Annotated in this window: 43 protein-coding genes and 1 pseudogene (1 of these 44 cut by a window edge); 25 read left to right on the top strand and 19 right to left on the bottom strand. The window is 59.8% G+C overall.

What is annotated here, in order from left to right; genetic code table 11:
• From GSQ93_RS30790 to GSQ93_RS30770, 5 genes are all read right to left on the bottom strand, one after another.
• Window positions 1-1,151: the 5' portion of an ABC transporter substrate-binding protein gene (locus GSQ93_RS30790; RefSeq protein WP_216857700.1), read on the bottom strand. 409 nt of this gene lie to the left of the window's left edge; the window shows 1,151 of its 1,560 coding nt (coding positions 1-1,151); it begins with the start codon at window positions 1,149-1,151; its stop codon lies beyond the left edge, outside the window.
• 537 nt (window positions 1,152-1,688) lie between these two features.
• Window positions 1,689-2,423 (bottom strand): ABC transporter substrate-binding protein, encoded by a 735-nt coding sequence (locus tag GSQ93_RS30785; RefSeq protein WP_158939651.1) that lies wholly within the window; start codon window positions 2,421-2,423, stop codon window positions 1,689-1,691.
• A gap of 37 nt (window positions 2,424-2,460) precedes the next feature.
• Entirely contained in the window at window positions 2,461-3,354 is an 894-nt protein-coding gene (locus GSQ93_RS30780; RefSeq protein WP_158939649.1) for a GntR family transcriptional regulator, read from the bottom strand.
• Window positions 3,344-5,989: an aconitate hydratase AcnA gene (acnA, locus tag GSQ93_RS30775; RefSeq protein WP_158939648.1), complete on the bottom strand. Its 2,646-nt coding sequence runs from the start codon at window positions 5,987-5,989 to the stop codon at window positions 3,344-3,346. Before acnA ends, GSQ93_RS30780 begins: the two co-directional genes overlap by 11 nt.
• A 72-nt stretch (window positions 5,990-6,061) precedes the next feature.
• Entirely contained in the window at window positions 6,062-6,979 is a 918-nt protein-coding gene (locus GSQ93_RS30770) for a LysR substrate-binding domain-containing protein (RefSeq protein WP_158939646.1), read from the bottom strand.
• 147 nt (window positions 6,980-7,126) lie between these two features.
• Here GSQ93_RS30770 and GSQ93_RS30765 point away from each other — a divergent pair, with 147 nt between their 5' ends.
• Both GSQ93_RS30765 and GSQ93_RS30760 read left to right on the top strand, forming a co-directional pair.
• Complete coding sequence (locus tag GSQ93_RS30765) at window positions 7,127-7,978, top strand: class II aldolase/adducin family protein (RefSeq protein WP_158939644.1); 852 nt, start codon at window positions 7,127-7,129, stop codon at window positions 7,976-7,978.
• Between the two features lie 108 nt (window positions 7,979-8,086).
• On the top strand, window positions 8,087-9,448 hold the full coding sequence (locus GSQ93_RS30760; protein WP_158939642.1) for an MFS transporter: 1,362 nt from the start codon (window positions 8,087-8,089) through the stop codon (window positions 9,446-9,448).
• Window positions 9,449-9,458: 10 nt separating this feature from the next.
• Here the strand turns inward: GSQ93_RS30760 and GSQ93_RS30755 are convergent, their stop codons facing one another.
• Window positions 9,459-10,151: a GntR family transcriptional regulator gene (locus GSQ93_RS30755; protein ID WP_158939640.1), complete on the bottom strand. Its 693-nt coding sequence runs from the start codon at window positions 10,149-10,151 to the stop codon at window positions 9,459-9,461.
• A 214-nt stretch (window positions 10,152-10,365) separates the two neighbouring features.
• On the opposite strand from GSQ93_RS30755, the gene GSQ93_RS30750 reads away from it, so the two are divergent.
• The 4 genes and pseudogenes from GSQ93_RS30750 (at window position 10,366) to GSQ93_RS30735 (ending at window position 15,453) form a co-directional block, all read left to right on the top strand.
• Entirely contained in the window at window positions 10,366-11,907 is a 1,542-nt protein-coding gene (locus tag GSQ93_RS30750) for a Rieske 2Fe-2S domain-containing protein (RefSeq protein WP_158939638.1), read from the top strand.
• Between the two features lie 79 nt (window positions 11,908-11,986).
• On the top strand, window positions 11,987-12,976 hold the full coding sequence (locus GSQ93_RS30745; protein ID WP_158939636.1) for a PDR/VanB family oxidoreductase: 990 nt from the start codon (window positions 11,987-11,989) through the stop codon (window positions 12,974-12,976).
• Window positions 12,977-13,322: 346 nt separating this feature from the next.
• A pseudogene (locus GSQ93_RS30740) lies at window positions 13,323-14,465 on the top strand (cysteine desulfurase family protein); the annotation flags it as partial.
• A gap of 109 nt (window positions 14,466-14,574) precedes the next feature.
• Entirely contained in the window at window positions 14,575-15,453 is an 879-nt protein-coding gene (locus GSQ93_RS30735; RefSeq protein ID WP_158939634.1) for a hypothetical protein, read from the top strand.
• 179 nt (window positions 15,454-15,632) lie between these two features.
• On the opposite strand, the gene GSQ93_RS30730 is transcribed toward GSQ93_RS30735, so the two are convergent.
• On the bottom strand, window positions 15,633-16,058 hold the full coding sequence (locus GSQ93_RS30730; protein WP_158939632.1) for a hypothetical protein: 426 nt from the start codon (window positions 16,056-16,058) through the stop codon (window positions 15,633-15,635).
• 594 nt (window positions 16,059-16,652) lie between these two features.
• On the opposite strand from GSQ93_RS30730, the gene GSQ93_RS30725 reads away from it, so the two are divergent.
• The 9 genes from GSQ93_RS30725 (at window position 16,653) to GSQ93_RS30685 (ending at window position 26,900) form a co-directional block, all read left to right on the top strand.
• On the top strand, window positions 16,653-17,357 hold the full coding sequence (locus GSQ93_RS30725; protein WP_158939630.1) for a hypothetical protein: 705 nt from the start codon (window positions 16,653-16,655) through the stop codon (window positions 17,355-17,357).
• 67 nt (window positions 17,358-17,424) lie between these two features.
• Window positions 17,425-18,582: a serine hydrolase gene (locus tag GSQ93_RS30720; RefSeq protein WP_158939628.1), complete on the top strand. Its 1,158-nt coding sequence runs from the start codon at window positions 17,425-17,427 to the stop codon at window positions 18,580-18,582.
• A gap of 418 nt (window positions 18,583-19,000) precedes the next feature.
• Window positions 19,001-19,402 carry a thioesterase family protein gene (locus GSQ93_RS30715; RefSeq protein ID WP_158939626.1) on the top strand — a complete coding sequence of 134 codons (402 nt, stop codon included), beginning with the start codon at window positions 19,001-19,003 and terminating at the stop codon, window positions 19,400-19,402.
• Window positions 19,403-19,446: 44 nt separating this feature from the next.
• Entirely contained in the window at window positions 19,447-20,793 is a 1,347-nt protein-coding gene (locus GSQ93_RS30710; protein ID WP_158939624.1) for a phenylacetate--CoA ligase family protein, read from the top strand.
• Window positions 20,790-21,554 carry an enoyl-CoA hydratase/isomerase family protein gene (locus tag GSQ93_RS30705; RefSeq protein ID WP_158939622.1) on the top strand — a complete coding sequence of 255 codons (765 nt, stop codon included), beginning with the start codon at window positions 20,790-20,792 and terminating at the stop codon, window positions 21,552-21,554. The genes GSQ93_RS30710 and GSQ93_RS30705 overlap by 4 nt, the downstream gene beginning before the upstream one ends.
• Complete coding sequence (locus tag GSQ93_RS30700; RefSeq protein WP_158939620.1) at window positions 21,551-22,264, top strand: HAD family hydrolase; 714 nt, start codon at window positions 21,551-21,553, stop codon at window positions 22,262-22,264. Before GSQ93_RS30705 ends, GSQ93_RS30700 begins: the two co-directional genes overlap by 4 nt.
• Before the next feature lie 2 nt (window positions 22,265-22,266).
• Window positions 22,267-23,406: a branched-chain amino acid ABC transporter substrate-binding protein gene (locus GSQ93_RS30695; protein WP_158939618.1), complete on the top strand. Its 1,140-nt coding sequence runs from the start codon at window positions 22,267-22,269 to the stop codon at window positions 23,404-23,406.
• A gap of 167 nt (window positions 23,407-23,573) precedes the next feature.
• Window positions 23,574-25,316: a sigma-54-dependent Fis family transcriptional regulator gene (locus GSQ93_RS30690; RefSeq protein ID WP_158939616.1), complete on the top strand. Its 1,743-nt coding sequence runs from the start codon at window positions 23,574-23,576 to the stop codon at window positions 25,314-25,316.
• A 441-nt stretch (window positions 25,317-25,757) separates the two neighbouring features.
• The gene (locus tag GSQ93_RS30685) at window positions 25,758-26,900 is read left to right on the top strand and encodes a sterol desaturase family protein (protein ID WP_158939614.1); all 1,143 of its coding nucleotides are present in this window, start codon (window positions 25,758-25,760) and stop codon (window positions 26,898-26,900) included.
• Window positions 26,901-26,978: 78 nt separating this feature from the next.
• Here GSQ93_RS30685 and GSQ93_RS30680 read toward each other — a convergent pair whose 3' ends face one another.
• The 8 genes from GSQ93_RS30680 to GSQ93_RS30645 form a co-directional block, all read right to left on the bottom strand.
• The gene (locus tag GSQ93_RS30680; RefSeq protein WP_216857702.1) at window positions 26,979-28,445 is read right to left on the bottom strand and encodes an efflux transporter outer membrane subunit; all 1,467 of its coding nucleotides are present in this window, start codon (window positions 28,443-28,445) and stop codon (window positions 26,979-26,981) included.
• 1 nt (window position 28,446) lies between these two features.
• Entirely contained in the window at window positions 28,447-29,646 is a 1,200-nt protein-coding gene (locus tag GSQ93_RS30675; protein WP_158939610.1) for an efflux RND transporter periplasmic adaptor subunit, read from the bottom strand.
• Entirely contained in the window at window positions 29,636-32,827 is a 3,192-nt protein-coding gene (locus GSQ93_RS30670; protein WP_158939609.1) for an efflux RND transporter permease subunit, read from the bottom strand. The genes GSQ93_RS30675 and GSQ93_RS30670 overlap by 11 nt, the downstream gene beginning before the upstream one ends.
• Before the next feature lie 636 nt (window positions 32,828-33,463).
• Window positions 33,464-34,504, bottom strand: coding sequence for a glycosyltransferase family 2 protein (locus tag GSQ93_RS30665; RefSeq protein WP_158939607.1), 1,041 nt, complete (start codon window positions 34,502-34,504; stop codon window positions 33,464-33,466).
• Window positions 34,505-34,726: 222 nt separating this feature from the next.
• The gene (locus GSQ93_RS30660; RefSeq protein WP_158939605.1) at window positions 34,727-37,855 is read right to left on the bottom strand and encodes an autotransporter outer membrane beta-barrel domain-containing protein; all 3,129 of its coding nucleotides are present in this window, start codon (window positions 37,853-37,855) and stop codon (window positions 34,727-34,729) included.
• A 359-nt stretch (window positions 37,856-38,214) separates the two neighbouring features.
• Entirely contained in the window at window positions 38,215-39,546 is a 1,332-nt protein-coding gene (locus GSQ93_RS30655; RefSeq protein WP_158939603.1) for an SUMF1/EgtB/PvdO family nonheme iron enzyme, read from the bottom strand.
• A gap of 104 nt (window positions 39,547-39,650) precedes the next feature.
• Window positions 39,651-40,391 (bottom strand): helix-turn-helix domain-containing protein, encoded by a 741-nt coding sequence (locus GSQ93_RS30650; RefSeq protein WP_158939601.1) that lies wholly within the window; start codon window positions 40,389-40,391, stop codon window positions 39,651-39,653.
• Window positions 40,392-40,526: 135 nt separating this feature from the next.
• The gene (locus GSQ93_RS30645) at window positions 40,527-41,003 is read right to left on the bottom strand and encodes a universal stress protein (protein ID WP_158939600.1); all 477 of its coding nucleotides are present in this window, start codon (window positions 41,001-41,003) and stop codon (window positions 40,527-40,529) included.
• Window positions 41,004-41,316: 313 nt separating this feature from the next.
• Between GSQ93_RS30645 and GSQ93_RS30640 the strand changes: the two genes are divergently transcribed.
• The 3 genes from GSQ93_RS30640 (at window position 41,317) to GSQ93_RS30630 (ending at window position 43,559) form a co-directional block, all read left to right on the top strand.
• Window positions 41,317-42,825, top strand: a complete 1,509-nt coding sequence (locus GSQ93_RS30640) for an MFS transporter (RefSeq protein WP_158939598.1) — start codon at window positions 41,317-41,319, stop codon at window positions 42,823-42,825.
• Between the two features lie 117 nt (window positions 42,826-42,942).
• The gene (locus GSQ93_RS30635) at window positions 42,943-43,197 is read left to right on the top strand and encodes an AbrB/MazE/SpoVT family DNA-binding domain-containing protein (protein ID WP_158939596.1); all 255 of its coding nucleotides are present in this window, start codon (window positions 42,943-42,945) and stop codon (window positions 43,195-43,197) included.
• A complete protein-coding gene (locus GSQ93_RS30630; RefSeq protein ID WP_158939594.1) occupies window positions 43,197-43,559 on the top strand; it encodes a type II toxin-antitoxin system PemK/MazF family toxin in 363 nt (120 codons plus the stop codon). The genes GSQ93_RS30635 and GSQ93_RS30630 overlap by 1 nt, the downstream gene beginning before the upstream one ends.
• Window positions 43,560-43,717: 158 nt before the next feature.
• On the opposite strand, the gene GSQ93_RS30625 is transcribed toward GSQ93_RS30630, so the two are convergent.
• From GSQ93_RS30625 to GSQ93_RS30615, 3 genes are all read right to left on the bottom strand, one after another.
• Window positions 43,718-45,286 (bottom strand): DHA2 family efflux MFS transporter permease subunit, encoded by a 1,569-nt coding sequence (locus GSQ93_RS30625; RefSeq protein ID WP_158939592.1) that lies wholly within the window; start codon window positions 45,284-45,286, stop codon window positions 43,718-43,720.
• A 176-nt stretch (window positions 45,287-45,462) separates the two neighbouring features.
• Entirely contained in the window at window positions 45,463-46,257 is a 795-nt protein-coding gene (locus tag GSQ93_RS30620; RefSeq protein ID WP_158939590.1) for an ABC transporter substrate-binding protein, read from the bottom strand.
• A gap of 52 nt (window positions 46,258-46,309) precedes the next feature.
• A complete protein-coding gene (locus GSQ93_RS30615) occupies window positions 46,310-47,464 on the bottom strand; it encodes a methionine aminotransferase (RefSeq protein ID WP_158939589.1) in 1,155 nt (384 codons plus the stop codon).
• A gap of 124 nt (window positions 47,465-47,588) precedes the next feature.
• Between GSQ93_RS30615 and GSQ93_RS30610 the strand changes: the two genes are divergently transcribed.
• Window positions 47,589-48,518: a LysR substrate-binding domain-containing protein gene (locus tag GSQ93_RS30610; protein ID WP_158939587.1), complete on the top strand. Its 930-nt coding sequence runs from the start codon at window positions 47,589-47,591 to the stop codon at window positions 48,516-48,518.
• Window positions 48,519-48,578: 60 nt separating this feature from the next.
• Here the strand turns inward: GSQ93_RS30610 and GSQ93_RS30605 are convergent, their stop codons facing one another.
• Window positions 48,579-49,739, bottom strand: a complete 1,161-nt coding sequence (locus GSQ93_RS30605) for a branched-chain amino acid ABC transporter substrate-binding protein (RefSeq protein WP_158939585.1) — start codon at window positions 49,737-49,739, stop codon at window positions 48,579-48,581.
• 748 nt (window positions 49,740-50,487) lie between these two features.
• Here GSQ93_RS30605 and GSQ93_RS30600 point away from each other — a divergent pair.
• The 6 genes from GSQ93_RS30600 to GSQ93_RS38400 all read left to right on the top strand — a co-directional run.
• The gene (locus tag GSQ93_RS30600) at window positions 50,488-52,038 is read left to right on the top strand and encodes a carbohydrate porin (protein ID WP_158939583.1); all 1,551 of its coding nucleotides are present in this window, start codon (window positions 50,488-50,490) and stop codon (window positions 52,036-52,038) included.
• A 38-nt stretch (window positions 52,039-52,076) separates the two neighbouring features.
• Window positions 52,077-53,228, top strand: coding sequence for an SMP-30/gluconolactonase/LRE family protein (locus GSQ93_RS30595; protein ID WP_254074143.1), 1,152 nt, complete (start codon window positions 52,077-52,079; stop codon window positions 53,226-53,228).
• Window positions 53,229-53,297: 69 nt separating this feature from the next.
• Complete coding sequence (efeB, locus tag GSQ93_RS30590; protein ID WP_158939582.1) at window positions 53,298-54,578, top strand: iron uptake transporter deferrochelatase/peroxidase subunit; 1,281 nt, start codon at window positions 53,298-53,300, stop codon at window positions 54,576-54,578.
• A 76-nt stretch (window positions 54,579-54,654) separates the two neighbouring features.
• Window positions 54,655-55,680, top strand: coding sequence for an iron ABC transporter substrate-binding protein (locus GSQ93_RS30585; RefSeq protein WP_158939580.1), 1,026 nt, complete (start codon window positions 54,655-54,657; stop codon window positions 55,678-55,680).
• Between the two features lie 12 nt (window positions 55,681-55,692).
• The gene (locus tag GSQ93_RS30580) at window positions 55,693-57,336 is read left to right on the top strand and encodes an iron ABC transporter permease (RefSeq protein WP_158939578.1); all 1,644 of its coding nucleotides are present in this window, start codon (window positions 55,693-55,695) and stop codon (window positions 57,334-57,336) included.
• Between the two features lie 6 nt (window positions 57,337-57,342).
• Window positions 57,343-57,671: ATP-binding cassette domain-containing protein (locus tag GSQ93_RS38400; RefSeq protein ID WP_254074142.1), on the top strand; the 329-nt coding region annotated here is incomplete at its 3' end.

Raw genomic sequence — 57,671 nt, 5'->3', positions numbered from 1 at the left:
ATGTACACCGCGGCCGAGTACATGTGCGGATAACGGCGGTTGGTTTCGAGCGTCAGCGTCTGGCCGGCATAACCGGCTGCTGCGAGCAGACGCTTTACCTCGGGCAGGTTCTGTTTGTATCTCACTGCGTCGCCGGGGGTATAGAGCGCTTCGGCATCCGGCGTCAGCGATGAGTTGTAGCGCGCCAACCCGCCGCTGACTGCGTTCACCACGCCCGGCAAATCGACAGCAAGTGCGATCGCGCGCCGGATGCGGACATCGGCGAGCAAGGGGTCGCGCGTTTGCATCAACACTACGGCGGGATCCGCTCCTGGTCCTGCGATCACATGCCAGTGAGGATCGACGGGCGGCAGGTTGTTCTCCGATATGTTCATCTCGTCGATCTGTCCGGACATGAGCGCGGAGACCTGCGCTGCTTCGTCTGGAATGGCGACGAAGCGCACATTCGCCCGCGCATGATTCGCGCCGGCCAGTCCGCTTGGCGGCTCCGTGCGCGACTGGTATTGGGCGAACGGTTTCAGCAGGACATACTGCCCTTGTTTCCATTCGCTGAACACGAACGGACCGGTTCCGACCGGCTTCAGCCACGCGCCGTTCTTGTCGAGGCTTGCCGGACTCAGGACGGCGAGCGGGCAGCGTGGTTCCGTCATGTGCGTGAGAAAGAGTGCGGACGGCCGGTCCAGTTCGAACACCGCGGTATGCGGATCGGGCGTGGTCACGGCAAGCACCTTCGGACCGCGGTGTCCGTCGTAGTTGCCGCGGCAGACGTAGCCGGACTGCGGCTTCATGAAGTAGTCGAAGCTCCATTTGACATCGGCGGAGGTGAACGACATGCCGTTGTGGAACAGCACGCCGTGACGCAAGTGAAACGTGTATTGCTTTCCGTCCGGCGAAATATCCCAACTGTCAGCAAGCATGGGCGCAACAGACAAGTCGCCCTTGAGCGCCACTAGCGACTCAACCACGTTGGCGAGGATCTCGTCCGTGAATGTATTGCGCAACACGTTGCCCGGCATGGACGTGGTCGTGTCGGTGTTGATGGCAAAGCGGATCTCGGGAAACACCTGGGCTGCGGCACTTGCCTGTGCCCATCCGCTGGCGGGCAACGCCGCTGCGACCGCCAGCATCCCTGTCATTACTGCGCGCTTCATGGACGGACCCCAGCGGTTTCCATGCGGCGCGCAGGGAAGGGAGACACGGGAATGGCCATCAGAAACGTCCTTCGGGAGGGGGAGTGCACAACGCTATAACCTGCGATGAATGGATAGGAAGTGATCGTAGAAGCTCATATTGGCGTTGGGAAGAGCAGTCCTGCCGATCGGCGGCCGATAATCGGATCGCCCGGGAAAATAGCACTAGACACGCACTTATTGATGTGGCTAATGTCGAGGCTGGAATGGCTCTGCGGTAAGGGAAAACAGGGTATCGGGCATGCGGATCATGATCGTCAGAAGTGTTCCCCATCAGATGCCGTGTTCGGCTAGGATGGCATTGAACAAGAGGTTAGGAAGCCAAAATAAAATAACGAACGGCCCTTCAACCATCGGCTGAAGCCGCGATATTCCGTGAGAAGGAAACTTATTGCGTTAGGCGCATTCGGCAGTGACCTTGCAGGGAGGGTGCATGAGCAACGCAACGTGTCCCTCGATGGATTGCCCGTTGATGCTTAGACAGCCTTGCCCGCGTGATCAGGATGCCGGTGCCACCGATGCCCCGTTGATCTTGTGCCGTTGCAACGAGTCCGCAACGAAGCCTGACACTTTCATCTCTTCCACGAAACGCCGGAGATAGTCAGCCGCGGCTTCACCTCGGCTCTTCGGCAATCCCATCGCTTGCTGGATCACCATGAAGCGCTCGCCGAGCAATCGAAGGCCCGGCGTTTTTGCGGCGTCGCTTTCGAGTTGTTGTTTCACGCCGGCTGCCACCTCCAGCCCTTGTTCGAGAAACGTCTGCACCACGGTGGGCGACGAAGGCGCGCGAACGATCTGTGCGTGCTTGAGTTCCCGCGATAGAAACAGATCATATGCACTGCCTTTACCGACCGCGACGCGCGTGTCGGCGTTATCGACCTCGCTGTTGTGCCGTATCGGAGAGTCGCTGCGGACCATATAAAAGCCCTCGATCAGCACATACGGCGCAGTGAACGCAATGCTCGCTCCGCGGGCCGGATCAATTGCGAAGAAGCCGACATCCGCGCGTTCGTCGCTGACTGCTTCAACGGACTTTCCGGCGGTATCGAAGACCACGAGATCGACGGATAGACCCAGACGCTTGCCGAGCTCCCTTGCCAAATCGATAGAAACACCGACCGGCTCGCCGGTGACCGCGTCCTTGTTGGCGAGAATCGGATTGCCCAGGTTGATGGACGCGCGCAGCGTGCCGGTGGGCGCGAAAGCGGACAGCACGGATGAGTCAGTTGTCATGGAGTCTTGAGCAATGGAAGGTTGGTACAAACCAAACCTAGGGTTTAAGAATGTCGCCGATCCGGGAAAGTGCGTCGAGCGTGTGTTGAAGATGTTCGCGCAGCGCCTCGGAGGCTTCTTCGTTACGTTCCTTCTCAAGCAGCGCCAGGATATGCAGATGCTGCTTGCAATGTTTCTTGTATCGCTCGCGGTGCTGCATCGAACGGTATGAAAGGAGGCGGCGAACGCGGTTCACGCGCTTGATCGTATCGATGAAAAACGCGTTGCCGGACGCCTCGACCAGCGACTCGTGAAAGCGGACCCCGCGATCGTGCAACTGATCCGCCGTGTCCGTCTCGATACCCCCGTCCAGCAGATGCCGTTCCGCTGCACGGCAACGCTCGAGCACCTTGGGGTCCAGCCGGTAGCCGGGTTCAAGCAGTGCGGCCGGTTCGAGCGCCAGACGCAAGCGGTACGATTTCATCAAGCTGTCGGGTGTCGTCAGCATGGCCGAGAATTGCCATCCATACCCCGGCTTGCGTTCGGCCCAGCCTTCCTGCGCTATGCGCCCCAGAACTGCGGTGAGTTGCGTCGCCGTCAATCCGTAGCGGGTCTTTAGCATTTGCTCCGACACCTCGTCGGGCAACGCACTTTTAAGCCGATCATCGGCTATACGGAAATACGCGCTCGTGACCACGTCCGGGCCGCTCAAACCGATCGAATCGGCCGCTTCCGTGACCAATTCAATCGCGGGGTCTGCCACGAAAAATCCGCGGTTGCGCTCGCGGCTCAACACGCCCTTTTCATGCAGCAGCGAGAGGGCTTCGTTGACCGGCGAGCGGGACAGCCGAAGAAAGTCCGCTATCTTCTGCGCGGGCAGATGACTGCCCACTTCCATCTTTTCGGTCCTGATCCACTCGACGATCTGGGCGGCTATCGATCTATCGTTCATGCTTCTCTTTTGTACCTTGAGCGGCCAAAGTCTTCTGCAAAATAAGCGGGATGACGCCGCCACAGCGCAGCAACGTAACTTCCAGTTGCGTTTCGACGGCTGCTGTCACCTCGTATGATTCGACACTCGCATCCGCCCGCACGATCTTTACATCGACCCTGCAACGCGGCGCGAGCGTATCGGGCGGCGCGTTCACTTGCACCTTATCACCCGGCTGGATGTTCAGCGTGGCGGGGCTGACGCCTGCCGGCCATCGAAGCGGCAAGATGCCCATGCCGATCAGGTTCGACCGGTGGATCCGTTCAAAGCTTACCGCCAGCACCGCGCGAATTCCAAGCAGGCGCTGGCCCTTCGCCGCCCAGTCGCGCGAAGAACCTGTGCCGTACCGTTCGCCTGCAATAAGCACGACTGCATCGCCTTGCGCTCGGTACCGCGCGGCGACTTCGTGGATCGGCTTGATGTCGCCGCTCGGAACGTGCAGCGTATGCGCGACCGGTGCGCCGGGTTGCAGGAGGTTGACCAACGATTTGTTGTAGAACGCAGCGCGGATCATGACCTCCCAATTGCCGCGACGCGATGCAAAAACATTCAGGTCGTCGGGGTCATCGCCGCGGGCGACGAGGAAGTCCGCGACGAAGCTGTCCTTCGGAATGGCGCTGGCGGGCGAGATATGGTCGGTCGTGATGTCGTCGCCAAGGATGAGCAACGGGTAGGCGCTGTACGTTCCTAACTGCGTGCCTTCGGTCACGGCCGCGAACGGTGGACGCCTTAGCGCATTCGATTGTGGATCCCACGGGAACTGCGCGGTGTCGGGTGCATCGATGCCATGCCACGCAGGATTTTCGCTGGCGATGCCGAACGCACGCGGATAGTCGGCCGGGTCCGCCGCCTGTTCGAGCAGCGTCCCGACCTCTTCTCGCGTGGGCCATAGATCGCTTAGAAAGACGGGTGTGCCGTCCGGGGTTATCTGCAGAGCGTCGAGTCTCAGGTCGGCTTGCGCGTCGCCTGACAGCGCAAATGCGACGACCAGCGGCGGCGACATGATGAAGCCAAGATCCAGGTCGGGATGAATGCGGCCGGGGAAATTCCGGTTGCCGGACAACATCGCGACCGGATAGATTGCCTTGGCGGCAAGCGCAGCTTTAATGGGTTCGGTGAGCTGACCGGAGTTGCCGATGCACGTGGTGCAGCCGTAACCCACGATATCGAAACCGAGCGCCGACAGATCGTCGATGAGCCCGGCGCGTTCCAGATACAACGCCGCTGCGGGCGAGCCCGGTCCAAGCGAAGTCTTGATCCAGCCCGGGACTTTCAGGCCCAGCGTGCGCGCTTTGCGGGCCACGAGCCCCGCGGCGATAAGCAAGGCGGGGTCCGACGTGTTCGTGCAACTCGTGATGGCAGCGATTGCGACAGGGTGCTTCGGTATGCCGGGCACATTGGCCTCAGGCACGAACGCTAACGTTTCGAGTGCCGCCGATGTAGCCGAGTAATCAAGCAGATCCTGAGGGCGTCGCGGACCGGCGACGTGCATGCCGATCTCGCTCAGGTCGACCTCGATGGTGCGCGTGAAAACCGGTTCGGAAGAAGGATCGAACCACAGGCCGGCCCGCTTGGTGAACACGTCGACGAGCGCGATGGCAGCCTCGTTGCGATTGGTCGCGCGCAAGTAGTCGAGCGTGGTGTTGTCGACGGGAAAAAAGCCCGTAGAAGCGCCGTATTCCGGCGCCATGTTCGCCACGACCGAGCGTTCGCCAGCAGTGAGCGTGGCGACGCCCGGCCCATAGAATTCGACGAATTCACCGGCAACGCCAATCGCCCGCAGCCGTTGCGTGACGGTCAACGCCAGGTCGGTGGCAAGCGCCCCAGGCCTGAGCGCGCCCGTCAGGCGCACACCCACCACGTCCGGAATGCGCTGCATGACAGGCATGCCGAACATCACGGTCTGCGCTTCAAGACCACCCACGCCCCAACCCAGCACGCCAATGCCGTTAATCATGGGCGTGTGGCTGTCCGTGCCGATCAAGGTGTCTGGGACAGCCCAACCCTCGCCGTCGCGTTCCTGGACCGATACGACGGTCGCCAGTTGCTCAAGGTTGATGGTGTGCATGATCCCGGTGCCCGGGGGATGGATGCGCACGCCGGTCAATGCCCGCGATGCCCAGCGCAGGAAGCGGTAACGCTCCGCGTTGCGGCGAAGTTCCTGCTGCAGGTTCATTGGCGCGGCATCGGGCCGGCCGAAATACTCGACCGCCAGCGAGTGATCGACCGACGCGTCGACGGGAAGAACCGGGTTGAGCGCGCCCGGGTCCGCCCCGGCTTCGGCCAGCGCGTCGCGCATGGCGGCGATATCGACCAGCGCCGGGGTGCTGGTCGTGTCGTGCATGAGCACGCGATCGGGCTGGAAAGCAATTTCGACTTCGCTAGTCCCTTTTTCCAGCCATTCGACGATGCCGTCGACCGCAAGCCTGCGCTCATCGCCATTCGTATTTCGAATCACGTTTTCGAGCAACAGGCGCAGTACGACGGGCAGCCGGTAGAGCGTTTCGCCGAACATGCCCGGCAAGTCGACAAAACGAAAAGATGCGTTACCGGTCGTCAGCCGCGCTTCGGAGATAAAACTGCGAGTGTTTTCCATGCATCCTATTTTGCATTTTTATATTTGTAAATGCAATGTTGGGAGCGGAGCTGTATTCGCGGCGAGAGCCGCTTACGACGCGGCATTGGCTTGCCACTGCGCGGTCATTCCCGCTATGTCGGCGAGCCAAAGCCTGAACAGCTTCACCTTGTCGAGGTTGCGTTCGTTCATCCTGTAGGAGAGGAAGTGCGTCTCGCGCATGAAGGGTTTGAAGTGTCCTTCGCCGAACTCGATCAGCTCGCCGCGCGCGAATTCGCGTTCGGCGAGACGCGTGGTTTCCAGCGCGATACCCATGCCGTCCACCGCGGCCGATATGGCCAGTGCGCCGCGATCAAACGATGGGCGAGGCTTGTTCGGAAACGCCAGTCCATTGAGCGTGAACCAGTCCCGCCATGTCACCCGGCTGAGTTGCGAATCGATCAGCGTGAAGTCGACAATCTGCTGCTCGAGAGACACCCCTTCACGCAACATGCCGGGCGAGCACATTGGCACGATCCGCTCCGCGCCGAGCGGGTAAACATGCAGCCCGGGACGCTCGACCGCCATGCCGTAAGAGATGGCGATATCGACTTCATGCACGCGCGTAAGGTCGATCGGTTCCGCGCCCGACGAAAGCCGGATCGTGATGTCAGGATGAGCCTGCATGAATTTAGGCAGGCGCGGACCCAGCCATTTCACCGCAAGACTCGGCGCGCAATGAACGGCCAGCACCTGTGCCTGAGGGGACAAAGCGACTTCGCTGCACGCGGCCTCGATCACATCGAATACGCGCCCGAGGCTATCGAAAAGCCTTCTGCCTTCAGCCGTGGTTTCAACGCGCCTGTTGCGTCGATGAAATAAAGGCAAGCCGAAATACGTCTCCAGCTCCTTGACCTGATGACTGATCGCGGACTGCGACAGATGCAATTCCTCCGCCGCCAGCGTGAAGCTTTCAAGTCGTGCAGCCGCTTCGAACGCGCGCAGCAGCACGAAATTCGGTATTCGTCGCATGCGCGTGCCGTCTCCGGTGGAATGTTTTTCGCCAATGCATGAATCCTGTTCATCTTTCTATGAACAGTGATCGTTTGTCAATGAGCGTCGCGGAGTTGACCATTAAGCCCTGAAAACAATCCCACTTGTTCTACAGGAGAAAGCCAAATGGCGGCTGTCATGGAAGCGCGTCCCGACGCATCGGAAAAGCTGGTGAAGGACGGCAAGGTATCGATTTATCAGCCGGAACAGGACGGGCTGATCTTCCCGGAATTGCCGACGTTCACGAGCGCCGCGGCGCAACGGCAGCACTTGAAGGAACGCCTGGTCGGAGCGTGCAGAGCATTCGCGCAACAGGGTTTTGACTACGGTTTCGCCGGTCACCTGACGGTGCGCGATCCGGAAAATCCCGGCTTGTACTGGACCAATCCGATGGCCATTCACTTCTCGCAAGTGAAGGTGTCGAACCTGATTTGCGCCGATCACGAAGGCCGTGTGGTCGAAGGCAATCATGCGATCAATCGGGCAGGTTTTGTGTTGCATGCGGCCGTTCACGAAATGCATCAGGACATTGTGGCGATGTGCCATGCGCACACGGTGTATGGCACAGCGTTCGCGGCGCTCGGCAAAAAGATCGAGCCGATCACGCAGGATGCCGCTGCATTTTTTGAAGACCACGTGGTGATCGGCGATGAAGCCGGCCAGGTCGCCGTTGAAGTGAAGGCGGGCCACAAAGTCGCCTATGCGTTCAAAGGCGTGAAAGCCGCCATTCACCAGAATCACGGTTTGCTAACGGCGAGCCGTCACAGCATAGAGTCCGCCGCGTTCTGGTTTATTGCGCTGGAACGTTGCTGCCAGCAGCAGTTGTTGATTGACGCAACCGGCATAACGCCGCGACTCGTCACGCCGGAACGCGCTCGCTATAGCCGCGAACATGTGGGTAGCGAATACATCGGCTGGCTGCATTTTCAGACCATCTGGAATGACCTCGTCGCCACGCAGCCCGACATGTTCGACTGATCACGCCATGCGCTGAACTGCAGCACCTATCGCTTTAAACCGGGACGATACAGCCACCGTCAAGAGAGGGCCGGCGTCCCGCTTTTATCCGACCCCAGGAGACACGACATGAATCCCGCTAGTCCGGCAGCATTCAGCAAACGCGACGAAGCGTCCACGTTTTCCAAGATCACGTGGCGACTATTGCCGTTCCTGTTCCTGTGTTATTTGTGCGCTTATCTGGACCGTATCAACGTGGCGTTTGCCAAGCTGCAAATGCTCAAGGACCTTAATTTCAGCGATGCCGTCTATGGCGCCGGCGCGGGCGTGTTCTTCGTCGGTTACTTGTTGTTCGAAGTGCCTAGTAACCTGCTGTTGTTGAAGGTCGGCGCCCGCCGCTGGATCGCGCGGATCATGATTACCTGGGGCATCATCTCCGCCGGCATGATGTTCGTCACCACGCCAACCAGTTTCTACATCATGCGCTTCCTGCTCGGCGTAGCAGAGGCGGGTTTCATTCCGGCGATCCTGTTCTATCTCACGTACTGGTTCCCTTCGTCGCGACGCAGCAAGGTGACCGCGCTGTTCATGACCGGTATCCCCATGTCGGGCGTGGTTGGCGGTCCGCTGTCCGGCTGGATCATGAATCATATGGGTGGCACGCATGGGCTTGCTGGCTGGCAATGGCTGTTCGTGCTCGAAGGTATTCCGACCGCAATCCTCGGGCTGATCGCGCTGGTCTATCTCGACGACAAAGTCAGCGACGCCAAGTGGCTCTCCGCACCGCAGCGAGCCTTCCTCGAAGGTGCATTGGTTGAGGAACGTTCGGCGCACGTGCTGCATTCCGTGAGGGACGGCCTTATGCATCCGAAGGTCTTGCTGCTCAGCCTGATCTATTTCTTCTTCACGATGGGACTGTACGGCGTGAGCTTCTGGCTGCCTACGCTGATCAAGGCGAGCGGCGTGGCCGATCCGCTGGACATCGGCCTGTTGAGCGCGATTCCCTATGCTGCGGCGGCAGTGACCATGGTGCTCGTCAGCCACAGTTCAGATGCTCGCGGTGAGCGCCGTTGGCACCTCGCGTTGCCGGGGATTGTGGGCGCGGTGGGTTTGTACTTCAGCGTCTCTTATGCGCATTCCACGCCGATCGCCATGATTGCACTGACCGTCGGCACGATGGGTGTGATGACCACGATCTCGCAGTTCTGGGTCCTGCCTCCGGCCATTCTGGGCGGTGCGGCGGCAGCTGCCGGGCTGGCTGTTGCCAATTCGGTAGGCAGTATCTCGGGTGTCGTCAGCCCCTATGTGATCGGCCTGATCCAGACCGCGACCGGATCGACAGGAAACGGCGTGTTAGGGCTTGCAGTGAGCCTGATCATTGGCAGTGTGCTGGTGTTCACGGTGCCCGCAAAACTCGTGAACAGCCGCAAGCGCGAAGCGTTAAAGAACACGGACCACGTGATGGAAAGCGGGGTGCAGACGCGTGCTTAAGGCGACACGCTCAACGCAGGTGCACCGCGTCTTCGCGTTCGTCGCTCAGCACTTCACCCAGCCGGCGCACAAGGTTTTCACGGGCGCGGCTGGTGTGGAGGTCGGTGAGTTCGGCTGCGCGTCGCGCGTCGCCAGCGGCGATGGCTTCGGCAATCGCCGCGTGTTCATCCCAGATGGATTTGCGTTGAGCCGACGATTGCAGCACGGCGCCCATCACCCGGCGCAGATGAACCCAGTGAAGATGCGCGGTTTCCACAATCAACGGATTGCCCGATGCAAGGTAGATGGCGGAATGGAAAGCCCAGTCTGTGTCGATCATGGCTTTCACGTCGTCACCCTTCGACGCGCGGCGCCCTTGCGTGATCAACGCTTTATCAAGCTTTGCGCCGCGTTGCGCCGCAAGACTCGCGGCGAGGGAATCGAGCGCGCCACGGATCTCATACAGATGGGCGATCCAGGTGGGATCGAGCGGCGTAACAAGCAGTCCGCGCCCCGGCGCGTCCTGCACGAGGCCGTCTTTTTTGAGCAAGCGCAGCGCCTGCAAGACGGGCGACCGGGACACGGCAAGCTGGTCGGCAATTTCCTCCTGGGTGATGCGGGTGCCCGGTGCGAGCGATCCTTCGCTGATAGCGTCCAGCAGCACTTTATAGACTTCATCGACATAGTCGGTACGTGCCTGAAGCTTCAGAAGTTTGGCGACCATGGTGGCTCTCGATAAGTTTGGATACAGAGTTCAACAGGTTACAGGCTGGCGCGGGACAGCGTCAAACGGATTGACCGGCTAGCGTGAAACGGCGGGCACCAAGCGTTTACCTGTAGTGACAGCGCGGCACCCTGAACCGTATCTTTGTATACAGAGTTCGGAGTTCAGAATTTAAAGAACGAAGGCAAATGGATAAACCCAGCAGAGGATCCCCATGAATATCAAGTCAGACAAAGCAGAAGGTCAGAAAAGCGCCGGTGGTGGCGCGGTGCAGAAGAAGCTGGTGCCGTTTGGTGGTTACTACACCAGCAAGGTTCCGGGCCACGATCCGGAACTGACCGAGACAGGCCCTGGCACGCCGATGGGCGAATACATGCGGGCGTTCTGGCACCCCGTATGCATGTCGATCGAACTCACCGATACCCCGCGCTTCCTCAAAATCCTGTGCGAAGAGCTGGTCGCGTTTCGCGACGGCAGCGGTCGCGTGGGCGTGCTGCATGCGCATTGCGTGCATCGCGGGGCGTCGCTTGAATATGGCGCGATCCAGGAGCACGGCATCAAGTGCTGCTATCACGGCATGATCTTCGACGTGGACGGCACTTGCCTTCACGTGCCGTTTCCGAATGGCGAAGAAAAGGAGGCCGAGAAATACGCGTGCTCGATCCAGCAGGGCGCGTACAAGGCTGTCGAGCGCAATGGTCTGGTATTTGCGTATATGGGGCCACCGGACAAGGAGCCGCCGTTCCCGGAATGGGAAGGCGACTTTACCGTTGCACCCGGCGATGAACTCGTGGCCTACAGCAACTTCCAGCATTGCAACTGGCTGCAGGTCCAGGATAACGCCGCGGATAACTACCATCCGACCGCGCTTCACGCCGGCAAGAATGTGGTGAACGGCAAGTACCAGGGCACGACGTTCGACGAGGTCGGCGCGAAGTCCATGGAAGTCGCACCCGACATGCATTTCGTGCCGGTGCAGCAAGGCCGCAGTCTTGCGTGCGCGGGGGCACGCCGGGTCGATAAAGACAGGCTGTTCGTGCGCGTTCAGCATCAGGTCCTGCCCAATCTCAGCCTGCACGCCTACACGTCGGAAGATGGTTCGAAGAAGAAGCTGTTCAGCCGCTTTCACATCATTCGCTGGACCGTTCCTGTCGACGATGAAAACAGCAAGATGATCGGCTGGCGCGTGATGGGTCCCGGCATTGATACGCGCGGCATCTGCGATAAATCGCTGGTTGGCTACGAGTCGATCGACTTCCTTGAAGGGCAAGTCGCCATGCGCCGTCCGGAACGTTTCGGCCACTACAAGCTTGAGGAATTGCCGCCCATTCCGCCGAACCATCGTGAACGCGAAAATTACAAGGATGCTCAATACGCGCCCGGCGACTATGAAGCCATCATCAGCCAGCGGCCGATTGCCGTGCATGCGCTAGAGAACCCGACGAAGTTCGACGCCGGCTTGTTCCTGTTCCGCAAGATGCTGCGCGATGCAGTACGGGGTACGAACCCGGCGGCATCAGCGGATAACTTTGCGGAATGGTTCCGGGCTAACGCAGGCGCACCGAATAGTTATTGCTCGGGCAATGTATTCGATATCCCGGAAGGCGAGACCGTCGAACAGGAGGTGGCGAATCGCCGCAATGTGACGAAGCGCATCGTCGCGATCCTGACGGAAAGCGAGACGCTTAAGGGCGAAGAGCGGGCCACGTTCGTGCGCGAAAAGTTCGATGCGCTAGAGGCGTCGGTCAAGGGTTGAACGGATCATCAAGGACCGGGCAACACGCGTTGCCCGGTCCCTATGAAGACCTGCAGGCGAGGTCGTGCAAGGAAATGTAATGGCAAGTTCAGACAATCCGGCGGACGTTCGCACACTGGAGTTGATGGTGCGCCAGATCCGCTACGAAGGCAGGGGCATCAACTCATACGAGTTCGTAGATCCATCGGGCGAAGTGTTACCCGCGTTCACTGCGGGCGCGCATATTGATGTTCACTTGAACGATGGTTTCGTCCGTCAGTACTCGTTGAGCAATCCACCAAACGAACGGCATCGCTATGTGATCGCGGTGTTACGCGATGAAGCAGGCCGGGGTGGGTCAAAAGCGTTGCACGATCAATTGCGCGTGCAGGACAAGGTGCGTATCAGTCGTCCTCGCAATAACTTCGAACTCGCCGCCGATGCCAGCAAGGTCATCCTGTTGGCGGGCGGTATTGGCGTGACGCCTTTAAAAGCGATGGCGCATCGGCTTGAAGAAGTGGGTATTGACTATGAAATGCACTACTGCGCGAAGGATGCAAGTTGCACGGCGTTCGCGGCCGAACTTGCGCCGCTGCATGCAAGCGGCAAGCTGCAATTTCACTTCGATAACGGCGATCCGTCGAAGGGACTGGATCTAAAGCGCTTGTTGAACGAGACGGCGCACGGTGTGCACGTCTATTACTGCGGCCCGGGCGGCTTCATGAAAGCGTGCGCGGCGGCGACCGGGCACTGGACGCCCGGAACGGTTCACTTTGAACATTTCAAGGCGCCGGAACGGGCCGTGAGTGAGACCGTTGCGGCGGCTGTGGGTGAGTTCATTGTGAAGATTGCCAGCACAGGGCAGCACATACCGGTGTCAGGCGATCAAAGCATTGCCGATGCGTTGGAAGAGGCGGGCGTGGTGATTGAAACCTCATGCCGGGCCGGATTGTGCGGCACGTGCAAGGTGCGGTATTTATCGGGCGAAGTCGAACACAACGACTGCATTCTTGGAGAAGACGAGAAGCAGGAGTATCTGACTACGTGCGTATCGAGGGCGTCAAGCCGCGAACTCGTGCTCGATCTTTAGACCGGTAGTCAGCAATGCTGCAGCGATGGCTTCATGCGAAGGGGCTGTTCAGGCGGCTTCAAATGCTAAACCGTATCTCTGCCATTGAGGCTTCCCCGCTTCACGTACTCGGCGATTCGGGCTGGACGTTTCGCGACACGTTGGATCACCGATGCCTTGCATGTGCGCAAGCGAAAGGGGACCACTTAGGCGCTAGGCCTTGCGACTAAAAAACGCAGCATAGAATAAAAATCTAACGTATCGACTATTTCCTTGTTCTGGTTCCACCGGTCGGAAAAATCAGGGAAATCTTTGGGAAATTATTTTTATGGCTTAACTTTAAAATTAGCGCTTCTCCAAAACTTGAATAACGATGAGCGCTGACCTCCATTACTTCGACTACGCAGCAACCACGCCTGCGGATCCGCGTGTCATCACTTCAATGGTCAATTGCCTGGGAATAGACGGGGTGTTTGGCAATCCGGCGTCCAACTCGCACGCGGCAGGGATCAAGGCAAAAGGCATGGTCGAGAAAGCGCGTGGGCAAGTTGCCCTGCTGATTGGCGCGCGCGCTGACGAGATCATATGGACTTCCGGGGCGACTGAGTCGAACAACCTCGCGCTGAAGGGGTTTGTCGAAGCAAGCGGAACCGTGCCTCATATTGTCACTAGCCGCATGGAGCACAAGGCCATCCTGGATACGGCCGCCAGCCTCGAACAGCGTGGTGTTCCGGTTACTTATGTCGCGCCCGATCAAAGTGGCGCCATCACGGCCGCTGCGGTTCGCGCGGCACTCAGGCCGGGCACGGGCATCGTCTCGCTCATGCTGGTCAACAATGAAATTGGAACGATCACTGACATTGCGGCAATCGCGCCCATCGTTCATGCCGCGGGTGCGTTGCTGCATGTGGACGCGGCTCAAGCGCTTGGCAAGACGCCAATCGATGTCAAGGAACTCGGTATTGATTTCATGTCGATGTCCGCTCACAAGGTTTATGGACCGAAGGGCATCGGCGCGCTGTACGTCGCGCGTGAAGTGGCGAACCGGCTTGCCCCGCAGATGCATGGAGGAGGTCATGAGGGCGGCTTGCGCTCAGGGACCCTGGCTACGCATCAGATCGTGGGCATGGGGACGGCCTGCGCAATCGCCATGGCGGAAATGGAGGCCGATACAGCGAGAATCACAGCGCTTAGCGAGCGACTGCTCGGCGGCATGCTCGCGATTGACGGTGTTGAGAAAAATGTGCGCGACGGCGTACACCTTCCGCATACGCTTAGCTTGAGAGTTGACCGTGCGGGCTTTTTCCCCTTCATGCTGGCCGCGGACCTTGCCATCTCTTCCACGTCGGCCTGCAGTTCGGCGTCCAGCTCGGTGTCGCACGTATTGACCGCGATCGGACTGGATGAGCAAGCGGCGGCGCGGACAATACGCATCAGCCTGGGGCGCTTTACCACGGAGCGAGACGTTGATCGCGCCATTACCTGCATTCGACAGGTAGTGGACCAATGTCTCGTGATGCAGTAAGGCGTGTATTGTCGGTATGACACAATGGATCTCCGCTCGGGCTTAAGGCTGGCGAAAACTCCGCGTGATCTCAGTGTCAACCGGCAATCCATCTATGCATCGCAGGCGTTTCTTATTGACGGCTTTCAGTGCGACGGGCGTGGCGCTCAACGTGCATGCCGCGCGTGCCGCGCAAGCGAAGCATTTCGACATCGTCTACCCGCAAATTCAACCCGGTGGCGACGTGCATGCCGCCTTTGCGCTCGCGGTCCTTGATCTCGCGATGAAATCGGCTAATGCCGACTACACCATTCGACAAGCGAAAGTGGTCATGGAGCGGGGCCGGGCGCTTGCCGAGCTTGCAAACGGCGACACGATCAACCTGCACTGGACGAGCATGGAAGAGCAGGCCGAGCGCGGGTTGAATGTCGTCCACATTCCGATTCACCGCGGCCTGATCGGGTATCGGGTGTTCATCATAAGAAAGGACCGGCAGCCGGATTTCGACCGGATCAACGGCCTGGAGGACCTGACAGCGCTGACCGCCGGCCAGGGGCTTGGATGGATCGACACCGAAATCATGAGGCGCGCCGGCCTGAACGTGCAAACCTCGACCTACGAAACGCTGTTCACGATGACTCAAGGCGGACGGGTTGACTACTTCCCTCGCGGCGTGATCGAAGCGTTCGCTGAACTTGACGCGCGCAAGCAGGCCGTGCCGGACCTGGTGGTTGAGAACAGGCTGTTGCTGTTATATCGATCGGATTTTCTGTTCTATGTTGCCCGGAGTCAGAAGGAGCTCGCCGCGACAATAGAGAAAGGATTTATGGCGGCGTATCGCGACGGCTCGTACATGAAACTGTTCAACTCCCATCCGTATATCCAGAATCCGTTGGGGCGAGCGAACCTGGCGGGCAGGAAGATTATCCGCCTGGACAACCCGTATCTTTCCGAAGCGGACCGCAGGATTCCAGACGAATACTGGATGCACTGACCGGAATGTGTTCTCGTCAGGTCAGCGCATGCCGCTGACCTGACGCTTCAAGCAGGTGCGGCCACTCATTGAGGTGGATATTGTCGTGTAATTCTTCGAGCGCAGAAGACGGCGCGCCGGGTTAGCAGGTGGGCACTCACACGGTCATGAATTTCTTTGGCGCTTAGCATGGGCGTGATTCATGCAGCACGTTCCAGAAGGTCGGTGCACAGGCCAAACTTGCGCGCAACCGATGCCAGACCAACGCATCTTTCCCGTTTGTCGAGGAGATCGTGGACGTTCTGAAGGTCACTGAGCAACTCGATAGTCGCCGGGTTGTACACGTTAATTTGCGCGCGTAGCAGCCCCCGCTTGAGCGCGATGATGCCCGCGTCCATGTAAGAGGGGGCCGCGAGTGGGGACCCGCCGATGAAGTGAACGGGAATACCTTCGATGGCGGTTATGTAGTCGCGCGGGGCGACGAAATTGCCAACCGGGCATCCGCCACAGTACCCGCGATAGGGCAGTCCTCCACGCGGCGGCAGCCCGGCGTGACCTTGGCTGAAGAGGTGACGCGCTGCTTTATCGAAGATTTCCTGATGAGTGAGAAAGCGCAGCGTTTTCATGGTTGGTTCCTTGGCGGGCACGCGACTAACATCGAGCGTCTTTGGTTCTTGGATATTGCCAAGGCTCAACTGACACCGGAAATAGTGGCACGCTAGGCGGCAGACGTTCTCCTCTGCTTCTCCCCGCTTCACGGCCGATATATCAATCCTAGCCTTGCGAGACCAGATTGATAAGTCGGGACACGCTGAAACTTCGCTCGGAATAGCCGCTTTTTGTCTATCAGGAAATCCCTACGCCAGCGTAGGCGAAATGATTCGCGCCGACCTCAAGCGCATTAGGTGTTTCACTAAATGTAAAGCAGAACAAAGGAAACCTTTATCCGTGAGTGAGCCACTGCCGCTGGTTCGCACGCTCCTAGCCTTTCGTTTGTTGTCACCGGTGACGCGTATGATACCGACGGGAATTTCGACTGGCAGAACTATTACAGCGGGACTATTACGAACAGATTGCAAGCAAGGCGGCCAACAACGCAGGCTTACCGATCTGTCATATCGTCAGCACCTACACCGACAAGCCTGCTGCGACGCAAAAAGGCTAAGGCCGGTGATAAAGGCATAGCTCGTGGTGGACAAAACGAAATCGAGGAACGGGGTATGACGAACGACATCATCAAGCCGTTGGCGAACGCGGTGATCCTGACCGCGCTTGCATTGTCGCTTGGCGCGTGTGCATCTGATCCGTCACAGGTCCAGACACTACCGGCTGTCACAGTGTCGCAAACCGGTCCGTGCTGCGGCCCGATCACCCCGGCGGCACGCAACATTCTCAAGGTTCTTGACGACTCCAACGTAGAGAACCTCTGGTCAAAGCATCGGCATGTGAACTGGAAGACAGGCGTTCCTGACGAGCCGGCTGAATACAAGGGGCGCGAGGCCGATACGCACTGCAGTGCGTTTGCCGCGGCGATGGGCGAACGCCTCGACGTCTACATGCTGCGCCCGCCGTATCACGCGCAAGAACTGCTCGCCAACGCGCAGACCGCATGGTTCGGCAGCACGTTGGGACGCAAGGCTGGCTGGACCAGCGTCGACACGCCAGAGCAGGCCCAGGCGCTCGCCAACATGGGCAAGCTGGTCGTGGCGTCCTACCAGTCGCCTGACCCGCATCACTCCGGCCATATTGGCATCGTGCGCGCCTCGGATCGCACGGAGGCGGAGATCAGGGAAAGTGGTTTACTGATGACCCAGTCCGGAGAACACAATTATTTTCGCGTGTCCGAAAAGGCGGCCTTCAAATGGCATCCAGATGCTTGGCCGAGCGGTGTGAAGTATTTTTCGCATGACGTGCCGGCGCAGTAACGCCACCCGTTACGTGGACGACAGGTCGGCTGATAGACCAGAAAATGATATCTATCGGGGGGAATGAATGACGGGCAACTTGAGCAGGTCTCTATCTGGCGTGTACGGTTCCATCGCGCTCGCAATCATGCTTGGTGGCTGCGCGTCGGGCACGCCGCCAGCGGTTTCTTCTGCCACTGGTGACTACAGCGCGCAGTCGCCGTTTCCCGGGGCCGAATGGACTCGCGCAGACCCTGCAACGCTGGGCTTCTCGCAGGAAGGAATCGACAAGGCGGTAGCCTATGCGAAACGGGCGGGATCGACATCCGGCATGATTATCCAGCATGGTCTGGTCGTCGCTGAGTGGGGCGATGTGTCAAGGAGGTCTAATCTTTATTCGGGGAGAAAGAGCTTCATGAGCGCCCTGATCGGGATTGCGGTCGGGCGCGGCCAGATAAACCCTGACGAGACGCTGGAACAGTTCGGTATCGACGATAACGATCCGTCGCTGACGCCGACCGAGAAGCAGGCGAGCGTGCGCATGATGCTCGAGGCCCGTTCGGGTGTTTATCACCCTACGGTATATGAAACGGCAGGGATGGAGGCGTCCAAGCCGCCACGCGGCAGTCACGCACCGGGTACGTTTTGGTACTACAACAACTGGGATTTCAACACGCTCGGCGCGATCTACGAGAAGGCGACCGGTCAGCATATTTTCGAAGCATTGCGAACTGAAATAGCCGAGCCCATCGGCATGCAGGACTATCGTGCAACGGACGGGCACTATGTGTCGGGTGGACTTGCTACCCGATATCCGGCGTATCCCATCGACGTCAGTACCCGCGATCTAGCCCGCTTTGCGCTGCTGTACCTGAACAATGGCCGCTGGCGTGACCGGCAGATCGTTCCGGCAAGCTGGGTCGCCGAATCGACACGTTCGTATTCCAATACGCCTACCGGCGGCTACGCATACATGTGGTGGACGAGCACGCCCGCAAGCGGTTCGCGCGGTCCGAAGGTCGCCCTTTTGCGGGCGACCTATTGGGCTGATGGTAACCACGGGCAATACGCAGTCATTGTGCCGTCACTTGATCTGGTCGTGATCAACCGGGTCGATGTCCGGCTTACATCGAAGAGCATGCACCAGTCGAACATGGAGGAGCTGGTGTGGCTGGCAGAGTCTGCGGAAGGTGCGACGGACATTGGCTCTGAGCCGACGAACCCGACGCAGAGCCCTCACGACTGACGTGACCTGGGTGGATTGGTGGCTGAGACTCACAGGTTGAAGACCACAACACGCAACACCCATTTCCGCTTCAGTCCACGCGGATGCCGGCCGGTATCGAACGTGGCGTTACACGACATTGATAAACCCTAAGCGAAGGCGCGCAGACAATTGCGCACTTCCGCTTAAGGTCGGTAACCGGGCGACCGCGGGGTTGACTGCGGTCGCCCGTCATCGGACCGGCTCTCGCCATTTACGGATCTTCGGGTTCACGGAGAAGCGTTAAAAAACTTAACGCCCGTAAAAAACGTGAACGTTACGTTCACTTCCGCTTTTCATCCCCATCACTGCGTCCCCTCGCCGTAACCCTTTCCCGATAAGGCTCCGCGCGATTGGCACAACGCTTGCATTGAACCCTCCGTCCCAACACGGAGGAATCATGCTCGAAGTCGGAACCACAGGAACCGTCTCCATGCGTGTGCGCAATTCGGATCTTGCGTCCGCGTTTGCAGAGGCGAACGGAGAACGTTACCCCCATGTGCTGTCAACACCCGCGCTGCTCGGTTTGATGGAGCGCGCCTGTGCGCAGGCCATGGCGGTGGAAGTCGGTGAAGGTCAGTTATCCGTAGGAGTGAAGACCGAGATCTCGCACACGCAGCCCACGGCGCTAGACGTCGATGTACTCGCGAGAGCCACGCTAAGAGCCATCGAAGGTGCGCTTTACTGGTTCGATGTCGAAGCAACCGATCCTTCGGGACCTGTCGGTGTGGCGAAGCATGCGCGAGCAATCGTCGAGCGTGCTTCGATCGAACGGCGTGCCCAGCAGCGCCGTAACGGATAACCCAGGTCACATAAACACAAACCCTCCATAAAGAAGGCTTATTCATGGATTTGAATTCCACGCGACCCTCCTCGGCTGTCTACTTCGATGAGCAGTTCGAAACGCTGCCATTGCCCGATATCCGGCGTCTTCAGGACGGCCTCTGGTCAGCGCAATGGGACTACGTCCGTTCGATGTCGACGTTCTATCGGACGAAGTTTTCGCATTGGATTGACCGGACGGTGACGCTCGATTCCCTCGCGGAATTGCCGTTCACCGAGAAGGACGAGTTGCGCGTCAGTCAGGAAGACGATTCGCCGTTCGGCAACTACCTGGCGTGCGGCGAGGCGTCCGTTTCGCGCTTGCATCGGACATCTGGAACGACCGGGCGGCCGTTGATTCTCGCCAACAGCAAGAGCGATGCGCATTGGATTGCGCGTGCTGGTGCGCGTTCCATGTGGGCGGCGGGGTTGCGGCCAGACGACCGCGTTGTGCATTGCCTCAACTATTGCATGTGGACCGGTGGGTTCACCGATCACACGATCCTCGAGGCAACCGGCGCAACCGTCATTCCGTTCGGGGTGGGCAGTACGCGTTTGCTGATCGATTCAATTCTGAATCTTGGCATTAACGCGATCTCGTGCACGCCGTCTTATCCGGGGTTGATCGAACAGGTGTTGCGTGAACTCGATGGGGTCAGGCCACGCGACCTCAAGCTCAGACTAGGCCTCTTTGGCGGCGAGGCAGGGCTTGATAATCCAGACCTGCGCGCAGCCATGGAGGAAAAGTGGGGCTTCAAGGTGCGCAACGCCAACTTTGGTTTATCAGAAGTGCTTAGTATTTTAGGAGGCCAGACCGACTGGACTCATGACCTGCTGTTTCATGCAAGCGATGTGGTCTTCGCGGAAATCATCGATCCGGCAACGCTGCAGCGTCTGCCCATTGTCGAAGGGACGGTGGGCGAACTCGTGTGTACGCACTTGCGCAAGGAATGTCAGCCGCTGATCCGTTATCGGACACGCGATGTCATCACCGTCACCGCAACTGAGCCTGGTCCCGACGGGCGCACCGCATGGCGTTTCCGCGTCACCGGCCGTACTGACGACATGTTCAACGTGCGGGGCATCAATGTGTTCCCAAGCGCCTTGCGCGTCGCCGTGGAGTCGTTGCCGCAACTGAGTTCAGGCATGTTCCGGATCGTGCTGAAGGGAGACGGCCCTTATGACCGCATCACGATGAACGTCGAGGCCGCCGAAGGCTTGCCGGCGTCCGGCTGGGCGAGCGCGGCCAGAGAGATCGAGGCGGCGATCCGATCCCGCGTGGGTGCGACTGCCGTGGTAACGATGGTCCACTTTGAATATTTTCCCCGCACGGAAGGAAAAACACGCTGGATCGACAAGGAGTCGGCATGAGTTACGCAACAGTTTCAACACGGGGCGCGGTGAGCATCGTCACGCTGAACCGGCCGGAGCGGCTCAACGCAATCAGCGGAGAACTCCTTGATGATTTTCATCTCGCACTCGATCAAGTGAATCAGGATGCATCGACGTGTGCAATCGTGATTGCCGGTGAGGGACGCGCTTTTTGTGCGGGCGATGATCTGAAGGAGTTCGACAAGCAAAGTGAAAACGAGGCCAGCATTCGACTGCATATCGACCGGATTCAACGCATCACGCGTGACCTGATGTTCAACGACAAGCCGGTTATTGGCGCAATCCACGGGTTTGCCGTGGGCGGTGGATTCGAGTGGCTGCTCAATTGCGATCTCGTCGTGGCGGCCGACGATCTGGTGTGCTTCTTCCCTGAAATGGAGTGGGGACAGTTCGTCACGGGAGGGGTGACTCACCTGTTGCCCCAAGCCGTCGGATATCAGCGGGCGATGGAGTTGTGGCTGCTGGGCGACCGGCATACTGCACAGCAACTGCTCGCGATGGGTATCGTCAATCGGGTCGTCGCCCGAGACCTTCTGCTCGAAACAGCGCTCGGATTAGCGGAGCGCGTGGCGAGCCGCTCGCGTCTCTCGGTGTCGCGGCTTAAGCGCCTTGTGAACCGCGAACTGTCGAGCACGCTTGCACACAGCCTGGATCTCGAAGCCGATGCCACGATCGATGCGTTCGAAAGCCCGGACGCCGCGCAACGGGTCAGCGCGTTCGCGAAGAGGAAATCATCATGATGATTCAGGCGCTGACATTCGACTATTTCGGCACGCTGGTCAACGTCGACCAGGGCGGCGCACGCGGCATGGAGGCAGTGCTGGCGCGGCTCGGTATCGACACCGAGCAAACCGCCGCCGATGTCTATCTCGACTGGGATATCAGGAACGTGCGGTTGTATCGGAGCGGGGCTTACAGACGCTATGCAAGTGTGGCTCAGGACGCAATGAGAGCCTGCTTGAGCACGCTTGCGCCGACTGCCCTGAAAGGTCAGGACGTGGCGAAATTAACGGACCTCTTCCTGACGCACCTGGTGGAATCGTCGCCTCCGCACAGCGACGCAATCGAATTCCTCGAATGGGCAAGCGCGCGTTTCCCGCTCATGCCGATCACGAACATGGACAGCGACCTGTGGCAGCGCAGCCAGTTGACCCGCTATTTCGAACACGTGACCACCGCCGAGATGGCGAAGGCGTACAAGCCGTCGCAGGCGATCTTTGCGCTCGCGCTGGATCGGCTGGGCTTACCTGCGTCGAGTGTGCTGCACTGCTCGCTTGCGAGCTGGGCGGATATCGATGGCGCCAAGCCGCTCGGCATGCCGGTCGCCTGGATCAATCGTGGCGGTGACACGCTCGGGATCTGGCAACCGCGGCCCGATTATGAATTTACCAACCTGTCGCCGGTACGGGATACCTTGCAATCGCTGCAAAACATCACCTTCGGGGAATGACGATGAAGAACGTACTCTCGCTGATCGCAGTGGCCGCTATGTCGACCACCTGCATGGGATGGACCGCGCAGGTCATGGCCGATACGGTCGTCAAGATCGGTCACGCAGGACCGCTGACTGGCAGTCAGGCCCAAAGCGGCAAGGATGATGAACGCGGGGTTCAACTCGCGATCGACGAACTCAACGCAAGGAAGATCAGCATAGGCGGGCAACCGGTGACCTTCGAAATGGTCTCCGTCGACGATCAGGCTGACCCGAAGGTGGGAGTGAATGTGGCGCAACAACTGGTCGACCAGGGTGTGGTCGCGGTGATCGGACACTACAATTCAGGGGTCAGTATTCCGGCCGCCCGAATCTACAACGACGCGCACGTTGTCATGATTACCGGCGCGTCGTCCAATCCTGCGTTGACCATGCTCGGCTTTCCGTACGTGTTCCGTCTCGCCACGAACGACAACGAGATGGGCTCGCGCATGGCCGACTACGCTGCAAAGGTGCTCAAGGCAAAGCGCGTTGCTGTGATCGACGACCGAACCGCGTACGGCTCCGGTGTCGCCGACGTGTTCGTCAAGCAAGCGACTAAAGACGGTTCGAACGTAGTCGCGCGCGAGTATGGAACCGACAAAAGCACGGACTTCAAAGGCATCCTGACGCGCATCAAGGCGGAGAATCCTCAAGTTGTTTTTTATGGCGGCTACTACGCGCAGGCTGCGTATCTTGCCCGTCAGATGAATGACCTCGGCATGAAGGCTTCGCTGGTGGGTGGCGATGGGATCTGTTCGCCGGAGTTTTCGAAACTGTCGAATAACGCACTGGATGATCGAATGTTTTGCGCCCAGGGCGGTGCACCATTGGACAGCCTGCCTGCAGGAAAAGCGTTTCGCGAGAAGTTCAACCGCACCTTTAATGCTGATGTCGATACCTATTCGCCAGCGTTCTACGCGGCGACGCTCGTCGTTGCCGAAGCGATGCAGAAAGCCAATTCCACGTCGGCGCCGGTATTTTCGAAGGTCATGAGCGAGGCAACGTTCAACAGCATGCTGGGTCCTGTGAAATTTGATCCGCAGGGCGACTGGGTTCACGCGCCGGTCACGGTGTATCGTTTGACAGGAGGAAAGCTTGAACCACTCGCCGCCAATTAGGCGCGGATAAAGCACACAAAAACGCATACGAAAGCGCATAGGAAAGCGAGGGCCGCCGTTCAGGCGGTCCTCGCGCTTTGGCGGAAAGAAAAGCAATACGCGACGCTTTTTTTGGCTGTTGGTAGTCTTCACTATTGGCAACGACAACCGTGAGACCGACCGTGAACATGGATGACCCTCAACCGGACGTCGAGGCAACCGCACTGCTTGCAGCCTTGGCCGATCCAGCCTGGAAAAAAGCGCGTGATCGCGCGTTATCGCAGTCGGGGATAACCCTGAGCGTGCTCGACGCCAAAGGCATGCCGCTCGACGGCGGCATCGCGCTCTCGCCAACGGATACGAACGCGGTCTGGGCCTTCGGCGAAGGGGACATTAATGAGGCGAAGCTCATCAACATCGGCGCGGCTTGCGCAACGCTGTTCGTGTGTGGCGCCCAGCGTATTGTTCTGGTCGCATCGAGTGCCGGTTCGTTGGATCGATCGATGCTCGCCGCCCTGTGCAGCGCACTGCAGGGCGTCCTGGAAGTCATCGTGCAGCGGCATATGGAACTTGCCGTGCGCGAAACGCTGATCGAGGAACAGAAAGCGATCATTGACCATATTGGCGACGGGCTGATGGTGCTCGCGCGTGGCGGCATCGTACGTCATGCCAATACGGTCGCGGGGCGCATTCTGGGCATCGATCCGGTCAAGGCGATTGGCCGGCCACTGGATGAGTTGATCGACTTCGAGCCCATTATCGGGCCGATTTTTTCAACGGGCGTGGGCTATGTCGATCGTGAGTTGATCATCGATTCGCCGGCGCGGCATCTTCATCTGCTGGACACGGCCATACCCATCACGAACGCATGCGGCCGGGTTGTTTCGGTCGTTAACACATTCCGTGAATTCAAGCGCATACGGAAGATCGTCGGGAAGTACGCAGGCAGTCATGCGCGGTACACGTTTGAAAATATCGTTGGGAAAAGTGCCGGACTGCTTAACGCTGTGGCCTCGGCGCGCAAAGCGGCGAGAGGCTCGGCCAACCTGCTGTTGAGCGGGGAGAGCGGCGTCGGCAAGGAAGTGTTCGCGCAAGCCATTCATAACGACAGCGAGCGGCAAGGGCATCCGTTCATTGCAATCAATTGCGCCGCGTTGCCGCATGATTTAATTGAAAGCGAACTCTTCGGACATGCACCAGGGAGCTTTACCGGTGCGACGCGTGAAGGGCGGCCGGGCAAGTTCGAATCTGCCGACAGCGGCACTGTGTTTCTCGATGAGATCTCCGAGTTGCCGCTCGATGTCCAGGCGAAGCTGCTGCGCGTACTTCAGGAGCGGGAAGTGACGCGGGTGGGCGACACGCGCGGCATCCAGATCGATGTCCGCATTATATGCGCGAGCAACCGCGACCTTCAGGCGATGGTGCGCGAAAAAGCGTTCCGCGAGGACCTCTATTACCGGTGCAATGTTATCGATATCGCCATTCCTCCACTTCGACAACGTCAGGACGACATCGCGGTTCTTGCGAGCTTTTTCGTTGCTAAATACGCCGCGCTGCTACGAAAGAATATTTATGGTTTCACCCCTCGCGCGATGCAACAGATGTCCGGCTACGCATGGCCCGGCAATGTGCGCGAACTCGAAAATTTTGTCGAGCGCATGGTTAATTTGAGTGAGGACGGAACGATCAGCGATGTCAGTTCGCTTTTTCGCGGAATGCAAACGGTTGATGTGACGGTCGATGCGGTGCACGAAGTGGAGCCGCCGATAGTTGTATCGCTTGCTGAGGCGGAGAGGCGAGCGATTGAAGAGGCGTTACGGTCTTGCGCTTTCAACATGACTCGCTGCGCGACCGTGCTCGCGGTTTCGAAGCCGGCGCTATACGCGAAGCTCAAGCGCCACGGGATTCGTTTGCGGCGCACATTGCAATGAGCGCAAATCGCGTTGATTTGGACCGCAGCGGGATGTCTTCGGGCTTACTCATTGATTGATGGCGCCAGGTCATTCAAGTGTCATGCAAGAGTAATGTAAATGTCGGCTAAACGAAGCATCGGCACAATTGACGCGTCTTTTTGGTGGTGTCCACCGCGAAACACCTGCTTTGGTACGCTATAACGCCGGTTAGCAAGCGGTGTTTGCGTAGACTCTGTACGATTCCAAGCTGTTGCAACGGCGTCCTGCGGCGCCTTTGCAGAGGGCCATGAATGATTCGCAGCGGCCTCGCCGAACGGGCCGGTCTGCCAGATTCCCAATCCTTACCTGGTACACCGGCACGCTCGGCCGGCTTGGCCGCTTGATCACGTTGCCATCGAATGATTGGCTGCTTGAACCTGAACGCTTCGACTAGCCGGCACCACATTGCTGAGATTGTGAATGGACAAGATCATTGTTTTCATCCTTCCTGTTTTCGTTGTTCTGATTGCCGCCGAGTTTGCTTACGGTTGGTTCAGGCAACGCAATACGTATCGACTGAACGATGCATTAAGCAGTCTCAGTCAGGGCCTGATAAGCCAGTTGCTGGCCCTGGTCACGCAGCTCTTTCAAATTGGCTTGTATGTGCTTGTGTTCAATGTGCTGACGCCCAGCCCCAACGTCAAGTTCTGGGACACTTGGTACGGGTGGCTGATCGCCATTGTCCTGTTCGATTTCTTCGACTACTGGCTGCATCGCGCTGGGCATGAGTGCGCTGTCATGTGGGCGGCGCATGTCGTCCATCATCAAAGCCAGCACTTCAATTTCTCGACCGCGTTGAGGCAAGAAAGTACGGTGGCGCTCATTGGCTGGATCTTCTACCTACCCATTGCGGTAATAGGCGTGCCACCGGAGCAGTTTGGCATTGCCGGGCTCATCGTCCTCGTCTATCAATTCTGGATTCACACGGAGCACGTCGGCAAACTCGGCTGGTTCGATCGCGTCTTCTCTTCACCCTCTAACCATCGCGTGCATCATGCGGTCAACGACCAGTACATCAACAAGAACTACGGCGGCATGTTTGTGATCTGGGACAGGATATTCGGGACTTTCGCGGAGGAAAAGGAGCCTTGCGTCTACGGAACGAGGACACCCCTGCGGAGTTGGGATCCTGGCTGGGCAATCGCGGCGGAATACTGGTCGCTCGTGCAGGCAACGCGGCAAGCGAAGTCATGTGCGGATAAGTGCCGCATCTGGCTCAAACCTCCGGGCTGGCGACCTTCCGACTCCAGTGCGGAGCTTCAGACAGCGTCCACTGCGCCGGCGTTCGACCTGGACGCGGCGAGACAGTTGTACGGAGAGCCGCTTGCCAGCAGCACGGCGATATTTGCCGCCGTGCAATTTACGCTGATGATGGGAGCAACGGCGGGTTATCTATGGTTTGCGGAAGAACTTTCATATTCGACGGAGCTGGGACTGACCGCTGCTATCGTCGCCGGACTTTGGGCTTTGGGTGCGTACGTCCAGGGCCGTGTGAGCGTTATCCCGGTCATTCTGGTCGACCTGGCGGGCGTTGCGGGTGCGCTCGTGATGTTCAGAGCTTGACCGTCCTTGACCGTCATCTGCGCGACGTAACGGGGCGCGAGGTGAGGGGCCCCGATTCCTGCACAGAGTGATGCGTCACTATTCTTTCGGTTTCTCACTAGCGGCAACCAGCTCGGGAGCCGCGGCAGTGCTCGCGAGCTCTTCGCTTGACCAACCGCCGCCCAGCGCCTTGATCAGTTGTACGTTCGCGCTTAGCTGACGCGTCTGGATATCGAGTACGCCTCGCTGAGCGTCGAGCGCGGCGGTCTGCGCCTGCACGACATCGAGATAACCGACGGCACCTTGCCGATACCGGTGCAGCGCCAGATCGACGGAATACTGCGCTGAGTTGCTGGCATCGCGTTGCTGGTCGAGCGCCGTGCCAAGGTCCTGCAGCAGCGAAAGATTGTCTTCGATTTGCTGGAACGCCGACAGCACGACACCGCGATAACGTGCACCCGCTTCATCGGTCGCCGCCTTCGCCGAATCGAGTTGGGCGCGGCGTAAGCCGCCGTCGAAAACGTATTGCACGAGCTGCGGACCGATTGCCCAGAACAAGGTAGGCGCACTGATCAAATTCGCATAGGCGGCGCTTTGAAATCCGGCTTGCGCGCTCAGCGTGATGGAAGGATAGAACGCCGCGCGCGCTACGCCGATTTTCGCATTGGCTTCGGCCACGCGGCGTTCCGCTGCGGCAATGTCAGGGCGCCGTTGCAACAACGTCGAGGGCAAGCCGGCTGGAATCACGGGCAGCGTGACCGAGGCGGTTTGCTGCGGCAACGTGAACTCGGATGCGGACACGCCGACCAGTTCGGCGATCGCGTGCTCGATCAACGCGCGTTGTGCGAGGTTCTGCGACAGCTGCGATTTCGCCGATGACAACTGCGTCTGCGCGCGCGATACGTCGAGCCCGGAAACAAGTCCTCCTCCATGCAGCGTTTGCGTGAGTTGCAGTGCGCGTGCAAACGCCGCGACGGTGTCGGTCAGCAACTGTGTCTGCTGATCGAGACCGCGCAGGCGGATATAGCTGTCGGCGAGTTGAATCTGCAGGCTCAGTTGTACCGAAGCGAGATCGGCTTTCGACGCCTGTGCTTCGTCCTTGCCCGCGACTACGGAATCACGCACGCGGCCCCACAGGTCGAGGTCGTAATCGACCTCACCGCCGAGCGTCGCGGAGTTGTAGTCATTGGGGCCACCCACACGCAATGGCCGCCTGTACGACTGCCGGTCGCGTTGCGGAACCGCGTTGACACTGACCTTCGGGAACAGTCCGGCTGACACCTGATCCACGAACGCCTGCGCCTGCCGGTAGTGCGCGAACGCTGCGGCAAGATCCGTATTGTTCGCGAGCAGGCGTTGTTCGAGATCATCGAGTTGAGCGTCGTTATACATCTTCCACCAGCCGGTACGGCTTAACTGGTCGGCGGGTTGCGCGCTGATCCACGGCCCGACCGTGTGATATTGCGCGGCGACTGGCGTAGGGGGCACCTTGTAGTCCGGCGCGAGCGAGCAACCGCCAAGCGCAAAGGCGCCAGCTAGCAGCGCCGGAACGCGTAATGCAGTCATGCTAGCCATTGGCGGCCACCTTCTTGTCGGCATTGGCAACCTGCACGTGGTCGCCATCAACAAGGCCATCGGGTGGCGTATCTATCACTCGATCCGCGGCAACAAGCCCCGAGCCGATCTCGACCGAGTCGCCAAAGTCGCGATTGATCGTCACCTTCTTGAACACGACCTGGCCGTTCGCACCGAGCGTTGCGACCGTCAGGCCGCGAGCGTCGAATACCAGCGCGCTGGCGGGAACCCGTACCGCGTTTGCCTGCACCGGCAGCTTGAATTGCAAGCTGGCAAAACCACCGGGCAGGAGCTTGCCGTCGGCGTTATCGACCAGCAATTGAACCAGTGTCGTGCCTGACGATGCGCTGACCGAATCCGCCGATGCAATCACGCGCGCAGCGAAATGCTGGCCCGGATACTCGGGCACGGAAAGCGTCGCCGTGGTGCCGCTGCGGACATCGGGGGCGTAGCTCTGCGGCACCTGGACATACACGCGCAACTGCTTCACGTCGGAGACCGTGAACAGTTCCTGCCCGACGCCGCCGCTACCCGCATTGATGAGCGCGCCGACATCCGTGTCGCGTGCGGTTACCACGCCGTCAAACGGCGCCAGGATGCGCTCGAAGCCCTTGGTGGCGAGCAAACGATCTACGTTGGCTTGCGCGGCCGCTACGGCCGCTTTCTTGGCGGTGTAATCACCGGTGCGTTCGTCCACTTCCTGCTGGGCGACCGAGTCGGTGCCGAGCAGCGCCTGCCAGCGTTTCGCGGTTGTTCCCGCGAGGGCGGCGTTCGCTTGCGCGCTGCTCAAGTCCGCACGCGCTTGCAGCAATTGCTGGTCAAGCTCCGGCGACTCGATCACCGCGAGCAGTTGCCCGGCCTTGACCGGCGCGCCAATATCCACATTCCATGACTTCAGATAACCGCTCACGCGCGCGAAGATCGGCGCACGCGAATACGCTTCGAGATGCGACGGCAGGTCGAGCGTCGGGCCGTTTGCCGCGCTGACCGGATGGATCACGTTGACAGTCGGGATGACCTGCGCGTTGGTCCAGGTCTTGAGGTTACGGGCATCGACGGCGCGCAGTGTGACGCCGGCGGCGACCACGAGCACGGCGACCACAATACCTACTACGCCTATCACGACAAGGCGCCGGCGCGGCACGGGTTGGTCAGTAACGGGTTGAGTGGTGACAACTGGTTCAGACGACATGAGCAGGACCTCCCGTAACGGGTGTCGGGGCAATCGCGCGGCCAGGGCGCGAGTGAATGATGCAGAAGATCACCGGGACCAGGAGCAGCGACGCGGTGGTAGCGAAAATCAGGCCGCCGATAACGGCGCGGCCAAGCGGTGCGTTCTGTTCTCCGCCTTCGCCCATCGCGAGGGCCATGGGCGCCATGCCGATGATCATCGAGAGCGCGGTCATGAGCACCGGGCGGAAACGGGTGAAGCCGGCTTCGAGCGCAGCCTTGAACGGGTCGCCGTGAACGGCTAAGCGCTCGCGGCAGAAGCTGACCACGAGGATGGAGTTGGCGGTCGCCACACCCATGCACATGATCGCCCCCGTCAGCGCGGGCACGGACAGCGTGGTATGCGTCGCGAACAGCATCCAGACGATGCCGGCAAGCGCCGCGGGCAACGCCGTGACAATCACGAATGGATCGGCCCACGACTGGAAGTTGACCACGACGATCAGGTAGATCAACACGACCGCGCCGAGCAGCCCGAACAACATGCCGGCGAACGCGCTGTTCATGGTCTGCACCTGACCGAGCAGCGCGACCGACGAACCCTTGGGCAACGCACCGGCATTGTTCTTCACCACGCGCTGGATGTCGGAAGCGACCGCGCCGAGATCGCGATCCTGCGTGGTCGCGAAGATCTCGACCATCGGCTGGATGTTGTACTGGCTGACCACCGCATTGGTGTTCGTGCGCTGGACGGTCGCGAGGCCGCCGAGGATCTGGCCGCTGCTTTGCAGACTCGAGGTGATTGGCAAGTTCTGCAGCGAGGCAAGCGAATCGAGGTTGTATTGCGGCGTCTGCATCACGATCGGATACGACACGCCGTTCACGTTATTCAGCCAGAAAGTCGGCGCGACTTGACTCGACCCCGCGAGGTTCACGACCAGGCTGTTGGTCACGTCTCGCTCGTTAATGCCGAGCAGTTGCGCCCGCGTGCGGTCGACGTCGACGTTAAACGTTGGCGAGTTCTGTGCTTGCTGGATTCGCGCATCGACTACGCCGGGAATCTGGCGAATCTCGCGCAGCAGCCGGTTCGCGTAAGCGAAGTTCCCGGGCAGGTTGTTGCCGCGGACTTGCAAGTCAACGGGTGCCGGCGAGCCGAAGTTCAGGATCTGGCTGATGATGTCCGCCGGCGGGAACGAGAACGTCACGCCTGGATAAAGACGCGGCAACTTCTCGCGCATCGCCCGCACGTACTCCGCGGTCGGACGATGATCTTCGTTCAACGCGATCTGGATGTCGCCGTCCTGCGAGCCGATCGTGCCCGTGTTGTTATAGGCTAGATTGATACCGCTGACCGGCAGGCCGATGTTGTCGACCATGGTGGAGAGTTCAGCGGACGGAATGATCTGACGGATCGACCCTTCCACGTCCGAAAAAATCTGCGCGGTCTTTTCGACCCGCACGCCGACCGGCGCGCGTACGTGCAACAGGATCTGACCGGCGTCCACGTCCGGGAAAAAGTTTCGGCCGAGCAAGGGCACCAGCGCGAACGAGATCAGGACGAAACCGAGGAAGCAACTGACGAAGGGCGCGCGATGGTTCAGCGCCAGTTCCAGCAGGCCGTGATAGCCGGTGCGAATTTTTTCGAAACGACGTTCGAAGCCTTGCTGGAAGCGTCCAAGTGGGCCGGGGCGCTTCTTATCATGCGCATCTTCATCGAGATTGTGCGGATGCAACAGGTACTTCGCCATCGTGGGAACGAGCGTTCGCGACAGGATGAACGATGCGACCATCGCGAAGATCACAGCCTCGGCCATCGGCACGAAGAGGAAACGCGCGACGCCGTCGAGGAAGAACATGGGCACGAACACAATGCAAATACAGAGCAGCGCCACGAACGCCGGCGTGACGATCTGCGCGGCGCCATCGAGGATAGCCTCTTCTACTTGCTTGCCTTGCTCAAGATGCCAGTTGATATTTTCGATGGTGACGGTTGCATCGTCGACGAGGATCCCCACCGCGAGCGCAAGGCCGCCAAGCGTCATGATGTTGAGCGTCTCGCCGAGAGCAGACAATGTCGCGATCGAGGCGAGGATGGCGAGCGGAATCGAGGTCGCAATGATGATGGTCGAACGCCAGCTGCCGAGGAACAACAGGATCATGAGGCTGGTCAGCGCGGCCGCGATCAAGCCTTCACGCGCCACGCCGCTGATGGCCGCGCGCACGAACAGCGACTGGTCACCGATCGGCGCAATTTGCAGCGCGTCGGGCAATGACGCCTTGGCGTCGAGCACGTGTTGCTTGATGCCGGCGATGATGCCGAGCGTGGACACCGAACCGTTCTTCAGCACCGACATCAGGACAGAACGCTTGCCGTCCACATGCACGATATTCGTTTGCGGCGGACTGCCGTCGCGGACACTGGCGACATCGTGAATATAAACCGTGGTGCCATTGACTGCCTTGATCGGCAGGTCGCCGAGCGCCTTAAGCGCAAAAGGCGCGTTGTTCAACTGCAGCGTGTATTCGTGATCGCCGATCTTTTCCGTACCAATCGGCGTCAGCAGGTTCTGGGCAGCAAGTGCGTTGGCGACGTCCTGTGCAGACAGGCCGCGCGCTTGCAAGGCCGAGGGGTTGATGTCGATCTGTATCTGACGCGACTTGCCGCCGAACGGATAAGGGATCGATGCACCGGCCACCGTCACCAGCGCCGGACGCAACTGATTCAGCCCAAGGTCGCCCAGGTTTTGTTCGGAGAGCCCCTTGCCCGACAGCGCCAGCTGAATAATCGGCACGGTCGACGCGTTGTAGTTCAGGATCAGCGGCGGCGTGGTGCCCGGCGGCAATTGACGCAACTGCGTCTGCGCGATGGCGGTGACCTGCGCGTTCGCGTTACTGATGTTCACGCCCGGCTGAAAGAAGATCTTGATAATGCCGAAACCGTTAACTGATTCCGCTTCGATGTGCTGGATGTCGTTGACGGTCGTGGTCAGGGAACGCTCGAACGGCGAGGTGATTCGTCCGACCATCTGGTCCGGCGGCAACCCCGTGTATTGCCATACGACGCTGATCACGGGAATGCGGATATCGGGGAAGATATCGGTCGGCGTTCTGATCGCGGAAAGCGGCCCGATGATCAAAATGAGGATCGCCAGGACGACAAACGTGTAGGGCCGTCGGAGAGCGATACGTACTAGGCCGAGCATGAGAGTTCCGGGGCTTGGGGTTGAACTGAACGGCGCCTTGATGCTGCCAGGGGCAACAGTCGGCGAAGGTCAGCCGCGGTCGTCCGCGTGGATTGTCGAAAAATGCTCCGCATGATCTTTGGTTCGGGACCGATGATTGGCTAATCACTTACTTCATTGAAGATCTGATCCGGCTGGCTTTAGCACTGACACTGCGGTATCACGCTGAAATTCATGTGTTCTTTCAAGTTGCTTTCCAAATGCCACCAGGAAGTCAATTTGAAATGAAGACCTCGCCGAGCTGCGTAATTTTGTATGCACGAAGACAATGCGGCAATGTACACAAAGGAAAACAAAGCTGCAGCGCGCCAGTGTGAATCGGGAGAGATGATCGAACGTGGTCGGGCCAATTTCGACAGTGGATCAAAGGCCGAAAATAAGCGCCCACGCCATGAGTAACAATGGTCTGCGGTTTTTGGACGGCGTCATCGCAGCCTTATGTAGCTAGGCCGACGAGCGCACGGATTCTTTTATTACCGGCGTTTACGGCGCGGATCGCTTAATTTGCTATTCGCTTATGAAGCGTGAGGTGCTCAGGTCGACAAGTATTAGCGGATATCCACCATCAAGCACCCACAGAGACGGACGCCGCTCGTATCAGGCAGGAATCGCGGGCCGCTCGCGATGACGGCGAACCAGGTTACGACGCAAAATCTTTTTCGCCAAGGTTTTGGCAAAGTGCATTGAGCGGTCTGTACGAACGCTAAGCGCGAACCGCCCGAGTGACTCCGTGCTCGACGCACGCCGTTCAGCGGAGGCTGCCTGGATCTTTTCGTAATCGGCGGCCATTTGTTTAAGCGTCACGAATCCGTCGCTGAATGACGCCCGGTCGACGCGCGCACAGATGTGACACGCTCGTCTAAACAGGTTGCGAAAAATGGTCAGCCAAAATTCTTCCTGCTCGCCGTCCGTAATTTTTTCAAGTACTTCCCGGCCGGTTACCTGCAAGTCGTGCACGTCCTGCACCGGCGCGCCTTGTGTGATGCTGCCAAACCGGCGGCGATAACCGATCAAAGGACTCGCAATCTTGTAAACGGAATGGGCGCTCAGATAAACCGATGGCACCACCGCGATATCCTCGTAATGCCGGCCGAGCGGAAACGGTGCCGGCCCGAATAAAGTGGTTCGATAAACCCGAGCCCACACGAATGTATGGAAGGCCTCGGCGAAATGCATGCGCGTGGTGTGATCGACCGGACTGCCACCGCCGATAGCCTGCGGGACCAACTCGATGGTATCGAGGTTTTGGCTATGGCTATCGATAATGGACACGTTGTATTCAAGCATGTCCCATGTGCCTTCGGCCAGCAACGGCACAATGCTGGCCGAAAAATCCGGCAAGAAGATATCGTCGCCATCCAGAAATCCTACATAGGGCGTCCGCACTGCCGCGATGCCTGCGTTGCGGGCACCGCTCAGTCCGCGATTACGCTGGCGGATCAAACGAATATGGCCGCCAGAATCCCGCTCCATGACCTTGTTGACGACAGCAAAGGTAGAGTCGCTCGACCCGTCGTCGATCACGACAATATCGATGTCGTCGATGTAAGGCTGCGAAAGCACCGAATCAAGCGCCTCTTCAATGTATCCGTCCACGTTGTATGCCGGAATGACGACGGTCAGAAGTGGGGCACGCATTCGATGCTGGGTAACTGTCATAAAGATCCGGTAAATGAGTAGCGCGATGGGGCCAAAGCGCGCTTCTATAGCAACGCTTGTGCACCATCGCGCATAGCACGTCAGAGTGTCAGAAAACCCCTTGAATACGGAGGTTCAATGCGAACCTTAGTACGGACTCCTGTTCGAGAGCGGCTTTGCTGACACGGGTTTAACTCAAACTACAAACGCGGCGCGCAGTGTTTACCAGCTGTATCGATACCCAACCTGACCAAACACGCCTTGACGATAATCGCCGCCAATGTTGCGGGAGTACTTGACGTTGGCATACATCTCTGAGGACTTGCTCATGCTCGTGGTGACACCCACACCGACTTCATACCAGGTCTTCGACAGACCGCTGTTGAACGACGCGCCATCCACTGCCGTATTGCCCGGGTTCAGGAAGTCGTGCAGTACGTCGGCGGTGAAGTACGGTGTTGCCGTTCCCGTCTTCGTGTCGTTGGTCAGATTCGCCTTGAAGATCCGGAAGCCGGCCCGTCCGCGCAACGCGTTGCTCGATGTGCCCGACACGGGCGAGATGCCATCGTCGAAGCCATTCAGATGCAGGTACTGGTACATCAACTGGGCTTGCGGCTCGATCGCGATCGTTGTCGATCCGATCAGGAACGGCTTGCCCACTTCACCGGACAGACCCGTGCCAACGCCGTTTTGCGAAGCGCCGCCACCGTACACATCACCGAACTTGTTGCGATAGTGCGTGAGTTGCGCCACGGCGTCGAAGTAGCTGCCGTCCTTCAGGTACTTGGTCCAGTAACCGCCAAGCGATTGCGCCTGCGTTTCGACTGAGCCGGCTGCGTTCGACAGCGTCGGATTAAGGCTACGCGCGCTGTCTTCGAAGGTGGCCGACGACGAGCCGATGGTGACCGTGACCCCTGCATGCGTGCTGCCGCCGGCCGGATTCGTGGAGAGTGTCCAGTCCTTGCCGAACTGCGCGAAGAAGGTGCGTTCATCGGCGGAAAAACGATCGCCCGAGTTGGCGTTCAGGCTCTGCCCGCCGATACGTCCCCACACGCCGTTGCCATATGTTCCCTGCGCATTCTCGAGGCTTGCGACATCACCGACACGCTCATGCAGCCGGCTCATGATTGAGAAACCGTAGTCGAGGTTGAGCGACGGCGTCATTGTGTAGCCGACCACAGCGGGACGGTATGCAATGACCGACGGCTGGCTAGCGGGCGTTGAGCCCGGCGCGCCCGCGGATACGACCGGCGCCACCGGCGTGATGACCGCACCGGGGTCAGTCGGCGTGGTGGCCGGGGGCGTTGTAACCGGAGGTGTCGTTACCGGAGGTGTTGTGACAGGCGGTGTTGTGACAGGAGGCACGCTCTCAAGCGACGAACGCAAGTAGAAGTCCTCGGGACGGCCCGAGCCGCCTTGATACAAAAGATACTGGTACGCCCCGGCCTGAACCGGCGCAAGCGTATGGAAGGCCGTGGCGGCGGCAGTGCCGTTCACCTGGACGATCTTGATGCCGTCGCCTATGGTCAGCGCGCCCAGGCCGCTCGGGCGCACCGTCACGAGCGTGGTGCCGGTCGCGTTGCCGCCAATCACCAGTTGGTCGGTGAACTGATTGGACGCCGCGCCGCCTGCGTTCATCACCGTGTTCACGATCAACTGCGCGTTGGTCCCGCCCGCGTAGTTGCCGCTCACATTCAATACGTTGCCCGTCACGCCCGATGCAGCCGCCAGATTGATCGTGGCGTTGTTGGTGAGGTCGCCGTGGATCGTGAACGTACCGGTCGACGATGCCGAGAAAGCCGGCAATGCGTTTGCCGCGGCGATCGTGCCCGAGTTGACCACGGAGCCCAGCACAGTACCGAAACCGCCGAGCGTGGCGCCTTGCGCAACAGTCGTCGTGCCGGTACCGATGCTTGCCGTGTTGTGTTGTGCATCGCCGATCGCAAGGGTGCCTGCCAGCACGTTCGTGTCGCCGTAGGTGCTCACGCCGTTCATCGTGAGGATGCCGCTACCGAGCTTTGTCAATGAGCCGGTTCCGGTCACCCCTTGCGAGAGCGTCGATGAATATTGCTGCGTGTCGATCGTGCCGCCGCTGTCGCCGATCGAGATCGCACGCGTGGCGGCGAGGTCGAGGTTGTTGTTCAGTTGCAGCGTGCCGCCGTTGAACGTGAGACCACCTGTGGTCGCGCCCAATGCGTTATCAGCTGCAATGTTCAGCGTGCCTTGCGTGATCAGCGTGCCGCCCGAATACGTGTTGCCACCGGCCGCAGCGGGCGCGAGGAACAACGTGCCCGCTCCGGTTTTCTCGATTGAGCCCGTGCCGCTCAACAAGCCTGCGTAGGTGCCGTCATCGGTCTGCGCAAAGCGGACCAGCCCGTTGTCAGTGATTGCGCCGGGCAGGCTCTGTGCGCGCCCCTGGAGCGTGCCAGCGGCATCGACGAGCATCTGGCCCGTGTAGGTGCTGTTATCGCCCGTCAAAATCAACGTGCCGCCTGCCACTTCCGCACTTTGCACGTCGACCGGGATGCCGTTGACAGTCCACGTACCCGCGTCGGTCTTGGTGAGCGTCTGGAAGTTGACGATGTTGCCCGTCAGCGTGTCCACGCCGAGTCCGCTCAGGAACAACTGGTTATTGCCTGCGCCGCCGTCGATCGTGCCCGACACCGACGAGCCGGTGTAGATGCGCATGACGTCGTCGCCACCCGCGAACGTGATGTCGCCGTTCACCGTGCCCTTGTTGGTGAAATGGATCGGCGCGTCGGCGGTCGAACCGATCACGCTGCCGGGCGACTGGATCACGCCGGTTGCGTTATTGATGACCGTGTTGACGCCGGTAACGTTCTGGAACCAGATGGCGCGGGCATTGGTTGCCTCGATCAAGCCGCTGTTGGCGATGACGTTGCCATGGCCTTGCACGTTGACGGCTTCGGCCGTGTCTTCCGTGCCGGTGGACAGCACCTTGCCGCCGGCTTGAACGGTCAGCGTACCGTTGTTCCGGAACTCGATGGTGTTCACGCCGGTGCGATAGTTACCCCACGCGCCAACGGCAGAAGTGGTGACCGTGCCGCCCGACCGAACCGTGATTTTCGCGTTGTCAGCGAGACTGATCGCCGATATTTCTTGCGTGCTGATCGTCGCGCCGTTCAGGACCGTGACTGTGCGATTGTTATTGCCCCGTGCAGGGCCTGTACCGATGGTCGACGTCCATGGGTTCGGCGATTTTGAATTGCAAACCGTATCGAGTCCGTTCACAGCGCATGCTGCTGCCGCTGCAATGGGACTCAGGAGAAAAGGAATCAGCAGCAGTGATGGCGCAAGCGAGATCGCCCGCGAACGAACTGGATTAGACATGGACCGCCCCGTTGTTTGTTATTTGTAAAAGCGGGCGGAATTTAACAAGCGGCCTATCTTGTGAATGTGGCTAGCCGAACAAACGAGCTCGGAAACCTTACCGAGTGCTACTGGCTTTGTGCAGCATCGCGCATTGAGTAGCAGAAAGCGGCGGGATATTTGTCAATTGTTGTTAACTCAGGGCGGCTTTGTTGCGCTAAGGCTTTTGCAGAGGACTAAAAGGAACGTTCTTTAAAATCGATTGACGTTCTGTAGCTAGTTGATACTTCGGTTGCAGTTAAGCGATAGTCGGCGATTTTCTCGGTAAAGCAATAAGTGACATTTTGGGTCACCTATTGCTTAGACGATCATCCTTGTGGTCATCCCCGCACGCATCGAAATCCTGCATACACGTACTGATAATGCGCTTGAAACCAGTTGCGAAAACTCGGTCTCAGCATGCAAGCGGCCGTGCGCGGCGAACCGCCTTTGAGCACGAAATGCTGGTTGTCGTAGAAGTTTGCGGAATAGCCCAGGTAGAAGGGAAACGGCTCGAAGCCGGGTAGCGGTCCAAAGGTCGTCGATGTCCATTCCCAACCGTTGCCAAACTGTCCCACCACGCCCGCCGCGCTCTGATTCTCCGGGTGCGCCTGGACCGGCGACGGTTCCCATCGGCGGAAATCGAAATTGCCTTGCTGGGCGTGCGGGGCCGCGTCGGCAGCCCGTTGCCATTGCGCTTCGGTCGGCAGCGACTTACCCGCCCACTTCGCATACGCGCTGGCTTCGGCGTGACTCACATACACCGGCCAGTCCGCCGGCAACGGGATCTCGGCGAACATGGTCCGCAGCTTCCAGGGGGAGCTTTTCGAGGCTTCAGCGGATTCATCACGCGCCCAGAACGCCGGCTTTTCGATGCCTTCACGTTCTTTCCACGCCCAGTCGCTGTCGCGCCAGTAATCGCGATGCGCGTAGCCGCCGGCATCGATGAAATCCAGCCAGTCCGAATTCGTCACCATGTAGCGATCCATCTCGAACGCCGGCACGTCCACGCTATGTTCGCCGAACTCGTTGTCCCAGCCGAACGTGCCGCCATCTCGCTCCAGACCAAGCGTAGCCACGCCTGCGGGCACGTGGACCATTGCCCGCGCAATAGTGCTGTCGAGCGGGTGCTCCGCGGTGTCTTCGGTGACCGCGGGTCCGGTTTTCTGATGCAGCGGCAACTGATGCAACATGTACGCGAGCGTTTCCGCGTGCATCAGCCTGTGCTCGATCGCGACTTCCAGCAGGGTCTCGGGCGTGGCCTCGGGCGCGCTGGAATTGTCGGCCTTATCTTCACGATTTGTAATTTCGGCGGGATCGAAACGCGCATCGATGTCATCGCGAATCTTCTGCACATAAGCGCGAATCGTGTCGAGCGACGGCCAATCTTGAGGCTGATCGCTCGGCAGGCCGCCATCGACGGGATCAATGCCGAACGCAAATAGCTGGTCGAACTCGGGATTCGGGCTGGGCAGGTCGAAGAGGCGCTGATCGAACAGATTGCGGTCGAAGGCTTCCAGGTGCCCGATGTAGAACACGATCCGATGCCGCTCGGAAATCGGACGTTCGTACAGGAATTCGGGTTTGACGATGGCGAACAACGCGTCAGTGGTCTGGCGCGCTTCGCGCAGGCGGGCGAGCAGCGGATGTAGCGGGGTAGGTTCGCGATTCATTTCGCTCTTGTCTCCGGGCACGGGCCGATGCAAAACGATAAATCGTAGCAGAGGGCATGCCAAGCCTGCTTGGATCGCAGGCGGCCCGGAAACTGGGTCGTGCGCTAGATCGCGCGCAGGCCGTCGAAGTCGAGGATGTGGATGAGCTTGCCATTCGCCGCGATCAGCCCCTTGGCCTGAAAACGCGATAGCGTCCGGCTGACCGTTTCCAGCGTGATGCCGAGAAAACTGCCCATGTCGTCGCGCGTGAGGCGCAGGTTGAACTCGTTGCCTGCATAACCGCGGCGGGTCAGCCGGGCGGAGAGATCCAGCAGCAGGGCCGCGACCCGCTCGTCGGCGCGCAACGTGCCGAGGATCAGGGTTTGCGTCGCCTTCCGGACAACTTCGCGACTGAGCAATTGCAGCAGCCGGCGCTGGAGGGCACTGGTTTCGCGGCAGGCGCGCTCAAAGTGCACATAGGGGATCAGGCAGACCGAGCTGTCTTCTAGCGCGATGGCGTGGCATGCGTGCCGGCCATTATCGAATCCTTCTAGGCCGAGTGCATCGCCACCGAGATGAAGGCCCATGACCTGTTCGCGGCCGTTGCCATTCGGCGTTGATATTACCGTTTTGATCGAGCCGGAGCGGATGGCGTAGAGGGTGTCGAAGGTGTCGCCGACGCGAAACAGGGTTTCGCCCCGCTTGATCGTGCGGGCGTTGACGATGACCTTCTGGAGCCTGTTGACGTCGTCAGAGGATAGGCCTTGCGGCAGGCAGTAATGCTTCAAGGCGCAGGTCGAGCAATGAGCGGCGTGGCGCGAGGGGGCGCTGGGCAGAGGAACGGGGGTCTCGTGGACGGTTTGCATGGTTCGCTCGCTTTTAGTTCGTTTTGATCTGGAACAAGGAAATTGTCCCATCGATGCGATCCACTCCCGGGTGGCAAAACGTCGCGTGAGAATGCCGTCGCCGGCTTGCCCACTCGCACGCCCCGCCGCGGCGCTTTATCCCTTTAAGTCAGGCCCCGCGTCGGTGCCGGATGCTGCCGGAATCAGCAATACCGGCAGCGTCGCCTGGCGCAGGCACCGTTCCGCGACACTGCCAAGTATCAGCCGCTGGAAGCCTTTGCGGCCGTGCGTGCCCATCACCAGCAGGTCCGCGTTGAACGCAGCGGCGGCGGCCAGCACCATCTCCGCGACATCATCCACTGACGAACCCTCGGCGATCACCACTGCGCCTTGCACGCCGCGCTGTTTTATCTCGGCGTTCGCTTCGTCGGCGAGTTTGGCGCCCTGGTCGGCGAGCTCGTCGCGCAGGATGGAGGGGTCGTAGCCGGGCACGTCGTAATAGACCGGCGCGTTTTCGACGACGTAATAGGGCTGCAGCACCGCGCCGTGCGTGGCGGCGAGTTCGAGCGCGGATTCGAATGCGCGGCGCGAGGTGCGGCTGCCGTCAATAGCCACGACGATTCGTTTGAACATGCGGTTCTCCTTCAGCGATTGAAATGCAAACGACGGTTTTTTTAGTCGATGAAAACCGTCGCACCTGATTGCCCGGCTTACAAATGTACGACAGTAATGATCCGATTAATGTTCCCTTTGTCGACAACCCTTCGATCCTGACCAACCGGACGAAATAATGACGTCATACAATCCGGGGCGTGATGTTGCTATCGTTTACCTCTATTTTTACTCTTCTAGTCCCCAGCCCGTGTCTGAATCCGCCCCGCAGTCTGCTTCCCCGCCCCCGTACGAATCCGCCTCCGCACTGCCTTTCCGTAACGCTCTCCTAGCGATGCTCGGCATCGGTCTGGTCAACATGCTGGTCGCGCTTGACCAGACTGTAGTCAGTACCGCGCTGCCGTCGATCGTCGCGGAATTGCATGGTTTCGAGTATTACGCGTGGATTGCGAGCGCGTATTTGCTGGCATCGGTTGTGACGGTGCCAGTATTCGGCCGGCTTGGCGATTATTTCGGCCGGAAGCGGTTCGTGATTGCCGCGGTGATCACGTTCACTGCGGCCTCGGTGCTGTGCGGCGTCGCCAACGACATGTTGTTCCTGGTCATCGCGCGTGGTTTGCAGGGCGTGGGCGGAGGGATGATGGTCGGCACGGCGTTCGCGTCCATTCCCGATCTCTTTCCCGATCCGCGTTTGCGGGTGCGCTGGCAGGTGGTGATGGCGGCGTCGTATGGGATCGGGACGGCGGCGGGGCCGTCGTTGGGCGGCTGGATGAGTGAACATTGGGGATGGCGGTCGACGTTCCTGATCAACCTGCCGGTGGGGATTGCCGCGTTTTATTTCATCTGGGCGCATTTGCCGAATTTCCATCGGCCGCGCGAGGGGGCGGTGAAGATCGACTGGCTGGGCGCGGTGCTGGTTGCTCTCGTGCTGGGCGGCCTGCAGGCATTCATTGAGGCTGTGCCGAAGAGCGGCCTGACCGTGGGGAACGTGGCGTTGGCTGCGTGCGTGGCGGGCGGCGCGGTGGCGTTGCTGATATGCGAGCGTCGCGCGACGCATCCGATCATTCCGCTCGACCTCTTCAAAGACCCACAGCTTGTTACGTTATTTACGCTGTCGATGCTGTCGGGTTTCGTGATGTTTTCGTTGATCTTTTTTGCGCCGCTTTTGCTGCAGGGCGGTTTTGGTTTATCGCCGCAGGAGGCTGGGTTACTGGCTACGCCGATTGCGATGTTTATTGCCATCGGCAGTTTTATCAACACGCGCATTGTGATTCATTTGCGCAAGCCTACGTTTATCTTGTCGATTGGATTCACGCTGCTGCTATTCGCGTGCATTGCGCTGGCGTTTGCCGATGCTTCCACGCCGCATATCTGGATCGAGATTCCGATGGCGGGCATTGGTATTGGCCTCGGATTCGTGCTGAATAACCTGAACGTATTCGGGCAGGAGATTGCCGGGCGTGAGCGCTTTGGCATTACCACGGCGTTGCTGCAGTCCACTCGAATGGTGGGCGGGATGCTTGGGACGAGCGTGGTCGCGGTGATCGTGCAGCATCATTACCGCGACGTGATTACGCGCACGCTGCGGGTGCTTGGCGAGCCGGCGAGTACCGCGTGGTTGCCGCGATTTGCCGATCCGCGGATCCTGATTGATTCCGTGTTGCGGGGGAAGTTGCTGGCCGATCTGGTGCCGGCCGGGCTGGATGGACCGGCGATGATCGAGAGCGCTCGTGAGGTGCTCGTTCAGTCGATTCACATTGGCGTGGCGCTGACCGCGGTAGCGGCGTTATCGGCGGTGCTGATGGTGCGGAGGGTTTCGCATATTACGTTTCGGAAGGGGTAGGGATCGGTGTTACTCCGCTGACACCATCAACAGGGTGCTTGCACCGTCGTCTAGACATGTTGAAACCTCCCTGTAAAACGTATAGACTTGTCTCAACGTTTATGGGAGGTCGGCATTATGGCGAAAACAGCAACGCTCACGATCCAGCAGTGGGGAAACAGCCTGGCTGTCCGCATCCCCGCCGCTATCGCGCGCTCGGCGCATTTCGAGGTCGGTCAGGAGGTCGAGGTGTCGACAGACGAGATTGGCGTGACGGTGAAGCCGGTGGGTCCTCGCCAGCTCACGCTCGCCGAGAAACTGGCGAAATTTGATCCTGCAACGCACGGTGGTGAGGCGATGGCCACGGGCCGCATCGGCGCGGAGGAGTTTTGATGGCAGCAGCTTCGTGGGCGCCGGATCGACGCGACATTATCTGGATTGACTGCAACCCTCAGGTTGGCCGCAAGATGAAGGATATGCACCCAATGCTGGTTTTGTCACCGAAGCCATTCAACGAGCGCACCGGGATTGTTATTGGACTTCCCATGACGACAGCCGCGTTCAACGACACAAATCCGTTTGCAATCAAGTTTCAGGGGCCGAAAAACGTTACGAGCTACGTGCTTGGACACCAGCCCAAGTCTTTTGACTGGCGAGCGCGAGGAGCAAAGGCGCATCCGTGGAAGCGTGCACCCGATGAGGTGTTTGCGGCAGCGTGCGAGCAGTTGAACCAGATTATCGCGATTTGCGAATAGGAAATAAGATCAAGCGAAGCGACTTGGCTCAAGCTGCTGCTGAGCCGTCGCAATGCGGGGTTGAACTACGAGCTTCATGCTTTCCGAACGCGGATCACATGGGGTGGACCTCCAAAGGACCACCCCAATCCCAAATGCCAGCCAACACCGCACAAACCTCAATGCGCGCCCGCCGCCGCTCCGCCCCCGCCGCCTTTCGCCCGCTTCGTAATCCAGATGAGCGGAATAATCAGAATGAAAATAACCGCGGAAGCAAAGAAGATGTCGTTCAGCCCCATCATTGCGGCTTGCGTATTCACCGTGAAATCGAATAACCCGCGCGCCTGAGCTTCGTTGACATTCAACACCCCTTGCGATGCCTGCAGTGACTGTAAGAACAGCGGATTATTCACATTAGCCTGCTCCGTCAGCCGTTCGTGATGAAGCGCAATGCGATTGGTCCACGCATTGCCGCACAGCGACGTTCCGACCGCGCCACAAAACACCCGCGCGAAATTCGATAAGCCCGCAGCGGCAGGAATTTTTGACGGCGGCAGTCCCGACAAGATAATCGACGTCAACGGCACGAAAAACAGCGCCATTGGGATACCCTGCAAAAGCGTAGGCAGGACCAGATGCCAGGTATCGATTTGAATCACATACTTCGAGCGCATATAAAACACAATCGCGAAGCCAATAAACGCCATGGTCGCCACCACGCGCGCATCAGTGCGCGGCAAAACGCGGCCCATTACCGGCGCGAGAATCACCGCAAAGATCCCCAATGGCGCCGTCACCAACCCGGCATCGACGGAACGGTAATTGAGGTATTGCTGCATCCATTGCGGCAATAGCACCAGATTGCCGAAGAACACGCCGTAAGCCACGGAAATGGCGACCGTGCCGCCGAAGAAATTGCGTCCCGCGAACAGGCGTAAATCCACGACCGGATTCTTTTCGGTCAATTCCCAGACCACGAAGAATGCAAAAGCAATCACCGCAATGATGCCCAGCCAGACGATCACCGGCGATGAAAACCAGTCGAGGTCGCGGCCTTTATCGAGCATGATTTGCAGCGATGCCACCCACGCAATCAGCAACATGAGTCCGACCGTGTCGATAGGTGCTTTACGCGTGGCCGATTCACGCGACTTGTAAATAAACCAGGTCACGCTGGCGGCAAAAAGCCCCACAGGAATGTTGATATAGAAGATCCACGACCAGCTGTAGCTGTCGGTAATCCAGCCGCCTAAAGCCGGCCCGGCAATCGGCCCGACAACGGCGGTCATCGCCCAAAGGGAAAGCGCCATCGACGCTTTCTCCTTGGGATACGAACCCAGCAAGATCGCCTGCGACAGCGGAATCAACGGCCCGGCAACGGCGCCTTGCAAAACCCGCGCGGCGAGCAGGATCGGCAGTGTTGGCGCAAGCCCGCAAAGCCACGAAGAAATCACGAATAACAAGATTGCGCCAACAAACAGCTTGATCTGCCCAATGCGCTGAGTCAGCCACCCGGTCAGGGGAATGGACACGGCATTGGCCGCGGCGAATACCGTCACGACCCACGTGCCTTCATCGACGGAAACGCCGAGATTGCCGGAAATAGTCGGGATAGCGACGTTCGCGATCGATGAGTCGAGCACGTTCATGAACGTGGCGAGCGCCACGGCAATGGTCGCGAGAACCAGTTGGCCACCTTTCAACGGCGGCGGGGAAGGCGCAGGCGGTGCGGCGGGCGCAGTGCTCATGGGATATCCGGATAAAGCGGCCACCCGATGCAACACAGCGGCCGATTGTGCCAACGACGAAGGCCGCAGTGTGCCAGCGTTCAAAAAACCTCGCTGATCACGCTGCGGCTTTCATCCAGCTATCAAGCCGCGAGCGGCCCTTCCGTCGACTTCGGATATCGCCTTTTCAGGCCACTTTATTTTGCTGACACGTCGATGTCGCCGAGGTACTTCTTCGCGAACTTCGCAATCGTTCCGTCCGCCTTGAGCTTCGCGATGGCTGTGTTCAGACGCTGCTTCAACGCATCGTCGCCCTTGCGGATGCCAAATGCAATGCCGCTGCCCAGGATCTTGTCGTCGCTGACCGGGCCGCCTACAAAGCTGTATCCCGCGCCGTCCGGCTTCGACAGGAAGCCCGTTTGTCCGGCGGCAGAGAGTACGAGCGTGCCGTCAAGACGGCCGGCCTTCAGATCCGTATAAGCCTGGTTCTGATCCTGGTACGGCACCACGTTCACGCCCGCATTCGCCCAATGCGCCTTGGCGAAATTTTCCTGGATCGAACCCTGCAACACGCCGATGTTCTTGCCCTTCAGCGATGCCGGCGTCGGCTCGAGCCCGCTACCCGTCTTCGCAATCAGTTGCGTGGGCACGCGATACACGACCGTCGTGAAGTCGATGGCCTGGCGGCGCTGATCGGTCGCGTTCATCGCGGAATTGATTGCATCGAATTTGCGGCCCTGCAACGCCGGGATCAACCCGTCGAACGAGGTCTCGATCCACGCGCATTTCATCTTCGCCGTGGCGCACACCGCATTGCCGACATCGATATCCAGCCCCTGCAATTCACCGGATGCCGCTTTCGATTCGAACGGCGGATATTGCGCTTCCACACCGTAACGCAAGGTATCGGATTCGGCGGCGTACACGGCGGCGCTGCACAACGACGAGGCGATCAAAAGGGCGGCCGACAGAGCGCGGACGGTTTTTTTCATGGAGCGTGTCTCTCTTGGTAGAAGTTGAATGTTCGAGGCAGCATTGACCGCGTCAAACCGCGCACAAGCGACGTGCGCCTTCGCGCAGCGTGTCGTCGTCCTTGGCGAAGCTGAGGCGAATGATGCGGTTGTCCGTGCCGTCGGTGTAGAACGCCGACAAGGGAATGGTCGCGACGCGGGTTTCGCGAATCAGGCGCAGCACGAAGTCGCTGTCCGATTCATCGGAGAACGCCCCGAAGCGCGCCAGCATAAAGAAGCTTCCCGCGCTCGGCAAAAGTTCGAAGCGTGACCCGCTCAGCGCTTGGGCGAGGAGATCGCGTTTCTTCTGATAGAACTCGCCGAGCCCGAGATAGCTCGACGCGTCGCCGAGTGCTTCCGCAAATGCGATCTGCATGGGGGTATCGGCGGCGAAGGTCATGAACTGATGGACCTTGCGAATTTCGTTGGTCAATTCGGCCGGGGCGAGCGTGAAACCAACTCGCCAACCCGTCACGTGATACGACTTGCCGAACGACGACACGATCACGCTGCGCTCGGCCAATGCCGGATAACGCGCCATGCTGTGATGCAGGGCGCCGTCGAACACCACGTGTTCGTACACTTCATCCGACAACACAATAATCTTCGAATCGCGCGTCAGTGCCGTGAGGCGGTTGATGTCTTCAACCGTGAACGCGCTGCCAGAAGGATTGTGCGGCGAGTTGATGATGATCATCCGCGTGCGCGGCGTAATGGCGGCGGCCACCTCATCCCAGTCGATATGAAAATCCACCGGCGAGAGCTTGATCGGGATGGGCGTTGCACCCTGCAATTGCACGATGGGGCCGTAGCTATCGAAGGAAGGTTCGAAGTAGATCACTTCGTCGCCAGGATGGACGAGCGCGCTGATCGAGGCGTACAACCCTTCGCTGGCGCTTGCCACCACGGTGATTTCGCTGCCCGGGTCGTAGGTGGCCCCGTAGAGCTGCTGCGTTTTCAGCGCGAGGGCTTCGCGCAGCGCAAGCACGCCGGACATAGGCGCGTACTGGTTATGCCCGGCGCGCATGGCTCGCGCCGCGTTGTCCACCAGTTTCGGATCACATGCGAAATTCGGGGCGCCTTGCGAGAGATTCAGCGCCTGATGTTCCTCGGCGAGTTGGCCGATCACGGTAAAGATGGTCGTGCCGACATTCGGCAGCTTTGACGCGGGGGTCCAGGCACTTTTCACGGCGGTTGTCTCCGGAAGACTAATTCGAGTATCGATTGTCATTCGACCGCAGCAATAAACCGCGGACAATCGAAAGTTTGTCATACTAGCCATGAACCCAGCTCATGGCTTACGAGATCCGACAATGAAACAGCTGCCGTCTTTGGATGTGCTTAAAACCTTCGCGGTCGTCGCGCAGCGACTGAACTTTACCCATGCCGCCGACGTTCTCAATATCACGCAGGGCGCTGTCAGCCGGCAGATTTCCGGGCTGGAGTCGCATCTGGGTTATGCGCTGTTCGTGCGCCAGCCGCGAGGTCTGGCGCTGACGCCAAATGGCGCGATATTGCTCGCGCCCTTGCAGCAAGCTTTGGCACAGATTACCGAGGCGCTGGAGCGTAGCGGGGCGCAGTCGGGCACGTTGCGGGTGAAATGTCCCACGTGCGCGATGCGCTGGATCTTGCCGCGTGTGATCCGCTTGCAGAATGAGCGGCCAGAGCTGGTGATCGAGGTGACGGCGGCGGTGTCGCACGGGGTGGAGTTCAATGCCGAGCAGTTCGATGCCGCCATCGTATTCGGGCAGCCGACCGCAAAGGGCGTGAGTCTTAAGGGCGTGAGTTCGCATCATCTATTCGATGAAGTGCTGACGCCGGTGTGTGCACCGGGTTTGTGGAAGGCGGGGCAGGTCGGCGCAGCAACGCCGGATGATCTTGCCGATCAGACTTTGTTGCATCCGACGCGTGACCGGCGAGACTGGCTCAGGTGGCTGGAAGCGTATGGGTATAAGGGATTGCCATCGGCGAAAGCGCAGCACTTCGATACGCTCGATCTCGCCATTTCATCTGCCATGCAGGGCTTAGGCGTGACGATCGGGGATTTATCGCTGATTGAAGAGGACTTGCAGGCGCAGAGGATCATCACGCCGTTTTCGCTTTGTGTGCCTAGCGGGGCTTCGTATTATCTGATCTATCCGGAGCGGCCGGCGCCTTCACCGGTCTTGCGGGAATTTGCCGAATGGCTGGAGGGGGAGGCCGCGATGACGCGGGCGAATCTTGCGACTTATACGAGTGCGTGATTTTCGGTTCACGCTGAAGGGGCCGACCAGCGCCCCCAAGCGCGCGTCCGTTCAGTCCTGTTACGTCCCGTTCTTCGTCACGATCGGCACCCAGGCACCGCCCTTGACCTGATACATCGTCGACGAAGCATTCTTCAGCGCGCCTTTGTCGTCGAAGGCAATCGTGCCCGTAATGCCCGGGAACGAAATAGCCTTCAGCACCGGACGATACACCTTCGGATCGATGGAATTGGCCTTCTGCATAGCATTGATCCCGGCCCACGCAGCGTCATAACCGAACGGCGCATACGAAAGAATCGCCACGCCGAAATGCTTCTGGAATTTCTCGGCGAACGCCTTGCCTTGCGGCATCTTCTCAAGCGGACTGCCGTATTCCCATGCCATCGCGCCATCGGCTGCGTCGCCGGCAAGCTTCAGGAAATCCGTGTCCATCACGCCGCCGCCGCCCACGAACTGTGCAGTGAGACCCAGCTGCTTCATCCGCTTCGCCACCGCCGCCGCTTGCCGGTCGAGGCCCCCAAAGAAGATCAGGTCGGTGCCCACGCCCTTCAACGCGGTGAGCTGCGCGCTGAAATCGACGGTCTGGTTATCACTATATTGACGCGCGACGATCGTGCCGCCCGCCGCCTTCACCGCTTTCTCGAACTCGTCGGCTTCGCCCTGGCCGAAGGCCGTCCGGTCGTCGATGATCGAGATCTTCTTCGCTTTCGTCACCGTTACCGCGTACGTCCCGGCGGTGCCGGCGTTCTGGGCGTCGCTGGATATGACGGTGAAGACGTTGTCGAACCCTCGCTGCGTGATGGTCGGGTTGGTCGCCGCAGGATCGATCACAGGAATGCCGGCGGTCTGGTAGACCTGCGACGCCGGAATGGTCGTGCCTGAATTGAAGTGACCGACAACTACGGCCACACCGCCATCGACCAGTTTTTGCGCCGCCTGCACCCCGATCCGCGGGTCGGCCTGGTCGTCTTCAGCCTGGATGACAAAGTTGGCCGTCTTGCCGCCAATCTGGATCTTCTTCGCGTTCGCTTCATCCAGCGCCAGTTGCACGCCGTTTTGGAGGTCCTTCCCGTAACCGGCGTTCGCGCCCGTCAACGGCGCGGCAAAGCCGACCTTGACGTCGAACGTATCGGCAGCGGCGGACAGCGGCAACCCGCCCAGGGTGGCGGCAGCGCACGCAAGAATCCAGGCAAGCGGTTTGAGGTTTGTTCGAAGACGCATTTTTATTCTCCATCGGGGTTGGACAGGTCCGGCGAGCAGGGCGGTCAGGTTTCGCTTTCGCGTTTTGGTTTTTATCTACACGTTTTCAACTCCGTTTCCCGGTACACGACTGCATCACGGCAGCACGCTGTGAGCAAGACGGACTTGCCCGTGCGCGCTGTCATTATCGTGTGGACGAAAAAGCCGGTTGAGCTTGTTGAACGAACTCGCTGGAGAGCAGCAGCCCATGCAATTTAGGAAACCAAATTACCGGCGTCTTGGCAGTTCGTCGCATTGGCAATGCGGATTTCGGCATAGCGGGTTTGAGGATTGCCGAAGCGTGCTGAGCTGGCACTGCCGCCGCTGTTGACGCGCTCCGGCAATACCCTGACGTGGGCGACCATCTACCCGGTTTGACCCTGAAGATTGCGGCACAAACTGAAACGGATCCTATGCGGCGAAGACCCGTGATTTCCATGTTGTCTATGGATATCAAAAACATTACTGAATTATTTCAACTCATTCTGTTAGCAAGCCGTAATAAATGGCTTTTGTAAGGGAGTTTTCACCTGCCTGTAATTATAATGAGAATCGTTCTCATTTATATTGACGTTCAAACTTCGGGTGGGTACGATTCGCTTCGCCGGTGCCTTCTGGATGGTGGCCCGGAGGACGTGGCATAGGGCTCATGTCGTAGGGCGTAGCACCGTCTTTAGAACAATCAACACGACGCGTTAGCACAGCCGTCGCAACAAGACAGAGGATTTCGATGCAACCCGTCCAGCTCGCTCCGCGCGAATCGCGCGCTGAATCGCGACACGATTCACGCCCCGACGCGACACTGCGCGCTGCCATCAAGCGCCGCGGTGCGCCTTTCCGCCGGGCGGTGCTCGGTACCAGCCTGGCGTTGTTCGCGCTGGCTTCATCGGCAACATTCTCGGCGGCATTCGCTGCAGAGCCGGCCAACCCGGACGCAACCCCTTCTGATGCCCCCGAAGCCGACCTGAACATCCAGTCGAAACCCGCGGGTCAGTGGACCGGTGTATGGGGACGATCGACTTTGCTCGGCGACATGGGCGGCATCCGCTCGTTCCTCGGCCAGTACGGCGTGACGCTGCAAGCGACGGAAGTATCGGAATATCTCGACAATGCGCGCGGCGGCCTGAAAACCGGCGGCACGTATGACGGGCTGACCACTGTTACCCTCGGCCTCGATACCCAAAAGGCCTTCGGCCTGCCGGGCGGCACGTTCAACGCGAGCGCGTTGCAAATTCATGGCCGTAACCTGAGCGAGTTCAACCTCGGTACGTTGAACACCGCGAGCGGGATTGAAGCGCAGGACACCACGCGCCTGTGGGAACTCTGGTATCAGCAGTCGTTCCTGAACAAACGCGTGGACGTGAAGGTCGGTCAGCAAAGTATTGACCAGGAGTTCATGGTCAGCAGCTACGCGGCCACGTTCGTGAACACCATGTTCGGCTGGCCGGGCCTGCCGTCGTACGACATGCCTTCGGGCGGTCCGGCGTATCCGCTCTCCGGACTCGGCGTGCGCGTTCGCGGCCAGATCTCGCCTTCATTGACCGCACTGGCAGGCGTGTTCGACGCAGATCCGCTCGGCAACAACCCGAACAATCTCAGCGGCACGAACTTCAACCTGCATAACGGCGCGATGTATATCGGCGAATTGCAGTACTCGATCAACCAGCCGTCCGACGGCGACATGGTCGGCGTTCCGCAAAGCGGCTTGCCCGGTACGTACAAGATCGGCTTCTGGTACAACAACGAACGCTTCGCTGACCAGAATATCGATAACACCGGCCTGTCGCTCGCCGATCCGGCAAGTAGCGGCACGCCGCAAAACCATAACGGCAACTATAGCTTTTACGCTGTCGCGGACCAGATGATCTGGCGTCCGAACCCTGACGAACCGCGTAGCATCGGCGTGTTTGCGCGCGTGATGGGCGCGCCGGGCGACCGCAACCTGGTGAGCTTCAGCGCCAACGCGGGCATTGTGATGAAGGCCCCGTTCGCCGGCCGCGACAACGACAGCGTCGGCATTGGCCTTGCCTACATCAAGGTCGGCAACCACGTGCATGACCTCGATGTCGCGGCTGCAGCCGCAAGTGGCGGCCCGTACGGTATCCGCACGCAGGAAACGGCGGTGGAAGCGACGTATCAGTACCAGGTGACCCCGTGGTGGGTCATGCAGGGTGATCTGCAATACACCTTCAACGCGGGCGCCGGCCAGAATCCGAACGATCCCACGCAGCCGTTGCGCAACACGCTCGTCGTTGGCGTGCGCACCACCATCACCTTCTGATCGGCGTGATCTTGAACGCACGCACCCGAGGCTTTTGTATGAAACAATTTTTCAAATCCAGAGCGCTTTCGGCCACGCTGACGGCTGCTGCGTCAGCCGCGGTGCTGGCCGGCGGTCTTGTCAGCAGCATCGCGCACGCAGCGCCTGTCGGCTTTCTTGAGACGCTGCACAAGCACACCACGCTCATCAACACCGTGCCGTCCAACGGCGACCAGAATCCGTATGCGATCGTGGTCGCGCCGGTATCGTCGGGCACGGTCAAGCAGGGCGACGTGCTGGTAGGTAACTTCAACAACGCCGCGAACCTGCAAGGTACCGGCAGCACGATCATCAACTATCATCCCGATACCAAGGAGATGACGGTGTTCGCCACCGTGCCGCGCGATCTGAAGGATTGCCCGGGCGGTATCGGCCTCTCGACCGCGATGACCATGCTGAAGTCGGGCTGGGTGATCATCGGCAGCACGCCGAGCAACGACGGCACGACGGGCACCAAGGGCGCGGGCTGCCTGATCGTGCTCGACAACCAGGGCAAGGTCGCGTCCACTATCGCGAGTCCTAACATCAACGACCCGTGGGGCAACATGGCGGTCGTCGATAACGGCGATCACGCTACGCTGTTCGTGAGCAACGCGGGCTTCGGCGTGGGCGGTGCTGAGGGCAATCCTCCGGTGTTCAAGCAGGCGACCATTCTTCGCCTCGACCTGGATATCCCGCAAGGCAAGCCGCCGGTGGTCAAGCAGGAGACGGTGATCGCCAGTGGTTTCGGCGCGCAGGCTGACAAGGGCGTGTTCCTGGTCGGACCGACGGGTCTCGCGTTGTCGCAAGATCAGAAGCTGCTGTATGCATCGGATGCCGTGGGTAACCGCGTGACGGAAATCGATGAACCCATGACACGCGATACCAGCGCGGGTGTGGGCCGCGAATTGACCGCCGATGGTTTCCTGCATCGTCCGCTCGCCATGGTGACGGCGCCCAACGGGCACTTGCTGGTGACGAACGCGTTGAACGGCCAGGTCGTGGAGATTGATCCGGCGACGGGCAAGCAACTGTATGCACGCTGGATCGATACCGACAAAGCGCAATCGCCGCCGGGCAATGGTGACCTGTTCGGCATCGCGATGACGCCGGAAGGCGACGGCTTTTATTACGTACAGGACGATGTAAACACGCTGGTCCTGGCGAAGTAATGCGAGCGAAGTAAAGCAGCGTAGTTGAAGTCAAGCAAAGCGAAGTAATTAGCACAGCAGGGCGACACCATGGCAAACGATCAAGATCCACCGCGCCGCCGTTTTCTGAAAGCGGGCGTTGCCGCGGGCGCGGCATTAGGTGCGGTAGGCGCGGGTTCAGTCGCGCACGCTGCGACCAAGGCGCAGTTCAAGCAACCCATTGACCCGATGCTCGTGGTCGAGCCGTTCTTCGGCGCGCATCAGGCGGGTATCGTGACGCCGCAGCAGAGTCACACGTATGTCGCGTCGCTCGATCTCACGACCGATAAACGCGAAGAAGTGATCGGTCTTCTGAAAGAGTGGACGGACGCGGCCGCGCGCATGTCGCGTGGTGACACGGCGAAGCCCTTGCCCGCCGATGACAAAGCCGCACCCGATTCCGGCGATATCCTCGGCCTCGGCGCCGCGGGCCTCACGATCACCTTCGGATTCGGTCCGGGACTGTTCACGCACGAAGGTAAGGATCGCTACGGTCTGGAGAAGCGCCGGCCGGCCGCGCTGGTCGACTTGCCGCGCTTTAACGGCGACCAGTTGCTGCCGCAGAAAACCGGCGGCGACATCCTGATCCAGGCCTGCGCCAACGACGCACAAGTGGCGTTCCACGCCGTGCGTCAACTTGCGCGCATGGGCTACGGCATCGTCGCCATGCGATGGGCACAGGCCGGTTTCCTCTCCGGTCCGCGTGGACAGACCCCGCGCAACCTGATGGGTTTCAAGGACGGCACCAACAATCCGTCCACTGCGAAACCGGCGCTGATGAACCAGTTCGTATGGGCCAACGCGTCCGACGCACCGTGGATGAACGGTGGCACGTACACCGTCGTGCGGCGTATCCGTATCACGCTGGAACACTGGGACACCATGGAACGTGGTTTTCAGGAACAGGTGATGGGCCGCGAGAAATACAGCGGCGCGCCGATCGGCAAGAAGAACGAATTCGACTCGCTGGACCTCGATGCCGCCGATAAAGACGGCAACCAGGTGATCCCGGAAAACTCGCACGTGCGTCTGTCGAACCAGGCAACGAACAACGGTGCGCAGATCTTGCGCCGTTCGTATTCCTACAACGACGGCACCGATTTTTATATCGAGCGCTGGCCGCCATGGCGCCAGGAAACCGAGTACGACGCGGGGTTGATCTTCGTCGCGCATCAAAGCGATCCGCGTACCGGTTTCGTTCCGATCAACGAACGGCTGGCGAAGTTCGACATGATGAATCAGTTCACCACGCATGTAGGCAGCGCCGTGTTCGCGTGCCCGCCGGGCGTGCGGCCGGGGTCGTTTATCGGCGCGGGGCTGTTTGACGCCTGAATTAATTGAAGCAATAAAGCACACGCCGGCAGACGCTGGCACATGCCGACGCACCACAACAAAAGGAATGACTGCAATGAACACCTCACGCTCCCTGCCCGTGCTGCGCACGCTTTGCGGCATCGCGGTGCTGGCTGCCGCAGCGGCGTTGCCGCTGAACTCGGAAGCGGCGACGCTGACCTTGTACAACGCGCAACACGAGCAGGTCGTGGCCGCGCTGGCGAAGGACTTCGAGAAGCAAACCGGTGTGTCGGTGAAGGTCCGCAACGGCGAAGGCCCGGCCATGGCGGCGCAACTGGTCGCGGAAGGATCGGCTTCTCCCGCCGATGTCTATTTCACCGAGAATTCGCCCGAACTGATGTTGCTGGACGAGAAGGGCCTGCTCGCGAAAACCGATGCCTCCACGCTCTCGACCATCCCGTCGCGCTACAACTCGCCGCAGGGCGACTGGGTCGGCGTGCTCGCGCGTGAGAACGTGCTGGTCTACAACACGAAGAAGATCGATGCGGCGCAACTGCCGGCGTCGTTGATGGATCTCGCCAAGCCGGAATGGAAAGGCAAGGTCGGCATTGCACCGAGCGATGGCGATTTCCTGCCAGTAGTAAGCGCGGTTATCGCGATGAAGGGCGAAGCGCAAGCGTTGGACTGGCTCAAGGGCCTGAAGAAAAATTCGCAGATCTTCGATGACGACGAAGGCGTGGTGGCAGCAGTGAATCGCGGCGGCGTGGCGACGGGCGTAGTGAACAACTACTACTGGGCGCGCCTGCATGTGCAACTCGGCGACAGCGCAACCCGCAGCGCGATCTATCACTTTGGCAACGGTGACGTGGGCGCGCTGGTGAACGTATCGGGTGCGGCGGTATTGAAGTCGAGCCAGAACCAGAAGGAGGCGCAGCAATTCCTGGCGTATCTCGTCAGCGAACGTGCGCAGGACCTGATGGCCAAGGGCAAGATCGCGTTCGAATACCCGCTGCATGCAGGTGTTTCTCCCGATCCGTTGCTCAAGCCTTTCGACCAGTTGAGCCCGCCGTCATTGACGGTTGAACAACTCGGCGATGACAGCAAGGCAGCAAAGCTGATGCGCCAGGCCGGACTACTGTAAGCGCAGGAAAGTATGAGCGATGTCGTGAAGGCGGTTGGCGTGTCCGCGCTGCCTGAACCCCGCAGCCGCAAACGCGCGCCGCGGGGTTTGCTCGTGGCGGCGGGATTGTGCGCGCTGCTCGTGCTGATGCCGCTCGCCTTCACGGTGTATCGCGCCGTGACGTTTGGCTGGGATGACGCCATCGAGCTGATTTTCAGGCCGCTGGTGGGCGAACTGCTTATCAACACGCTGTCCATTACCGTGAGCGCCACGCTCGTGTCAGCGGTGGTGGGGACGGCGGCAGCATGGTTTATCGAACGGACGCGTTTGCCTGGGCGGCGTCTTTGGGCGGCGCTCACGGTCGCACCGCTCGCCATGCCCGCGTTCATCACGAGTTATGCGTGGGTGTCGCTGAGTCTCGATTTGCAGGACTTCGCGGGCGCGTTGCTTGTGATTTCTACCGCGTATTTCCCCCTTGTCTATCTGCCGGTTGCGGCCGCTTTACGCGGCATGGACCCGGCGCTCGAAGAGAGCGCGCGCTCGCTCGGTTGCGGGCGCGTAAGCGTGTTTGTGCGCGTGGTGTTGCCGCAATTGCGGCCCGCGCTGCTCGGCGGAATGTTGCTGGTGGCGTTAGGCGTGCTATCGGAATTTGGCGCGTTCACGCTGCTGCGCTTTCGGACCTTCACCACGCAGATCTACGCCGAATACCGAACGAGCTTCGACAGCAGCGGCGCGTCGGTATTCGCGTGCATTCTCATCGCAATGTGTCTCTTTTGCCTCGCGCTGGAAATGCGCGTGCGGGGACAAGCGCGCTATGAGCGCGTCGATCGCGGCGTGAGGCGTGCAGCACTTCGTTATGAACTCGGCATGTGGCGATGGGCGGTGGTCGCCGCGTTTGTCGCGCTGGCGATCGTGACGCTGGGCGTGCCTATCGGCATGATCGGTTTCTGGCTGACGCAAAGCGGCGCTGCGGCCATTACGCCGGCGGAAGTGTCGCCAGAACTGCTGCTTGAATCGACGTTGTCATCGATTGGTTATGGTTGCGCTGCGGCAATTGTCACCACGCTCGCGTGCGTGCCGTTGGCATTCTTGCTGGTGCGTTTCCCCAGCAGGGTCGCGACTACGTTCGAACGCATCGTGTTCCTCGCGCAAGGTTTGCCGAGCCTCGTGGTCGCGCTGGCGATCGTGTCGCTGGCCGTGCACGCGTTGCGGCCTCTGTATCAAAGCGCTGAGCTGCTGGTGGTGGCCTACGCCATCTTGTTCCTGCCGCTCGCGCTGGTCAGCGTGCGTGCTGCGTTTACGCAAGCGCAACCGCGTCTGGAAGAGACCGCGCGATCGCTTGGGCTAAGCTGGAGTGAAACCGTGCGACGTGTGCTCTTGCCGCTGGCCGGCCCGGGCCTGGGCGCTGGCGCCACGATGGTCTTCATCTCGGTCGTCACCGAACTCAATTCCACACTGTTGCTGTCGCCCAGCGGTACACGCACGCTCGCCACGCAAGTCTGGATCGATACGTCCACGCTCGCGTTTGCCGCCGCCGCGCCGTATGCCGCGCTGCTCGTGGGCATTTCGCTGGCGGCATCGGTCGCGCTGTTCACGTTGCTCGGGCGATCGGCGGTAGCGGGGCGTGCGGCTGTTATAAAAGAAGGACTACAGGCCGGTTCGCCGCCTGACAAGTAAATCGATATGAGCGAACTTCGCGTTACCAGCCTGACCAAGTCCTTCGATGGTCAACCCGTGCTTCATGGCGTCGATTTATCGGTGGAACGCGGCACGCTGCTTGCCTTGCTTGGACCGTCCGGCAGCGGCAAAACCACGCTGTTACGCGTGCTCTGCGGCTTCGAACGGGCGGACGGCGGCACGGTTGAAATCGATGGCGTGCGCGTGGCCGGGCCGGGCATTCATGTGCCGTCCGAAGCGCGTCGGATTGGTTATGTACCGCAGGAAGGCGCGCTGTTCCCGCATCTTTCGGTCGCCGATAACATCGTCTTCGGCTTGCCGCGGCAGCAGCGGCG

Origin of the sequence: Burkholderia sp. S171 (assembly GCF_009766085.1) — a bacterium.
GTDB lineage: Bacteria > Pseudomonadota > Gammaproteobacteria > Burkholderiales > Burkholderiaceae > Caballeronia.
The sequence above is the reverse complement of the archived record's forward strand: the minus strand, read 5'-3'. Positions and strand labels throughout refer to the sequence as shown.

Excerpts from the sequence above, each read along its gene's own strand:
- GSQ93_RS30785 (WP_158939651.1), bottom strand. The coding sequence starts at position 2,423 with ATGACAACTGACTCATCCGTGCTGTCCGCTTTCGCGCCCACCGGCACG.
- GSQ93_RS30780 (WP_158939649.1), bottom strand. The coding sequence starts at position 3,354 with ATGAACGATAGATCGATAGCCGCCCAGATCGTCGAGTGGATCAGGACC.
- acnA (WP_158939648.1), bottom strand. The coding sequence starts at position 5,989 with ATGGAAAACACTCGCAGTTTTATCTCCGAAGCGCGGCTGACGACCGGT.
- GSQ93_RS30770 (WP_158939646.1), bottom strand. The coding sequence starts at position 6,979 with ATGCGACGAATACCGAATTTCGTGCTGCTGCGCGCGTTCGAAGCGGCT.
- GSQ93_RS30765 (WP_158939644.1), top strand. The coding sequence starts at position 7,127 with ATGGCGGCTGTCATGGAAGCGCGTCCCGACGCATCGGAAAAGCTGGTG.
- GSQ93_RS30760 (WP_158939642.1), top strand. The coding sequence starts at position 8,087 with ATGAATCCCGCTAGTCCGGCAGCATTCAGCAAACGCGACGAAGCGTCC.
- GSQ93_RS30755 (WP_158939640.1), bottom strand. The coding sequence starts at position 10,151 with ATGGTCGCCAAACTTCTGAAGCTTCAGGCACGTACCGACTATGTCGAT.
- GSQ93_RS30750 (WP_158939638.1), top strand. The coding sequence starts at position 10,366 with ATGAATATCAAGTCAGACAAAGCAGAAGGTCAGAAAAGCGCCGGTGGT.
- GSQ93_RS30745 (WP_158939636.1), top strand. The coding sequence starts at position 11,987 with ATGGCAAGTTCAGACAATCCGGCGGACGTTCGCACACTGGAGTTGATG.
- GSQ93_RS30735 (WP_158939634.1), top strand. The coding sequence starts at position 14,575 with ATGCATCGCAGGCGTTTCTTATTGACGGCTTTCAGTGCGACGGGCGTG.
- GSQ93_RS30730 (WP_158939632.1), bottom strand. The coding sequence starts at position 16,058 with ATGAAAACGCTGCGCTTTCTCACTCATCAGGAAATCTTCGATAAAGCA.
- GSQ93_RS30725 (WP_158939630.1), top strand. The coding sequence starts at position 16,653 with ATGACGAACGACATCATCAAGCCGTTGGCGAACGCGGTGATCCTGACC.
- GSQ93_RS30720 (WP_158939628.1), top strand. The coding sequence starts at position 17,425 with ATGACGGGCAACTTGAGCAGGTCTCTATCTGGCGTGTACGGTTCCATC.
- GSQ93_RS30715 (WP_158939626.1), top strand. The coding sequence starts at position 19,001 with ATGCTCGAAGTCGGAACCACAGGAACCGTCTCCATGCGTGTGCGCAAT.
- GSQ93_RS30710 (WP_158939624.1), top strand. The coding sequence starts at position 19,447 with ATGGATTTGAATTCCACGCGACCCTCCTCGGCTGTCTACTTCGATGAG.
- GSQ93_RS30705 (WP_158939622.1), top strand. The coding sequence starts at position 20,790 with ATGAGTTACGCAACAGTTTCAACACGGGGCGCGGTGAGCATCGTCACG.
- GSQ93_RS30700 (WP_158939620.1), top strand. The coding sequence starts at position 21,551 with ATGATGATTCAGGCGCTGACATTCGACTATTTCGGCACGCTGGTCAAC.
- GSQ93_RS30695 (WP_158939618.1), top strand. The coding sequence starts at position 22,267 with ATGAAGAACGTACTCTCGCTGATCGCAGTGGCCGCTATGTCGACCACC.
- GSQ93_RS30690 (WP_158939616.1), top strand. The coding sequence starts at position 23,574 with ATGGATGACCCTCAACCGGACGTCGAGGCAACCGCACTGCTTGCAGCC.
- GSQ93_RS30685 (WP_158939614.1), top strand. The coding sequence starts at position 25,758 with ATGGACAAGATCATTGTTTTCATCCTTCCTGTTTTCGTTGTTCTGATT.
- GSQ93_RS30680 (WP_216857702.1), bottom strand. The coding sequence starts at position 28,445 with ATGACTGCATTACGCGTTCCGGCGCTGCTAGCTGGCGCCTTTGCGCTT.
- GSQ93_RS30675 (WP_158939610.1), bottom strand. The coding sequence starts at position 29,646 with ATGTCGTCTGAACCAGTTGTCACCACTCAACCCGTTACTGACCAACCC.
- GSQ93_RS30670 (WP_158939609.1), bottom strand. The coding sequence starts at position 32,827 with ATGCTCGGCCTAGTACGTATCGCTCTCCGACGGCCCTACACGTTTGTC.
- GSQ93_RS30665 (WP_158939607.1), bottom strand. The coding sequence starts at position 34,504 with ATGCGTGCCCCACTTCTGACCGTCGTCATTCCGGCATACAACGTGGAC.
- GSQ93_RS30660 (WP_158939605.1), bottom strand. The coding sequence starts at position 37,855 with ATGTCTAATCCAGTTCGTTCGCGGGCGATCTCGCTTGCGCCATCACTG.
- GSQ93_RS30655 (WP_158939603.1), bottom strand. The coding sequence starts at position 39,546 with ATGAATCGCGAACCTACCCCGCTACATCCGCTGCTCGCCCGCCTGCGC.
- GSQ93_RS30650 (WP_158939601.1), bottom strand. The coding sequence starts at position 40,391 with ATGCAAACCGTCCACGAGACCCCCGTTCCTCTGCCCAGCGCCCCCTCG.
- GSQ93_RS30645 (WP_158939600.1), bottom strand. The coding sequence starts at position 41,003 with ATGTTCAAACGAATCGTCGTGGCTATTGACGGCAGCCGCACCTCGCGC.
- GSQ93_RS30640 (WP_158939598.1), top strand. The coding sequence starts at position 41,317 with ATGCTCGGCATCGGTCTGGTCAACATGCTGGTCGCGCTTGACCAGACT.
- GSQ93_RS30635 (WP_158939596.1), top strand. The coding sequence starts at position 42,943 with ATGGCGAAAACAGCAACGCTCACGATCCAGCAGTGGGGAAACAGCCTG.
- GSQ93_RS30630 (WP_158939594.1), top strand. The coding sequence starts at position 43,197 with ATGGCAGCAGCTTCGTGGGCGCCGGATCGACGCGACATTATCTGGATT.
- GSQ93_RS30625 (WP_158939592.1), bottom strand. The coding sequence starts at position 45,286 with ATGAGCACTGCGCCCGCCGCACCGCCTGCGCCTTCCCCGCCGCCGTTG.
- GSQ93_RS30620 (WP_158939590.1), bottom strand. The coding sequence starts at position 46,257 with ATGAAAAAAACCGTCCGCGCTCTGTCGGCCGCCCTTTTGATCGCCTCG.
- GSQ93_RS30610 (WP_158939587.1), top strand. The coding sequence starts at position 47,589 with ATGAAACAGCTGCCGTCTTTGGATGTGCTTAAAACCTTCGCGGTCGTC.
- GSQ93_RS30605 (WP_158939585.1), bottom strand. The coding sequence starts at position 49,739 with ATGCGTCTTCGAACAAACCTCAAACCGCTTGCCTGGATTCTTGCGTGC.
- GSQ93_RS30600 (WP_158939583.1), top strand. The coding sequence starts at position 50,488 with ATGCAACCCGTCCAGCTCGCTCCGCGCGAATCGCGCGCTGAATCGCGA.
- GSQ93_RS30595 (WP_254074143.1), top strand. The coding sequence starts at position 52,077 with ATGAAACAATTTTTCAAATCCAGAGCGCTTTCGGCCACGCTGACGGCT.
- efeB (WP_158939582.1), top strand. The coding sequence starts at position 53,298 with ATGGCAAACGATCAAGATCCACCGCGCCGCCGTTTTCTGAAAGCGGGC.
- GSQ93_RS30585 (WP_158939580.1), top strand. The coding sequence starts at position 54,655 with ATGAACACCTCACGCTCCCTGCCCGTGCTGCGCACGCTTTGCGGCATC.
- GSQ93_RS30580 (WP_158939578.1), top strand. The coding sequence starts at position 55,693 with ATGAGCGATGTCGTGAAGGCGGTTGGCGTGTCCGCGCTGCCTGAACCC.